This is a genomic window from Vibrio sp. S17_S38 (assembly GCF_014694375.1).
GTDB lineage: Bacteria > Pseudomonadota > Gammaproteobacteria > Enterobacterales > Vibrionaceae > Vibrio.
Window position 1 is genome coordinate 1 of the sequence record NZ_JAAUWW010000020.1, and the last position, 55,543, is coordinate 55,543.

Annotated in this window: 67 protein-coding genes and 1 riboswitch (1 of these 68 cut by a window edge); of the genes, 56 read left to right on the top strand and 11 right to left on the bottom strand. The window is 41.7% G+C overall.

Going from position 1 to position 55,543, the window contains the following annotated elements; all coding sequences use genetic code 11:
• The 29 genes from HC725_RS14070 to rplQ form a co-directional block, all read left to right on the top strand.
• Positions 1 to 407: EF-Tu C-terminal domain-related protein (locus HC725_RS14070; RefSeq protein ID WP_190332509.1), on the top strand; the 407-nt coding region annotated here is incomplete at its 5' end.
• Between the two features lie 443 nt (positions 408 to 850).
• Complete coding sequence (gene rpsJ, locus HC725_RS14075) at positions 851 to 1,162, top strand: 30S ribosomal protein S10 (RefSeq protein WP_153447923.1); 312 nt, start codon at positions 851 to 853, stop codon at positions 1,160 to 1,162.
• Positions 1,163 to 1,175: 13 nt separating this feature from the next.
• Positions 1,176 to 1,805, top strand: a complete 630-nt coding sequence (gene rplC, locus HC725_RS14080; RefSeq protein ID WP_190332511.1) for a 50S ribosomal protein L3 — start codon at positions 1,176 to 1,178, stop codon at positions 1,803 to 1,805.
• A gap of 16 nt (positions 1,806 to 1,821) precedes the next feature.
• The gene (gene rplD, locus HC725_RS14085) at positions 1,822 to 2,424 is read left to right on the top strand and encodes a 50S ribosomal protein L4 (RefSeq protein ID WP_190332513.1); all 603 of its coding nucleotides are present in this window, start codon (positions 1,822 to 1,824) and stop codon (positions 2,422 to 2,424) included.
• The gene (gene rplW, locus HC725_RS14090; protein ID WP_190332514.1) at positions 2,421 to 2,723 is read left to right on the top strand and encodes a 50S ribosomal protein L23; all 303 of its coding nucleotides are present in this window, start codon (positions 2,421 to 2,423) and stop codon (positions 2,721 to 2,723) included. The genes rplD and rplW overlap by 4 nt, the downstream gene beginning before the upstream one ends.
• 15 nt (positions 2,724 to 2,738) lie before the next feature.
• Positions 2,739 to 3,563 carry a 50S ribosomal protein L2 gene (gene rplB, locus HC725_RS14095; RefSeq protein ID WP_190332516.1) on the top strand — a complete coding sequence of 275 codons (825 nt, stop codon included), beginning with the start codon at positions 2,739 to 2,741 and terminating at the stop codon, positions 3,561 to 3,563.
• A gap of 19 nt (positions 3,564 to 3,582) precedes the next feature.
• Positions 3,583 to 3,861, top strand: coding sequence for a 30S ribosomal protein S19 (gene rpsS / locus HC725_RS14100; protein WP_004398469.1), 279 nt, complete (start codon positions 3,583 to 3,585; stop codon positions 3,859 to 3,861).
• A gap of 10 nt (positions 3,862 to 3,871) precedes the next feature.
• Positions 3,872 to 4,204, top strand: a complete 333-nt coding sequence (rplV, locus tag HC725_RS14105; RefSeq protein WP_190332517.1) for a 50S ribosomal protein L22 — start codon at positions 3,872 to 3,874, stop codon at positions 4,202 to 4,204.
• Between the two features lie 20 nt (positions 4,205 to 4,224).
• Positions 4,225 to 4,923: a 30S ribosomal protein S3 gene (gene rpsC / locus HC725_RS14110; RefSeq protein WP_190332518.1), complete on the top strand. Its 699-nt coding sequence runs from the start codon at positions 4,225 to 4,227 to the stop codon at positions 4,921 to 4,923.
• An 11-nt stretch (positions 4,924 to 4,934) separates the two neighbouring features.
• On the top strand, positions 4,935 to 5,345 hold the full coding sequence (gene rplP / locus HC725_RS14115; protein WP_153447917.1) for a 50S ribosomal protein L16: 411 nt from the start codon (positions 4,935 to 4,937) through the stop codon (positions 5,343 to 5,345).
• A complete protein-coding gene (gene rpmC / locus HC725_RS14120; RefSeq protein ID WP_017026387.1) occupies positions 5,345 to 5,536 on the top strand; it encodes a 50S ribosomal protein L29 in 192 nt (63 codons plus the stop codon). The genes rplP and rpmC overlap by 1 nt, the downstream gene beginning before the upstream one ends.
• Positions 5,536 to 5,790: a 30S ribosomal protein S17 gene (gene rpsQ, locus HC725_RS14125; protein ID WP_190332519.1), complete on the top strand. Its 255-nt coding sequence runs from the start codon at positions 5,536 to 5,538 to the stop codon at positions 5,788 to 5,790. The genes rpmC and rpsQ overlap by 1 nt, the downstream gene beginning before the upstream one ends.
• Positions 5,791 to 5,956: 166 nt before the next feature.
• A complete protein-coding gene (gene rplN / locus HC725_RS14130; protein ID WP_017026385.1) occupies positions 5,957 to 6,328 on the top strand; it encodes a 50S ribosomal protein L14 in 372 nt (123 codons plus the stop codon).
• Positions 6,329 to 6,342: 14 nt separating this feature from the next.
• Complete coding sequence (gene rplX, locus HC725_RS14135) at positions 6,343 to 6,657, top strand: 50S ribosomal protein L24 (protein WP_190332520.1); 315 nt, start codon at positions 6,343 to 6,345, stop codon at positions 6,655 to 6,657.
• A 14-nt stretch (positions 6,658 to 6,671) separates the two neighbouring features.
• A complete protein-coding gene (gene rplE / locus HC725_RS14140) occupies positions 6,672 to 7,211 on the top strand; it encodes a 50S ribosomal protein L5 (RefSeq protein ID WP_190332521.1) in 540 nt (179 codons plus the stop codon).
• 17 nt (positions 7,212 to 7,228) lie between these two features.
• Entirely contained in the window at positions 7,229 to 7,534 is a 306-nt protein-coding gene (gene rpsN, locus HC725_RS14145) for a 30S ribosomal protein S14 (protein ID WP_190332522.1), read from the top strand.
• A 29-nt stretch (positions 7,535 to 7,563) separates the two neighbouring features.
• Positions 7,564 to 7,956 carry a 30S ribosomal protein S8 gene (gene rpsH / locus HC725_RS14150; protein ID WP_190332523.1) on the top strand — a complete coding sequence of 131 codons (393 nt, stop codon included), beginning with the start codon at positions 7,564 to 7,566 and terminating at the stop codon, positions 7,954 to 7,956.
• 10 nt (positions 7,957 to 7,966) lie between these two features.
• Positions 7,967 to 8,500 carry a 50S ribosomal protein L6 gene (rplF, locus tag HC725_RS14155; RefSeq protein WP_190332524.1) on the top strand — a complete coding sequence of 178 codons (534 nt, stop codon included), beginning with the start codon at positions 7,967 to 7,969 and terminating at the stop codon, positions 8,498 to 8,500.
• A 9-nt stretch (positions 8,501 to 8,509) separates the two neighbouring features.
• Positions 8,510 to 8,863, top strand: a complete 354-nt coding sequence (gene rplR / locus HC725_RS14160) for a 50S ribosomal protein L18 (RefSeq protein ID WP_027697916.1) — start codon at positions 8,510 to 8,512, stop codon at positions 8,861 to 8,863.
• Between the two features lie 14 nt (positions 8,864 to 8,877).
• On the top strand, positions 8,878 to 9,378 hold the full coding sequence (rpsE, locus tag HC725_RS14165; protein ID WP_086962096.1) for a 30S ribosomal protein S5: 501 nt from the start codon (positions 8,878 to 8,880) through the stop codon (positions 9,376 to 9,378).
• A gap of 7 nt (positions 9,379 to 9,385) precedes the next feature.
• A complete protein-coding gene (gene rpmD / locus HC725_RS14170; RefSeq protein WP_101111175.1) occupies positions 9,386 to 9,562 on the top strand; it encodes a 50S ribosomal protein L30 in 177 nt (58 codons plus the stop codon).
• A 5-nt stretch (positions 9,563 to 9,567) separates the two neighbouring features.
• Complete coding sequence (gene rplO, locus HC725_RS14175; protein WP_017026376.1) at positions 9,568 to 10,002, top strand: 50S ribosomal protein L15; 435 nt, start codon at positions 9,568 to 9,570, stop codon at positions 10,000 to 10,002.
• Positions 10,003 to 10,022: 20 nt separating this feature from the next.
• Positions 10,023 to 11,357: a preprotein translocase subunit SecY gene (gene secY, locus HC725_RS14180; RefSeq protein ID WP_190332525.1), complete on the top strand. Its 1,335-nt coding sequence runs from the start codon at positions 10,023 to 10,025 to the stop codon at positions 11,355 to 11,357.
• A gap of 42 nt (positions 11,358 to 11,399) precedes the next feature.
• Positions 11,400 to 11,513, top strand: a complete 114-nt coding sequence (gene rpmJ / locus HC725_RS14185; RefSeq protein WP_000868186.1) for a 50S ribosomal protein L36 — start codon at positions 11,400 to 11,402, stop codon at positions 11,511 to 11,513.
• Positions 11,514 to 11,660: 147 nt separating this feature from the next.
• The gene (gene rpsM, locus HC725_RS14190) at positions 11,661 to 12,017 is read left to right on the top strand and encodes a 30S ribosomal protein S13 (protein WP_190332526.1); all 357 of its coding nucleotides are present in this window, start codon (positions 11,661 to 11,663) and stop codon (positions 12,015 to 12,017) included.
• 21 nt (positions 12,018 to 12,038) lie between these two features.
• Positions 12,039 to 12,428 (top strand): 30S ribosomal protein S11, encoded by a 390-nt coding sequence (gene rpsK, locus HC725_RS14195; protein WP_190332527.1) that lies wholly within the window; start codon positions 12,039 to 12,041, stop codon positions 12,426 to 12,428.
• Positions 12,429 to 12,457: 29 nt separating this feature from the next.
• Complete coding sequence (rpsD, locus tag HC725_RS14200) at positions 12,458 to 13,078, top strand: 30S ribosomal protein S4 (RefSeq protein ID WP_190332528.1); 621 nt, start codon at positions 12,458 to 12,460, stop codon at positions 13,076 to 13,078.
• Between the two features lie 24 nt (positions 13,079 to 13,102).
• Complete coding sequence (locus HC725_RS14205) at positions 13,103 to 14,095, top strand: DNA-directed RNA polymerase subunit alpha (protein WP_190332529.1); 993 nt, start codon at positions 13,103 to 13,105, stop codon at positions 14,093 to 14,095.
• Positions 14,096 to 14,121: 26 nt separating this feature from the next.
• Positions 14,122 to 14,505 (top strand): 50S ribosomal protein L17, encoded by a 384-nt coding sequence (gene rplQ / locus HC725_RS14210; RefSeq protein WP_190332530.1) that lies wholly within the window; start codon positions 14,122 to 14,124, stop codon positions 14,503 to 14,505.
• A gap of 106 nt (positions 14,506 to 14,611) precedes the next feature.
• Here the strand turns inward: rplQ and HC725_RS14215 are convergent, their stop codons facing one another.
• Together HC725_RS14215 and HC725_RS14220 are read right to left on the bottom strand one after the other, a co-directional pair.
• Positions 14,612 to 15,088 carry a DUF2780 domain-containing protein gene (locus HC725_RS14215; protein ID WP_190332531.1) on the bottom strand — a complete coding sequence of 159 codons (477 nt, stop codon included), beginning with the start codon at positions 15,086 to 15,088 and terminating at the stop codon, positions 14,612 to 14,614.
• 171 nt (positions 15,089 to 15,259) lie between these two features.
• A complete protein-coding gene (locus tag HC725_RS14220) occupies positions 15,260 to 15,880 on the bottom strand; it encodes an FKBP-type peptidyl-prolyl cis-trans isomerase (RefSeq protein ID WP_190332532.1) in 621 nt (206 codons plus the stop codon).
• 174 nt (positions 15,881 to 16,054) lie between these two features.
• On the opposite strand from HC725_RS14220, the gene HC725_RS14225 reads away from it, so the two are divergent.
• On the top strand, positions 16,055 to 16,699 hold the full coding sequence (locus HC725_RS14225) for a LysM-like peptidoglycan-binding domain-containing protein (protein ID WP_342365952.1): 645 nt from the start codon (positions 16,055 to 16,057) through the stop codon (positions 16,697 to 16,699).
• On the opposite strand, the gene HC725_RS14230 is transcribed toward HC725_RS14225, so the two are convergent.
• Positions 16,700 to 17,152, bottom strand: coding sequence for a GNAT family N-acetyltransferase (locus tag HC725_RS14230; RefSeq protein WP_190332572.1), 453 nt, complete (start codon positions 17,150 to 17,152; stop codon positions 16,700 to 16,702). It abuts the gene before it with no gap.
• Positions 17,153 to 17,364: 212 nt separating this feature from the next.
• On the opposite strand from HC725_RS14230, the gene cobA reads away from it, so the two are divergent.
• From cobA to cysC, 5 genes are all read left to right on the top strand, one after another.
• Complete coding sequence (gene cobA / locus HC725_RS14235) at positions 17,365 to 18,264, top strand: uroporphyrinogen-III C-methyltransferase (protein ID WP_190332533.1); 900 nt, start codon at positions 17,365 to 17,367, stop codon at positions 18,262 to 18,264.
• 72 nt (positions 18,265 to 18,336) lie between these two features.
• Entirely contained in the window at positions 18,337 to 19,245 is a 909-nt protein-coding gene (gene cysD, locus HC725_RS14240) for a sulfate adenylyltransferase subunit CysD (RefSeq protein ID WP_190332534.1), read from the top strand.
• 71 nt (positions 19,246 to 19,316) lie between these two features.
• A complete protein-coding gene (gene cysN / locus HC725_RS14245; RefSeq protein WP_190332535.1) occupies positions 19,317 to 20,765 on the top strand; it encodes a sulfate adenylyltransferase subunit CysN in 1,449 nt (482 codons plus the stop codon).
• A 17-nt stretch (positions 20,766 to 20,782) separates the two neighbouring features.
• Entirely contained in the window at positions 20,783 to 22,507 is a 1,725-nt protein-coding gene (locus HC725_RS14250; protein WP_190332536.1) for an SLC13 family permease, read from the top strand.
• Positions 22,508 to 22,522: 15 nt separating this feature from the next.
• Positions 22,523 to 23,164: an adenylyl-sulfate kinase gene (gene cysC / locus HC725_RS14255; protein ID WP_190332537.1), complete on the top strand. Its 642-nt coding sequence runs from the start codon at positions 22,523 to 22,525 to the stop codon at positions 23,162 to 23,164.
• A 124-nt stretch (positions 23,165 to 23,288) separates the two neighbouring features.
• On the opposite strand, the gene HC725_RS14260 is transcribed toward cysC, so the two are convergent.
• A complete protein-coding gene (locus tag HC725_RS14260; protein ID WP_190332538.1) occupies positions 23,289 to 23,840 on the bottom strand; it encodes a YtfJ family protein in 552 nt (183 codons plus the stop codon).
• A 215-nt stretch (positions 23,841 to 24,055) separates the two neighbouring features.
• On the opposite strand from HC725_RS14260, the gene HC725_RS14265 reads away from it, so the two are divergent.
• A complete protein-coding gene (locus HC725_RS14265) occupies positions 24,056 to 24,268 on the top strand; it encodes a DUF1107 family protein (protein ID WP_190332539.1) in 213 nt (70 codons plus the stop codon).
• Positions 24,269 to 24,350: 82 nt separating this feature from the next.
• On the opposite strand, the gene msrA is transcribed toward HC725_RS14265, so the two are convergent.
• Positions 24,351 to 24,983 (bottom strand): peptide-methionine (S)-S-oxide reductase MsrA, encoded by a 633-nt coding sequence (gene msrA, locus HC725_RS14270; RefSeq protein ID WP_190332540.1) that lies wholly within the window; start codon positions 24,981 to 24,983, stop codon positions 24,351 to 24,353.
• A 141-nt stretch (positions 24,984 to 25,124) separates the two neighbouring features.
• On the opposite strand from msrA, the gene tamA reads away from it, so the two are divergent.
• The 3 genes from tamA to HC725_RS14285 all read left to right on the top strand — a co-directional run bounded on the left by tamA (position 25,125) and on the right by HC725_RS14285 (position 31,177).
• Entirely contained in the window at positions 25,125 to 26,858 is a 1,734-nt protein-coding gene (gene tamA, locus HC725_RS14275) for an autotransporter assembly complex protein TamA (RefSeq protein ID WP_238928520.1), read from the top strand.
• Positions 26,858 to 30,661, top strand: a complete 3,804-nt coding sequence (gene tamB / locus HC725_RS14280; protein WP_190332541.1) for an autotransporter assembly complex protein TamB — start codon at positions 26,858 to 26,860, stop codon at positions 30,659 to 30,661. The genes tamA and tamB overlap by 1 nt, the downstream gene beginning before the upstream one ends.
• Before the next feature lie 153 nt (positions 30,662 to 30,814).
• Positions 30,815 to 31,177: a DUF2799 domain-containing protein gene (locus tag HC725_RS14285; protein WP_190332542.1), complete on the top strand. Its 363-nt coding sequence runs from the start codon at positions 30,815 to 30,817 to the stop codon at positions 31,175 to 31,177.
• 91 nt (positions 31,178 to 31,268) lie between these two features.
• Here HC725_RS14285 and ppa read toward each other — a convergent pair whose 3' ends face one another.
• Positions 31,269 to 31,796 carry an inorganic diphosphatase gene (ppa, locus tag HC725_RS14290; RefSeq protein WP_190332543.1) on the bottom strand — a complete coding sequence of 176 codons (528 nt, stop codon included), beginning with the start codon at positions 31,794 to 31,796 and terminating at the stop codon, positions 31,269 to 31,271.
• A gap of 250 nt (positions 31,797 to 32,046) precedes the next feature.
• Positions 32,047 to 33,057, bottom strand: coding sequence for a class 1 fructose-bisphosphatase (fbp, locus tag HC725_RS14295; protein WP_190332544.1), 1,011 nt, complete (start codon positions 33,055 to 33,057; stop codon positions 32,047 to 32,049).
• A 300-nt stretch (positions 33,058 to 33,357) separates the two neighbouring features.
• Here fbp and mpl point away from each other — a divergent pair, with 300 nt between their 5' ends.
• The 5 genes from mpl (at position 33,358) to thiQ (ending at position 39,137) form a co-directional block, all read left to right on the top strand.
• Positions 33,358 to 34,716, top strand: coding sequence for a UDP-N-acetylmuramate:L-alanyl-gamma-D-glutamyl-meso-diaminopimelate ligase (gene mpl / locus HC725_RS14300; protein WP_190332545.1), 1,359 nt, complete (start codon positions 33,358 to 33,360; stop codon positions 34,714 to 34,716).
• Between the two features lie 91 nt (positions 34,717 to 34,807).
• Positions 34,808 to 35,470, top strand: coding sequence for a flavin prenyltransferase UbiX (locus HC725_RS14305; protein ID WP_190332546.1), 663 nt, complete (start codon positions 34,808 to 34,810; stop codon positions 35,468 to 35,470).
• A gap of 54 nt (positions 35,471 to 35,524) precedes the next feature.
• Positions 35,525 to 35,637, top strand: a riboswitch (TPP riboswitch).
• A gap of 130 nt (positions 35,638 to 35,767) precedes the next feature.
• Complete coding sequence (gene thiB / locus HC725_RS14310; RefSeq protein ID WP_194687975.1) at positions 35,768 to 36,739, top strand: thiamine ABC transporter substrate binding subunit; 972 nt, start codon at positions 35,768 to 35,770, stop codon at positions 36,737 to 36,739.
• Between the two features lie 56 nt (positions 36,740 to 36,795).
• Positions 36,796 to 38,433, top strand: a complete 1,638-nt coding sequence (thiP, locus tag HC725_RS14315; protein WP_190332547.1) for a thiamine/thiamine pyrophosphate ABC transporter permease ThiP — start codon at positions 36,796 to 36,798, stop codon at positions 38,431 to 38,433.
• Entirely contained in the window at positions 38,433 to 39,137 is a 705-nt protein-coding gene (gene thiQ, locus HC725_RS14320) for a thiamine ABC transporter ATP-binding protein (RefSeq protein WP_190332548.1), read from the top strand. The genes thiP and thiQ overlap by 1 nt, the downstream gene beginning before the upstream one ends.
• Before the next feature lie 102 nt (positions 39,138 to 39,239).
• On the opposite strand, the gene HC725_RS14325 is transcribed toward thiQ, so the two are convergent.
• Both HC725_RS14325 and HC725_RS14330 read right to left on the bottom strand, forming a co-directional pair.
• Positions 39,240 to 39,887: a hypothetical protein gene (locus HC725_RS14325; protein WP_190332549.1), complete on the bottom strand. Its 648-nt coding sequence runs from the start codon at positions 39,885 to 39,887 to the stop codon at positions 39,240 to 39,242.
• A 284-nt stretch (positions 39,888 to 40,171) separates the two neighbouring features.
• On the bottom strand, positions 40,172 to 41,599 hold the full coding sequence (locus HC725_RS14330; protein WP_190332550.1) for a PhoH family protein: 1,428 nt from the start codon (positions 41,597 to 41,599) through the stop codon (positions 40,172 to 40,174).
• Between the two features lie 105 nt (positions 41,600 to 41,704).
• Here HC725_RS14330 and HC725_RS14335 point away from each other — a divergent pair, with 105 nt between their 5' ends.
• From HC725_RS14335 to rplI, 8 genes are all read left to right on the top strand, one after another.
• Positions 41,705 to 41,857 (top strand): hypothetical protein, encoded by a 153-nt coding sequence (locus HC725_RS14335; RefSeq protein ID WP_190332551.1) that lies wholly within the window; start codon positions 41,705 to 41,707, stop codon positions 41,855 to 41,857.
• A gap of 61 nt (positions 41,858 to 41,918) precedes the next feature.
• Positions 41,919 to 44,840 carry an RNA polymerase-associated protein RapA gene (gene rapA, locus HC725_RS14340; protein WP_190332552.1) on the top strand — a complete coding sequence of 974 codons (2,922 nt, stop codon included), beginning with the start codon at positions 41,919 to 41,921 and terminating at the stop codon, positions 44,838 to 44,840.
• Positions 44,841 to 44,935: 95 nt separating this feature from the next.
• Positions 44,936 to 45,673 carry a bifunctional tRNA pseudouridine(32) synthase/23S rRNA pseudouridine(746) synthase RluA gene (rluA, locus tag HC725_RS14345; protein WP_190332553.1) on the top strand — a complete coding sequence of 246 codons (738 nt, stop codon included), beginning with the start codon at positions 44,936 to 44,938 and terminating at the stop codon, positions 45,671 to 45,673.
• A 33-nt stretch (positions 45,674 to 45,706) separates the two neighbouring features.
• Positions 45,707 to 46,693 carry a D-2-hydroxyacid dehydrogenase gene (locus HC725_RS14350; RefSeq protein ID WP_446751373.1) on the top strand — a complete coding sequence of 329 codons (987 nt, stop codon included), beginning with the start codon at positions 45,707 to 45,709 and terminating at the stop codon, positions 46,691 to 46,693.
• 166 nt (positions 46,694 to 46,859) lie between these two features.
• On the top strand, positions 46,860 to 47,258 hold the full coding sequence (rpsF, locus tag HC725_RS14355; protein WP_190332554.1) for a 30S ribosomal protein S6: 399 nt from the start codon (positions 46,860 to 46,862) through the stop codon (positions 47,256 to 47,258).
• A 6-nt stretch (positions 47,259 to 47,264) separates the two neighbouring features.
• Positions 47,265 to 47,567: a primosomal replication protein N gene (priB, locus tag HC725_RS14360; RefSeq protein WP_190332555.1), complete on the top strand. Its 303-nt coding sequence runs from the start codon at positions 47,265 to 47,267 to the stop codon at positions 47,565 to 47,567.
• A gap of 16 nt (positions 47,568 to 47,583) precedes the next feature.
• Positions 47,584 to 47,811 carry a 30S ribosomal protein S18 gene (gene rpsR / locus HC725_RS14365; protein ID WP_027695404.1) on the top strand — a complete coding sequence of 76 codons (228 nt, stop codon included), beginning with the start codon at positions 47,584 to 47,586 and terminating at the stop codon, positions 47,809 to 47,811.
• Between the two features lie 36 nt (positions 47,812 to 47,847).
• Complete coding sequence (gene rplI / locus HC725_RS14370; RefSeq protein WP_190332556.1) at positions 47,848 to 48,297, top strand: 50S ribosomal protein L9; 450 nt, start codon at positions 47,848 to 47,850, stop codon at positions 48,295 to 48,297.
• A 76-nt stretch (positions 48,298 to 48,373) separates the two neighbouring features.
• Here rplI and HC725_RS14375 read toward each other — a convergent pair whose 3' ends face one another.
• Positions 48,374 to 49,492, bottom strand: a complete 1,119-nt coding sequence (locus tag HC725_RS14375) for a DUF481 domain-containing protein (RefSeq protein WP_342365953.1) — start codon at positions 49,490 to 49,492, stop codon at positions 48,374 to 48,376.
• A 159-nt stretch (positions 49,493 to 49,651) separates the two neighbouring features.
• Between HC725_RS14375 and HC725_RS14380 the strand changes: the two genes are divergently transcribed.
• From HC725_RS14380 to pgi, 4 genes are all read left to right on the top strand, one after another.
• A complete protein-coding gene (locus tag HC725_RS14380) occupies positions 49,652 to 51,046 on the top strand; it encodes a replicative DNA helicase (protein ID WP_190332557.1) in 1,395 nt (464 codons plus the stop codon).
• A gap of 42 nt (positions 51,047 to 51,088) precedes the next feature.
• Positions 51,089 to 52,168 carry an alanine racemase gene (gene alr, locus HC725_RS14385; RefSeq protein WP_190332577.1) on the top strand — a complete coding sequence of 360 codons (1,080 nt, stop codon included), beginning with the start codon at positions 51,089 to 51,091 and terminating at the stop codon, positions 52,166 to 52,168.
• 42 nt (positions 52,169 to 52,210) lie between these two features.
• Positions 52,211 to 53,428 (top strand): hypothetical protein, encoded by a 1,218-nt coding sequence (locus HC725_RS14390; protein WP_342365954.1) that lies wholly within the window; start codon positions 52,211 to 52,213, stop codon positions 53,426 to 53,428.
• A gap of 300 nt (positions 53,429 to 53,728) precedes the next feature.
• Positions 53,729 to 55,381: a glucose-6-phosphate isomerase gene (pgi, locus tag HC725_RS14395; protein ID WP_190332559.1), complete on the top strand. Its 1,653-nt coding sequence runs from the start codon at positions 53,729 to 53,731 to the stop codon at positions 55,379 to 55,381.
• A gap of 116 nt (positions 55,382 to 55,497) precedes the next feature.
• Here the strand turns inward: pgi and zur are convergent, their stop codons facing one another.
• A protein-coding gene (zur, locus tag HC725_RS14400) for a zinc uptake transcriptional repressor Zur (protein ID WP_446751374.1) crosses the window boundary here: on the bottom strand, positions 55,498 to 55,543 show its 3' end. 413 nt of this gene lie beyond the right edge of the window; only the last 46 of its 459 coding nucleotides appear in the window; the start codon falls outside the window, past its right edge — the gene reads right to left on this strand; it ends in the stop codon at positions 55,498 to 55,500.

The following is a 55,543-nucleotide window of genomic DNA, read 5'->3' on the forward strand; positions in this document are numbered from 1 at the left end:
AAATGTTCCGTAAACTGCTTGACGAAGGTCGTGCAGGTGAGAACGTTGGTGCCCTTTTACGTGGTACTAAGCGTGATGACGTTGAACGTGGTCAAGTATTGGCAGCGAAAGGTTCAATCAACCCACACACTACTTTTGAATCAGAAGTTTATGTTCTTTCAAAAGACGAAGGTGGACGTCACACTCCATTCTTCAAAGGCTACCGTCCACAGTTTTACTTCCGTACAACGGACGTAACTGGCGACATTCAATTGCCAGAAGGCGTTGAAATGGTAATGCCTGGCGATAACGTACAAATGATCGTAACTCTAATCGCACCAATCGCGATGGATGAAGGTCTACGTTTCGCAATCCGTGAAGGTGGCCGTACTGTAGGTGCTGGTGTTGTTGCAAAAGTTATCGCTTAATTGCTGATGCTTTTAGTCAACAAGACTAACAACCGTTAGTGCTAAAAAGAGGGGAGCTTAGGCTTCCCTTTTTGTATCTAAAGAATAAAATATTTCTAGCATTACATATCATCGATTAATTTTCATCCTGCCCTTGCATCCATTGTTTCGATCTGTATAATGCACCGCACTGGTTAAGCCAGTTGTGAACCAATGAGCAGCGAGGATTCGTGTTAACACTCTTAATCTTATAGAGATTATTCGGTGATTGACCATAATGTATACTCAGCTTATGTTCGCAGTTAATAAAATTAGTTATCTATTCATAGTTACTGATCAATTTTAACTGACAATGTACCCAATAAGGGCACTACGGTTTCACATAAATCAATCGACATTCCTGCGAGTTAACGCAGTTGAGTGGCGATATTGTTTGTGTAATTAATTAATTGGAGCTCTGTCTCATGCAGAACCAACGTATTCGTATCCGTCTTAAGGCTTTCGATTATCGTTTAATCGATCAGTCTACAGCGGAAATCGTTGAAACAGCAAAGCGCACCGGCGCACAGGTTCGTGGTCCTATTCCACTGCCTACTCGTAAAGAGCGTTTCACTGTTCTTACTTCTCCTCACGTCAACAAAGACGCACGTGATCAGTACGAGATTCGTACTCACAAGCGTTTGATCGACATCGTTGAGCCAACAGATAAAACTGTTGATGCATTGATGCGTTTAGATCTTGCTGCTGGCGTTGATGTTCAAATCAGCCTAGGTTAAGGGAGAAGAGATAATGATTGGTCTAGTCGGTCGTAAAGTGGGTATGACCCGCGTATTTACCGAAGAAGGCGTTTCTATCCCTGTAACAGTTGTTGAGGTTGAAGCGAACCGTGTTTCTCAAGTGCGTACACTTGAAAACGATGGTTACTCAGCTATTCAAGTAACTGCAGGTGCTAAGAAAGCTAACCGTGTATCTAAGCCTGAAGCTGGTCACTTTGCGAAAGCGGGTGTTGAAGCAGGTCGCGGTCTTTGGGAATTCCGTTTAGAAAACGGTGAAGAGTTTGAAGTTGGCGCTGAGCTAAACGTAGAACTTTTCAATGAAATCAAAAAAGTAGACGTTACTGGTACATCTAAAGGTAAGGGCTTCCAAGGCGTAGTTAAGCGTTGGAACTTCCGTACTCAAGATATGACTCACGGTAACTCTTTGTCTCACCGTGCACCGGGTTCAATTGGCCAATGTCAAACTCCAGGTCGCGTGTTTAAAGGCAAAAAAATGGCTGGTCATATGGGTGCTGAGCGTGTAACGACTCAAAACCTAGAGATCGTACGTGTTGACGCTGAACGCAATCTGCTTCTTATTAAAGGTGCAGTACCGGGTTCTATCGGCGGCAGCGTTATCGTAAAACCAGCTATTAAAGCATAACGTCTAGGAGTAAGTAATGGAATTGATGGTTAAAGGTGCTGATGCACTAACTGTTTCCGAGACTACTTTCGGACGTGAGTTTAACGAAGCTCTTGTACATCAAGTAGTTGTTGCATATGCAGCAGGTGCTCGTCAAGGTACTCGTGCTCAAAAGACTCGTTCTGAAGTATCTGGTGGCGGCGCTAAACCATGGCGTCAAAAAGGTACTGGCCGTGCACGTGCTGGTACAATCCGTAGCCCAATCTGGCGTACAGGTGGTGTTACTTTTGCTGCGAAACCACAAAATCACAGCCAAAAAGTTAACAAAAAAATGTACCGTGGTGCTATGAAAAGCATTCTTTCTGAATTAGTTCGTCAAGAGCGTTTAATCGTTGTTGATAACTTCTCAGTTGAAGCGCCAAAAACTAAAGACCTAGTTGCTAAGCTTAAAGATCTTGAGCTAAACGATGTATTAATCGTAACTAGCGAAGTAGACGAGAATCTATTCTTAGCTGCTCGTAACCTATACAAAGTTGATGCACGTGACGTTGCTGGTATTGATCCAGTAAGTCTAATCGCATTTGACAAGGTTCTAATTACTGCTGACGCAGTGAAGCAAGTTGAGGAGATGCTGGCATGATCAGTGAAGAGCGTCTACTAAAAGTTCTACGTGCTCCGCATATCTCTGAAAAAGCGACAATGACTGCTGAAAAAGCAAACACTATCGTTTTTAAAGTTGCTATTAATGCAACTAAAAAAGAGATTAAAGCAGCTGTAGAAAAGCTATTTGAAGTTGAAGTTAAGTCTGTAAATACCCTTGTTCTTAAGGGTAAGACCAAGCGTTCAGGTGCTCGTGAAGGTCGTCGTTCAGACGTCAAGAAAGCGTACGTGACGTTGAAAGAAGGTCAAGACCTTGACTTCGTTGGCGGTGCTGAGTAACAGGAGTAGTTAAAAATGGCTATTGTTAAGTGTAAGCCGACTTCCCCTGGTCGTCGCCACGTTGTTAAAGTAGTTAATGCTGACCTTCATAAAGGTAAGCCTTACGCACCACTTTTAGAGAAAAACTCTAAAAACGGTGGTCGTAATAATAACGGTCGTATTACAGTTCGTCACATTGGTGGTGGTCATAAGCACCATTACCGTCTGATTGACTTTAAACGTAACAAAGATGGGATCCCTGCAAAGGTTGAACGTCTAGAATACGATCCAAACCGTAGTGCAAACATTGCTTTAGTGTTGTATGCAGACGGTGAACGTCGTTACATCATTGCACCTAAAGGCATTCAAGCTGGTGATGCGATCCAATCTGGTGTTGATGCCGCAATCAAAGCAGGTAATACTCTGCCGATGCGTAATATCCCAGTAGGTTCGACTATTCACTGTATTGAACTTAAGCCTGGTAAAGGTGCACAGCTGGCTCGTTCAGCTGGTGCATATGCTCAACTTGTCGCTCGCGACGGTTCATATGTAACTTTACGCTTACGTTCTGGTGAGATGCGTAAAGTGTTATCTGAAGGCCGTGCAACTATCGGTGAAGTAGGTAACTCTGAACACATGCTCCGTGAACTTGGTAAAGCTGGTGCTAACCGCTGGCGCGGTGTTCGTCCTACCGTTCGCGGTGTGGTAATGAACCCAGTAGATCACCCACACGGTGGTGGTGAAGGTCGTACTTCTGGCGGTCGTCATCCAGTTTCTCCATGGGGTATGCCAACTAAAGGCTTCAAAACCCGTAAGAACAAACGCACTGACAAGTACATTGTACGTCGTCGTAACAAATAATCTATAAAGAGGAATCGCCATGCCACGTTCTCTCAAGAAAGGTCCTTTTATTGACCTACACTTGCTGAAGAAGGTAGAGAAAGCGGTGGAAAGCGGAGACAAAAAGCCTATTAAGACTTGGTCCCGTCGCTCAATGATCATACCATCAATGATTGGTTTGACCATCGCTGTCCATAATGGTCGTCAACACGTTCCAGTATTTGTAACTGATGAAATGATCGGTCACAAACTGGGCGAATTCGCACCAACTCGTACCTATCGCGGCCATGCTGCAGATAAGAAAGCTAAGAAGAAGTAAGGAGTAAATAATGGAAGCTATTGCTAAACATAACTTTGCTCGCATTTCTCCTCAGAAAGCTCGCTTAGTTGCAGACCAAATCCGTGGTAAATCAGTAGACCAAGCTCTTGAAATTTTGACATTCAGTAACAAAAAAGCTGCTGAATTAATTAAGAAAGTTCTTGATTCTGCGATTGCAAATGCGGAACACAACGAAGGTGCAGATATTGACGATCTTAATGTCGCTAAAATCTTCGTAGATGAGGGTCCTATCATGAAGCGTATTATGCCTCGTGCTAAAGGCCGTGCCGATCGTATCTTGAAGCGTTCAAGCCACATCACTATTGTTGTAGCAGATCGCTAAAAGACTAGGAGAGTAAGCAAATGGGTCAGAAAGTACATCCAAATGGTATTCGTCTTGGCATCGTTAAGCCTTGGAATGCTACATGGTTTGCTAATACCAAAGAATTCGCTGACAACCTAGACGGCGACTTCAAGGTACGTCAGTTCTTAACGAAAGAACTGTCTAAAGCGTCTTTATCTCGCATCGTTATCGAGCGTCCAGCGAAAAGCATCCGTGTGACTATTCACACTGCTCGCCCTGGTATCGTTATCGGTAAAAAAGGCGAAGACGTTGAGAAGCTACGCGCAGCTGTAGCTAAAATTGCAGGTGTACCGGCGCAAATTAATATTGCAGAAGTACGCAAACCAGAGCTAGACGGTCAATTAGTGGCTGATAGCATCTCGTCTCAACTAGAACGTCGTGTTATGTTCCGTCGTGCTATGAAGCGCGCAGTACAAAATGCAATGCGTCTAGGTGCTAAGGGTATTAAAGTAGAAGTAAGTGGCCGTCTTGGCGGTGCTGAAATCGCGCGTACTGAATGGTACCGTGAAGGCCGAGTGCCACTACATACCCTACGTGCTGACATTGATTACGCAACTTCTTCGGCTCACACCCAATACGGTGTGATCGGCGTTAAAGTTTGGATCTTCAAAGGAGAAATCCTTGGTGGAATGCCTGACGCAAACGCTGTTGAGCCAAAGGCTGACAAGCCTAAGAAGCAGCGTAAAAGCCGTAAGTAAGGAGTCGACTGATGCTACAACCTAAACGTACTAAATTCCGTAAGGTTATGACTGGTCGTAACCGTGGTCTAGCTAAAGGTACTGATGTGAGCTTCGGCGAATTCGGTCTTAAAGCTGTTGGCCGTGGTCGTATGACAGCTCGTCAAATCGAAGCGGCACGTCGTGCTATGACGCGTCACGTTAAGCGTCAAGGGCAAATCTGGATCCGAGTTTTTCCAGATAAACCTATCACAGAAAAACCTCTTGAAGTTCGTCAAGGTAAAGGTAAGGGTAACGTAGAATATTGGGTTGCCCAAATCCAGCCTGGTAAAGTGATGTACGAGATGGGTGGTGTACCTGAAGAGTTGGCACGTGAAGCGTTCCGCCTAGCGGCGCGTAAACTGCCTATAAAAACAACTTTTGTAACTAAGCAGGTGATGTGATGAAAGCACAAGACCTACGCGAAAAAAGCGTTGAAGAGCTTAACGCTGAGTTATTGAATTTGCTACGTGAACAGTTTAACTTGCGCATGCAAGCGGCAACTGGTCAACTTCAGCAAACTCATACTCTGAAAGCTGTACGCCGTGATATCGCACGTGTTAAGACTGTTTTAACTAGTAAGGCAGGCGCATAATGAGCGAAACTACTCGTACGACTCAAGGTCGTGTAATTAGTGACAAAATGGATAAGTCTATTGTTGTTGCTATCGAACGTTTTATTAAGCACCCAATTTATGGGAAGTTTATTAAACGTACGACAAAAGTACATGCACATGATGAAAACAACGAATGTAGCCAAGGCGACAAAGTTGAAATCTGTGAGTGTCGCCCATTGTCTAAGACTAAGTCTTGGACATTGGTAAAAGTTCTAGAAAAAGCGAAAATTTAATTTTCCGTTATTTTTTAGTTCTTTAAGACGGCTCCAAAGGTTTTTTTGGAGCCGTTTATTTTTTGACTACCTTTCTAAAAGAAACGGTGGTACAATTCGCAGCCCTTGTAAAAGAGGCAGCCCGACCCGTGATGGGTCTAGTTTTAATATTTAGCGGAGCACTAACATGATCCAAATGCAAAGTACACTCGACGCAGCGGATAACTCCGGCGCTCGCAGAGTAATGTGTATTAAGGTTCTGGGTGGCTCTCACCGCCGTTATGCACATATCGGAGACATCATTAAAGTTACTGTTAAGGAAGCAATTCCTCGCGGTAAAGTTAAAAAAGGTGATGTCCTGAAAGCGGTAGTGGTGCGCACCCGTAAAGGCGTTCGTCGTCCAGACGGTTCTGTCATTCGCTTCGACCGTAATGCTTGTGTCTTGTTGAATGACAATACTGAGCAACCAGTCGGTACACGTATCTTTGGTCCTGTGACTCGTGAACTTCGTAATGCGAAATTCATGAAGATTGTATCACTAGCACCTGAAGTTCTGTAAGGAGCGACAATAAAATGGCAGCTAAAATCCGTCGTAATGACGAAGTAATCGTTCTTGCTGGTAAAGATAAAGGCAAGCGCGGTAAAGTAACTAAGGTTCTCGAAACTGGTAAAGTTTTCGTTGAAGGTATCAACCTTGTTAAAAAACACCAAAAGCCTCAACCGGCTACTGGTCAGCAAGGTGGCATCGTTGAACAAGAAGCAGCTATTGATGCTTCTAACGTTGCAATCTTTAACGCATCTACTGGTAAAGCGGATCGTATCGGTTTCCGTTTGGAAGAAGGCACTAAAGTGCGTTTCTTCAAATCAAACGGTGAATTAATTAAGTAATTTGGAGTTCTACTATGGCGAAACTGCATGATTACTACAAGTCGTCTGTAGTCGCTGAACTGACCAAAGAGTTCAGCTACACAAGCGTCATGCAAGTCCCTAGGATTGATAAAATCACCCTAAATATGGGCGTTGGTGAAGCAATCAACGATAAGAAACTACTAGAGAATGCTGCTAGTGATATGGCGACCATTTCAGGTCAAAAGCCACTAATCACGAAAGCACGTAAATCTGTAGCTGGTTTCAAAATTCGTGAAGGCTACCCAATTGGTTGTAAAGTAACCTTGCGTGGCGAACGTATGTGGGATTTCTTTGAGCGTTTGATTTCTATCGCTCTTCCACGAGTACGTGATTTCCGTGGTGTTAGCGCTAAGTCTTTTGACGGACGCGGTAACTACAGCATGGGCGTTCGCGAGCAAATCATCTTTCCGGAAATCGACTATGATAAAGTCGATCGTGTCCGCGGTCTTGATATTACTATCACGACGTCTGCTGGTACCGATGAAGAAGGCCGAGCTCTGCTGGCTGCCTTTAACTTCCCATTCCGCAAATAAGGTGAAGGGTTACTGTTATGGCTAAACAATCAATGAAAGCACGTGAAACTAAACGTGCAAAGCTTGTAGCGCAATTTGCTGAAAAGCGTTTTGCTCTTAAAGCAACCATCAGCGATGTAAACGCATCTGAAGAAGATCGTTGGAATGCAGTTCTTAAATTGCAATCTCTTCCACGTGATTCAAGTGCATCACGTCAGCGCAACCGTTGCAACCAAACTGGTCGCCCACACGGTTTCCTACGTAAATTCGGTCTGAGCCGTATCAAAGTTCGTGAAGCTTGCATGAAAGGCGAGATTCCTGGACTTCGTAAGGCCAGCTGGTAATTGCCACTTAATCATTTGGAGTAAATCTTATGAGCATGCAAGATCCGATTTCGGATATGCTGACCCGTATTCGTAACGGGCAGTCAGCAAATAAAGTTGCTGTGAAAATGCCTTCTTCAAAGCTTAAAGTTGCACTTGCTACTTTACTTAAAGCTGAAGGTTATATCGCTGACTTCGCTGTAGATGGCGAAGTAAAACCGGTGCTAGAAGTTACACTTAAGTACTTCCAAGCTAATCCTGTAATTGAGCAAATCCAACGTGTATCACGTCCTGGTTTACGCGTCTATAAGAATAAAGACACGTTACCGACTGTGATGGGCGGTTTGGGTGTTGCTGTTGTGTCCACTTCCAAGGGTCTGATGTCTGACCGTGCTGCTCGTAAAGCAGGTCTTGGCGGTGAAATCATCTGTTACGTTGCGTAAGGAGTAGACTATGTCTCGTGTTGCTAAAGCACCAGTTGCTATTCCTGCCGGCGTTGAGGTGAAACTGAACGGCCAGGAAGTCACTGTCAAAGGTGCTAAAGGTGAATTGACTCGCGTAATTAATAACGCTGTAGTTCTTTCACAGGAAGATAACAACCTAACATTTACGCCTAAAGATGGTGTATTTAAAGCGAATGCTCAAGCAGGTACTGCTCGTGCGTTAGTGAATAATATGGTTGTTGGTGTTACTGAAGGCTTTACTAAGAAGCTAGTTCTTAAAGGTGTAGGTTACCGTGCTGCCATTAAAGGCAATGCAGTCGGCCTAACTTTAGGCTTCTCACACCCGGTTGAGCACGCTCTACCAGAAGGTGTTAAAGCGGAATGTCCAACTCAAACTGAGATCATTTTAACTGGTTGTGATAAGCAACAAGTTGGTCAAGTTGCAGCTGACATTCGTTCTTACCGTGAGCCTGAGCCTTATAAAGGTAAAGGTGTTCGTTACGCAGATGAAAATGTGCGTACTAAAGAAGCTAAGAAGAAGTAAGGTAACACTATGGATAAGAAAGCATCTCGCATCCGTCGTGCTACACGCGCACGTCGTAAGATTGCCGAGCTGGGCGCGAACCGCCTAGTAGTACACCGTACTCCACGTCATGTGTACGCTCAGGTTATCGCACCAAACGGCTCTGTGGTTATCGCTTCTGCTTCTACTGTAGAAAAGGCGATCCGTGAGCAAGTTAAGAATACTGGTAACGTTGACGCTGCTAAAGCTGTAGGTAAAGCTATTGCTGAGCGCGCTATCGAAAAAGGCATCTCAGATGTTGCTTTCGATCGTTCTGGTTTCCAATACCACGGTCGAGTAGCGGCACTTGCAGATTCTGCACGTGAAGCTGGTCTGAAATTCTAAGGTAGGGTTGGAAGATGGCTAAACAAGAACAACAAGCTTCAGATTTGAACGAAAAATTAATCGCTGTTAACCGTGTTTCTAAAACGGTTAAAGGTGGTCGAATCTTTAGCTTTACTGCACTAACTGTTGTTGGTGACGGTAATGGTCGCATTGGTTTCGGTTACGGTAAAGCCCGTGAAGTACCAGCTGCGATTCAAAAAGCAATGGAAAAAGCACGTCGTAACATGGTTACTATCGCGCTTAATGAAGGCACTCTTCACCACTCAGTGAAAGGTCGCCATACAGGCTCTAAAGTTTACATGCAACCAGCTTCAGAAGGTACAGGTATCATTGCCGGTGGTGCAATGCGTGCAGTACTTGAAGTTGTAGGTGTTCATAACGTTCTTGCAAAGGCGTATGGCTCTACAAACCCAATCAATGTTGTTCGTGCAACGATTGATGGTTTGAGCGGCATGAAGTCACCAGAAATGGTAGCTGCTAAACGTGGTCTAACTGTTGAATCTATTTCGGAGTAAGAACACGATGGCAACTATCAAGGTAACTCAAACTAAAAGCTCAATCGGCCGTCTACCGAAGCATAAAGCTTCTTTGCGTGGTCTAGGCCTTCGTCGAATCAACCATACAGTTGAACTTGAAGATACTCCGTGCGTGCGCGGAATGATCAATAAAGTTTACTATATGGTTAAAGTTGAGGAGTAATCAGAATGCGTTTGAATACTCTATCACCGGCTGCTGGTTCTAAACCTTCTAAGAAGCGTTTAGGTCGCGGTATCGGTTCTGGACTAGGTAAAACTGGTGGCCGCGGTCACAAAGGTCAAAAATCACGTTCTGGCGGCTCTGTTCGTCCAGGTTTTGAAGGTGGTCAAATGCCTTTGAAACAACGTCTACCAAAATTCGGTTTCACATCTCGTAAGAGTCTTGTGACTGCTGAAGTTCGTCTAGCTGAGCTAGCGAAAGTAACGGCTGACGTTATTGATCTTGACAGCTTGAAAGCTGCTAATGTAATCACTAAGAATATCGAATTCGTTAAAGTTGTTCTTTCTGGTGAAATCAGCAAGTCTGTCACTGTTAAAGGTCTACGTGTGACCAAAGGTGCTCAAGCTGCTATCGAAGCTGCTGGCGGTAAAATCGAAGCTTAATCTTCGAAGGATAGGTACAGATGGCTAAAAAACCAGGACAAGATTTCAGTGCTGCTAAACAGGGCACTGGTGAATTAAAGTCACGCTTATTATTCGTAATAGGCGCACTTTTAGTATTCCGAGCTGGCTCTTTTGTGCCGATTCCTGGTATTGATGCGACTGTACTTGCCGATTTGTTCGAACAGCAAAAAGGTACCATCATTGAAATGTTTAACATGTTCTCTGGTGGTGCTCTTTCGCGTGCATCTATATTAGCGTTGGGAATCATGCCGTATATTTCGGCATCGATTGTTGTCCAACTGTTAACAGTAGTTCATCCAGCGTTAGCTGAACTCAAGAAAGAGGGTGAAGCCGGCCGTCGTAAGATTAGCCGATATACACGCTATGGCACGCTTGTGCTGGCAACTTTCCAAGCAATTGGTATTGCAACTGGTTTGCCGAACATGGTCCAAAATCTGGTCGTTATCGATCAAACCATGTTCACAATCATTGCTACCATCAGTTTAGTAACTGGCACCATGTTTTTAATGTGGTTAGGTGAACAAATTACTGAGCGAGGAATTGGTAACGGTATTTCATTGATTATTTTCACTGGTATCGTTGCAGGGTTGCCTGCTGCAATCGGACATACAATTGAGCAAGCGCGTCAAGGTGAATTGAACGTGCTTCTTTTGTTGTTGATTGGTGTAATTGCGTTCGCTGTAATATATTTCGTAGTTTTCATGGAGCGTGGTCAACGTCGTATTGTCGTTAATTATGCAAAGCGTCAACAAGGTCGAAAAGTATTTGCAGCCCAAAGCACGCATTTACCATTGAAGATAAACATGGCTGGGGTTATTCCTGCCATCTTTGCTTCAAGTATTATTCTTTTTCCAGGGACTCTAGCTCAATGGTTAGGTCAAAATGGAGAAAGTCCAACATTTGGTTGGTTGACGGATGTGTCTTTAGCTTTAAGCCCAGGACAGCCGTTATATATAATACTGTATGCAACAGCAATTATTTTCTTCTGTTTCTTTTATACTGCGATGGTATTTAACCCTCGTGAAACAGCAGACAATTTGAAGAAGTCCGGTGCATTCGTACCCGGTATCCGCCCAGGTGAACAGACAGCAAGATATATAGATAAAGTAATGACACGTTTAACGCTTGTTGGTGCTTTATATATTACCTTTATTTGTTTAGTCCCACAGTTTATGATGACCGCTTGGAACGTTAAGTTCTACTTCGGTGGTACATCACTATTAATCGTAGTGGTTGTAATCATGGACTTTATGGCACAGGTACAGACTCATCTGATGTCTCAGCAGTATGATTCTGTGTTGAAAAAAGCAAATCTGAAAGGTTATGGTCGTTAATAGTAGCGGTTATAACTCAGATTTCATTTACGGAGTTTAGCAATGAAAGTTCGTGCTTCCGTTAAAAAAATCTGCCGTAACTGTAAAGTTATCAAGCGCAACGGTGTTGTGCGTGTAATTTGCAGTGAGCCAAAGCATAAACAACGCCAAGGCTAATTAGCAGAAATTTTTACTTGAAATATGAAGGCAGGCCGAGTATATTCCTCGGCCTACCTTTTGCGTGCAAAAGAAGTAGTATGCTGCTGCGTATCCTCGACGGGCTTTGCAGCAGATAATTCTTTATATAAGTACTAGGAGTGAATAGTGGCCCGTATAGCAGGCATTAACATTCCTGATCAAAAACATGCAGTAATCGCACTTACAGCGATTTACGGCATCGGCAAAACTCGTTCTCAAGCTATTTTAGCTGAAGTGGGTATTGCTGAAGATGTTAAGATCAGTGAACTAACAGATGAGCAGATTGATCAACTGCGTGATGGTGTAGCTAAATACACTGTAGAAGGTGATCTACGTCGTGAAGTCTCGATGAACATTAAGCGTCTTATGGACCTTGGTTGTTATCGTGGTCTTCGTCATCGTCGCAGTCTACCACTACGTGGACAGCGTACTAAAACCAACGCTCGCACCCGTAAAGGTCCGCGCAAGCCGATCAAAAAATAATCGGATAAGGTAGAGAGTACAATGGCAAAACAACCAACACGCACGCGTAAACGCGTTCGCAAGCAAGTAGCAGATGGCGTAGCGCACATCCATGCTTCTTTTAACAACACAATCGTGACCATTACTGACCGTCAAGGTAACGCACTAGCTTGGGCTACTGCAGGTGGTTCAGGTTTCCGTGGTTCTCGTAAATCTACGCCGTTTGCTGCACAGGTTGCTGCTGAACGCGCAGGTGAAATAGCCAAAGAATATGGCTTAAAGAACTTGGAAGTTATGGTTAAGGGCCCTGGTCCTGGTCGTGAGTCTACAATCCGTGCTTTAAACGCATTGGGTTACCGCATTACAAATATTGTAGATGCAACTCCGATCCCTCATAACGGTTGTCGTCCACCTAAGAAACGTCGCGTTTAATTCGTTTCTAGGAATATTGGAGAAAGATCATGGCAAGATATTTGGGCCCTAAGCTTAAGCTTAGTCGTCGTGAAGGTACTGACTTATTCCTTAAGTCAGGTGTCCGCGCGATCGATACCAAGTGTAAAATTGATAACGCACCAGGTGTACACGGCGCTCGTCGCGGTCGTCTATCTGAGTTTGGCGTTCAGCTTCGTGAGAAGCAAAAAGTTCGTCGTATGTATGGCGTACTAGAAAAACAATTCCGCAACTACTACAAAGAAGCTGCACGCCTTAAAGGCAATACAGGTGCAAACCTGCTTCAACTTCTTGAAGGTCGTTTAGATAATGTTGTTTACCGTATGGGCTTTGGTGCTACTCGCGCTGAATCACGTCAACTAGTTAGCCATAAAGCTATCTTAGTAAACGGCAAAGTAGTTAACGTTCCTTCATTCAAAGTTTCGGCGAATGACGTTGTTTCTATCCGTGAAAAGGCTAAACTGCAATCACGTATTAAGGCTGCTCTAGAAGTTGCTGAACAACGCGAAAAACCAACTTGGATTGAAGTAGATGGTGGCAAGATGGAAGGTGTGTTTAAACGCATCCCAGAACGTTCTGATCTATCTGCTGACATCAACGAACACTTGATCGTCGAACTTTACTCTAAGTAAAGTTTAAACAAAAGAGAGGACACAATGCAGGGTTCTGTAACAGAATTTCTTAAGCCACGTCTTGTTGACATCGAACAGATCAGCACGACACATGCAAAAGTAACTCTTGAGCCTTTAGAGCGTGGCTTTGGTCACACTTTAGGTAATGCACTTCGCCGAATTCTTCTATCTTCTATGCCAGGTTGTGCTGTGACAGAAGTGGAAATTGATGGCGTTCTACACGAATACAGCACCAAAGAAGGTGTTCAAGAGGATATCCTTGAGGTTCTTCTTAACCTAAAAGGTTTAGCTGTAAGTATTGCCGAAGGCAAAGATGAAGTGTTCATTACACTAAATAAGTCAGGCTCGGGCCCTGTTGTTGCAGGTGACATCATCCATAATGGTGATGTAGAGATCGCTAACCCAGAGCACGTTATTTGTCACCTAACGGATGACAATGCTGAAATCGCTATGCGTATTAAAGTAGAACGTGGTCGTGGTTATGTTCCGTCTTCAGCTCGTATCCATACAGAAGAAGATGAGCGTCCAATTGGTCGTCTACTTGTTGATGCAACTTACAGCCCGGTCGATAAAATCGCCTATGCAGTAGAAGCCGCACGTGTAGAGCAACGTACTGATTTAGACAAGCTCGTTATCGATATGGAAACGAACGGTACTTTGGAACCTGAGGAAGCAATTCGTCGTGCAGCTACAATTTTAGCTGAACAACTTGATGCGTTCGTAGATCTACGTGATGTACGTGTACCTGAAGAGAAAGAAGAGAAGCCGGAATTCGATCCTATTCTTCTGCGTCCTGTAGACGATCTTGAACTAACAGTTCGCTCTGCTAACTGCTTAAAAGCAGAAGCGATTCACTACATCGGTGATCTTGTACAGCGTACTGAGGTTGAGCTTCTTAAAACGCCAAACCTTGGTAAGAAGTCTTTAACAGAAATTAAAGATGTTCTAGCGTCGCGCGGTCTGTCTCTAGGTATGCGCCTAGAAAACTGGCCACCAGCGTCGATTGCTGAAGATTAATTGATATTAGTTAGAAGGATTAGGTCATGCGCCATCGTAAGAGTGGTCGTCAACTCAACCGCAACAGCAGCCATCGCAAAGCGATGTTTAGCAACATGGCTGGCTCTCTAGTTCGTCATGAAGTTATTAAGACGACTTTGCCTAAGGCAAAAGAGCTTCGCCGCGTAGTTGAGCCTTTGATTACATTAGCTAAGACGGATAGCGTTGCTAACCGTCGTCTAGCATTTGCTCGTACTCGTGATAACGAAGTTGTAGCAAAATTGTTTACTGAACTAGGTCCACGTTTTGCGAGCCGTCAAGGCGGTTATACTCGCATCTTAAAATGTGGCTTCCGTACTGGTGATAAAGCTCCAATGGCTTACATTGAGCTTGTAGATCGTCCAGCATCAGCTGAAGAAGCTGCTGAATAAATACGAAAGTTCATTAATAAAAAACGCTGAGTCGATGACTCAGCGTTTTTTTTGTCTGAAAAATACTATGTAATATTTTTTGTTTAAAAATGGTCGATATACTTATTTATTTCCAGAGGCTTGTCAGTGAATCCATTAGCCCGCTGCTTGCACCTTCTTTATTTAAATAATCGAGCACAATTGGTGCATATTGATCAACCATTGAGCTATCTAAGCCTAGTTTTTCGAATGCACTTTTTACGGCAGCCATGCTATCTAGTGAACCACTTGTTGATTTAGCCGTATTAAGTAATCCACCAAGTTGAGAAGATAGCCCATCTAATTCATTACTACTATCGGTTGGTAATTTATTTGATGCGAGAGCTAAAAGAGCTCCTGCACCACCAGCCGCTTGAGTTGATGATACCCCGAGTTCATTTTTTAGCGTATTAACCAATTCAGAACTATTTTTAGCCGAATTGCTAATTTGTGAACTAAGCTTATTAACAGAATCTGAATCTTTGTCGCTAAGACCAAATAATGCATAACTTGGTGCTGATATCAGTATGCTTAATGTGATTAAACCTACGGTTATTTTCTTCATGGGAGTATCCTATGCTAATGACGTTTTGATATGTTTCTTATATAACGATATTAGTTTATACGTTAGTTAAGGCAATTTGTCATTATGGTTAAAGATAATGTTTTATGTAGTTATTAGGGGATAAAAAAAGCAGCTCAAAGGCTGCTTCTATTTACATTAAAACTTGTAATATTAAAGAATTGCTAATAATTCTACTTCGAATACAAGTGCGGCGAAAGGTGGAATTGCTGCACCTGCACCACGCTCGCCATAAGCAAGATCTTGAGGAATATACAGTTTCCATTTTGAACCAACAGGCATCAATTGTAATGCTTCAACCCAACCAGCAATGACTCCAGTTACAGGGAATTCTGCAGGCTGGCCGCGTTGCACTGAGCTGTCGAAAACAGTGCCATCGGTTAGTTGGCCGTGGTAATGGACACGTACTTGCTTATCGGATGTAGGGACTTCACCTGTACCTTCAGTCATTACTTCATACTGTAGACCAGATTCAAGAGTAGTAACTTCAGAACGTAGAGCGTTATCTTTCAAAAATTCTTCACCATCTGCAGCTGCTACTTTAGCAAGTTCAGCGCGTTGTGATTCTGCACGAGTATGTAAGTCGCGTAGTGCGTTGTTAATTTCATCAACTTCGATTTCTGGCATGTCACCAGTTAATGAAGTTGCGATACCTTTTGCAATCGCTGCTACATTTAGACCTTCTAGGCCACTGCCTGCAAGTTGTTGTCCCATTTGAAGACCAATACCGTAACTTGCTTTTTGTTCAACTGTTTCTAATTTAACGTCAGACATGCGAATCTCTTGTTTGCTTAAATGAAGTGTTAAGAATACCAGTTCTGCTATAGAGATGAAACTTTGTAAGAATAAATTGGTTTTACTATCGAAGGAGTCTGAAATTTTGTACTCTACTGACAAAGTTTTAAGTTAAATAATTATGATGATGAAAAATAAATATGAGGTTTGGCTGTGAATCAACGAAATCGACAACCATCGTCCTTTAAACATAAAATAGCCAATAGTTCCTTTTTTGTTGCCTGCAATAAATACTGGAGTGGGTTACCAGTGTTGCATCAACGCGGTTTAATGGTTTTAATACCGATTGTTTTGCTATTGATTTTCTTTCCTGTTAGCCATTCCGACACTGATATTGTTAAACCAGCTAACAAAATTAGTAGCCCACAGCGCGTTTCGGTGCCAGTAATGATCAACGGTGTTGAGACTAGTGCATCAAAACCGAAACCAAAGATAGATGAAAATAAAGATGAAAAGCGAATCAGCCTAAATGGTAATACTGATGATGCAACATCTGATACTAAAACTAAGTCTATCGTAACTGATAATGCAGGACCTGAACCTTGGCATAATTATACTGTGAAAGAGGGAGATACTCTCTCTCAGGTTTTCCGAAATAATGATCTATCGTTGTCTGATTTAAACCAGTTGGTAGCTATTGAAGGCAAGGATAAAGCATTAAGTCAGATTAAACATGGTCAGTTAGTTCGCTTCAAGCTGACTAATCGTGGTGACCTTGATATTCTTCAGATTGAAAAAGAAGCTGGTACAGTATTATTTTTCCGACTTTCAAGTGGTGGTTTTGAACGAGGTCAGTAATTAAGCGATTCTAGTCATATCGATATGGGGAATATCATCTTCTAGGTATTCCTCACTGACCTTTTTAAATCCATGTTGTTGATAGTAATATTCTAAATGCGATTGTGCACCGATGCTCACATCGCACTCTCCCCAGTATTTTTGACAATGCTCTAATGCAGTTTTAATTAATTGATGCCCTAAGCCTGACCCGCGATGATTCCCTTTTGTTGCTACACGCCCAATACTTACTTCTGAAAAACTAATGCCTTGGGGGAGTAATCGAGCACAAGCAATGAGCTCATCTTCTTTATACCCCATTAAATGGTAGACCCCAGATAGGATATCTTTTCCATCGAGTTCTGGATAAGGGCAAGTTTGTTCTACAACAAAGACATCAACACGTAACTTCAATAGCTGATAAAGCTCTATTGGTGTTAACTCTTCAAACGGTACACATTTCCATTGCATGATTTTTCTCTTTAAATTCATTAGAGCATTATTTTCAATTACCCTACCATTTTACTCTTGCTCCGCCAATACGGTACTTTTGATAGACTCAATATTAATATTATTTCCCTTCCCTTAGCAGTTATTCGAATAACGAATGAATTTTTGGCATTTCAGCTAATTCATACAGATCGTCATAATGAATTCTCATTTAGGATTAATGGCGATTCAAAGGTATGGATACGATTAAGCATTTTCCAATGCGAGACAAAAATCAAGTTAAAGCTGTTCCAAATATGAATGCCTTACTGACTAAATCAACAAGCAAACTTATAAGTGGGTGTGTAGCTTTGATCGGTGCGGGCCCTGGAGATGCTGAATTATTGACTTTGAAAGCCTTATCTTATCTTCAGCAGGCCGATGTTGTGCTTTATGACTATTTAGTCTCTGATGAAATCATGGCGCTAATACCAAAAGACACCATCTTAGTATGTGTAGGCAAAAAAGCAGGTCATCACAGTGTGCCACAGGATAAAACCAATCAGCTTTTGGTCGATTTCGCGACACAAGGTTATAAGGTGGCACGAATTAAAGGTGGTGATCCTTTTATGTTTGGCCGCGGTGGTGAAGAGTTAGAAGTACTTGCGGATGCTGGAATTCGATTTGAAGTTATTCCCGGTATTACTGCAGCTGCAGGAGCAACTGCTTATGCTGGTATTCCGTTAACTCACCGTGATTATGCTCAGTCAGCAATGTTTATTACTGGTCATCTTAAATCTGACCAAGATTCGCTGGAATGGGAAACGTTAGCGCGTGGTAATCAAACGTTAGTGATTTATATGGGCTTGATGAAATCTAGTCATATTCAGCAGCAATTGATTGAAAATGGCCGAGCAATAAATACACCTATCGCAATCATTCAACGTGGTACACAGAAAAATCAAAAAGTTTTCATTGGTGAGCTTTCTGAGCTTGCCAGTTTAGCAACTCGTGCTGAATCGCCATCATTAATCGTCGTGGGCGAAGTGGTAAAACTTGCGAATAAATTAAGTTGGTTTAATCAAGATTCTCAATTGAATCATGGTGACGTAATCGCACATTTAAATTTAAATCAAACCAAGGTGATGGCTGTTTAATTACAGCCTTTAAATGAAGTAATTAGCCTTTGGATATAGATAGAAGCTCGTAGAGCGATAAGGAAATATAACATGGAACAAGAACGTTTGACCCACTTGCAGCAACTAGAAGCGGAAAGTATTCATATCATCCGTGAAGTTGCTGCTGAGTTTGATAATCCAGTCATGATGTATTCGATCGGTAAAGACTCAGCCGTTATGTTGTATTTAGCTCGTAAAGCTTTTTATCCAGGCAAGTTGCCATTTCCACTTCTGCATGTTGATACAGATTGGAAATTTAAAGAGATGATTGAATTTCGTGATCGCACCGCTAAAAAATATGGCTTTGATCTTTTGGTGCATAAAAATCCAGAAGGAATGGCGATGGGGTGTAATCCTTTTATTCATGGTTCATCTAAACATACCGACATCATGAAAACTCAAGGTTTAAAGCAAGCGTTAAATCAACATGGGTTTGATGCAGCATTCGGTGGCGCTCGTCGTGATGAAGAAAAATCGCGTGCTAAAGAACGAGTCTATTCCTTCCGTGATAAACACCATGGTTGGGATCCTAAAAACCAACGTCCAGAATTATGGAAGACCTATAACGGTCAAGTAAATAAAGGAGAAAGCATTCGTGTTTTCCCTCTATCGAATTGGACTGAACTGGATATTTGGCAATACATTTACCTAGAAAATATTGAAATTGTGCCTTTGTATTTATCGGCTGTCCGTCCTGTGGTTAATCGTAATGGCATGTTGATCATGGTGGATGATGATCGCTTCGTATTTGAAGAGGGTGAAAAAGTCGAGCATAAGAGTGTTCGTTTTAGAACTTTAGGGTGCTATCCATTAACGGGGGCAGTTGAGTCTACAGCAGCCACGTTACCCGAAATTATTCAAGAAATGTTGGTAGCAAGATCAAGTGAAAGACAGGGGCGAGCGATCGACCACGATCAGTCTGGATCAATGGAATTGAAAAAGCGTCAAGGCTATTTCTAATTCATTGTTTTTGCTTAAGTGCGCTTACTACCACGCTATTAATACATGCATTTGCATAAAAGGATTTAACTATGAATACGGTGATTGAAGCTGAATTGGCTGAATTGGGAATCGAAGGTTATTTGACTCGACATCAATACAAATCATTAATGCGCTTTCTAACCTGTGGCTCAGTTGATGATGGTAAAAGTACCTTAATTGGTCGTTTACTGCATGACTCAAAACAAATTTATGAAGACCAATTAGCCGCGGTCAATAATGATAGCCAACGTGTTGGTACTACGGGTGATCGCCCTGATTTAGCATTATTGGTTGATGGCCTACAAGCCGAGCGTGAACAAGGCATTACCATTGATGTAGCGTATCGTTATTTTTCTACTCAAAAACGTAAGTTTATCATTGCTGATACTCCTGGGCATGAACAGTATACGCGTAATATGGCGACAGGTGCTTCTACGTGTGATGTGGCGGTTATTTTAATTGATGCTCGTAAAGGTGTGCTCGATCAAACTCGTCGTCACTCTTTTATCGCTAGCTTATTAGGTATTCGTCATTTTGTCGTAGCTGTTAATAAAATGGACTTAGTGGAGTATTCACAAGCGCGTTTTGAAGAAATTCGTCAAGAGTATTTTGAGTTCGCTACAAACCTTAACCAAGATATTGATATTCAATTGATCCCCATTTCGGCGCTGGAAGGCGATAACGTGGTCGATCAAACGGAAAATTTGGCTTGGTATCAAGGTTTGCCATTGCTGCAAATTTTAGAAAATATTGATTTAAGCCAAGCTAATACTCAAGGTGAATTCCGCTTACCAATTCAATATGTTAATCGCCCTAATTTAGATTTTCGTGGATTTGCTGGGACGATTGCAAACGGAACCATTGCAGTTGGGGATAGCGTGACAGCATTACCGTCAGGTAAAAGCTCAAAAGTAGCACGAATTGTGACTTTTGATGGCGATTTAGATTCGGCGCGTGCAGGACAAGCCATAACATTAACTCTTGAAGATGAAATTGATATCAGTCGTGGTGATCTGCTCGTCCCTACAGGTGCATCGATTAAAGCGACTAATCAGTTTTTAGCGGATGTTGTGTGGATGACGGATCAACCGCTCGTAACCGGTCGTCAGTACGATATTAAAATTGCCGGAAAACAAACGGTTGGTCAATTAGAGTCCATTAGATATCAATACGATATTAATAATCTTGAGCAATTTGAAACCAAGGAATTACCACTAAACGGTATTGGTTTATGTGAAATATCACTAACTGAAACCGTCGCGCTAGATGAGTATAGTGATTGCGAAGATACGGGTGGTTTTATCTTTATTGATCGGTTAACCAATGTGACGGTAGGTGCAGGAATGATCCGTGAGCGCTTACTTTCACAAGATCTTCACCATCAAACTTCAGCCAGTTTTGAAGTTGAATTGAATGCTCTGATTCGTAAGCACTTCCCACATTGGGAAGCGAAAGATATCAGTCAAATTTTTGATGTCAAACCTGTGAATAAGCAGTAATAAGGTTGGGTGTTGGCATGTGGGAAAAATGGGTTGTCTTATTATTGTTAGTCAGCATTATTGGTAGTTTGGTCTTTACCAAGTGTAAGCCTAGCTTTATTTTTTCCACAGCCACACTTGTCGCCTTTATGATTGGCGCGGTTGATCTTAATGGATTAGCGAAAAACTTTACCAATTCCTCGTTACTTACTTTAGTGTTATTAATTTTAGCGTCTTGTGCGTTAGAGAAAACCCGCTTGATCAGTTGGATTAGTCGTTATATCTCCAAAGGCAAGCTTGGAAGTGTGGTGACTAAGCTAGGCTTATCAACTGCATTTTTATCCTCATTTACTAATAATACTGCAGTAGTCGTCGCATTAATTGGTGCGATTAAGCGCAATCAATCTCATGCTCCATCAAGGTTATTAATTCCACTTTCTTATGCCGCGATCCTTGGTGGTACGTTAACGTTAATCGGTACGTCAACCAATCTTATTATTAATAGTTTTGTTGTGGATGCAGGGTTGCCAAGTTTAGGTTTCTTTACCCCCACTTATATAGGTCTCGCAGTGTTAGCGGGTGGCGTTTTAGTGCTCATTCCATTGAGTTATCTTTTACCAAGCAGTGATTCAAACGAGCAAGATGAATTACCTTATTTTTTGGAGGCTCGGGTTGAAAAAGAGTCTCCATTGATTGGTAAGAGCATTGCCGAAAATAACTTGCGGGCATTGCGTAAACTGTTTTTGGCTGAAGTTATTCGAGATGGTGTGACATTAGCTTCGGTCACACCGGATCTTATTTTACTCGAAAAAGACAGATTATTGTTTTGTGGCGATGTGGAAAGTGTTGCGACGTTGCAAGAGATTTCTGGTATTACCCTGTTTGGGCAGCATCATTTAAATGGGCAAAGCTTTATTGAAGTAGTAGTTGGTCAATCGGCTTCGATTTGTAATAAAACCTTAAAATCGACACAATTTCGTGACCGATTTGATGCAGTTGTGGTCGCCATTCGTCGTGGGCATGAACGTCTCGAGGGTGGGTTGGGCAATGTTACTTTAGCTGCTGGCGATACTTTAATTCTGGTTCCCGGTAAAGGTTTCCATCGAGCGCGAGAAACGCACGGTAAAGAGTTTGTATTGACCAATGATTTAGACAGTAGCGCGAAACTGGATAGTAAAAAATCAACCATTGCTTTAGTGGGATTTGCGTTAGCTATCGTCGTATCTTTACTCGGGTTCGTCCCAATTATTAAAGCGCTCGCCGCATATATTGTATTGATGTTAGTGATTGGCGCTGTTGGTATTACCGAATTACGCCGCCGCTTTCCGTTAGATATTGTTGTGATTGTTGGCTCAGCGTTATCTTTAGCGCAATTAATGATGTCATCAGGTTTGTCACAACACATGGGTGATTTGTTCATTTATTTGTTTAATGGTTGGGGACCAATGGGGGCCTTAATTGCGACTTATTTGTTTACTCTTATATTAACTGAGTTGATCACCAATAATGCGGCTGCAGCACTTGCCTTTCCGATTGGTTATAGCATGGCAATGGCATATGGAATCGATCCTATGCCATTTATTATGGCGGTATTATTTGGAGCGAGCGCGAGTTTTATTTCTCCTTACGGGTATCAAACTAATTTGTTGGTATACAGCGTAGGGAATTATCGAATGAAAGATTTTATTAAAATTGGGGTGCCAATGTCTTTGGTGTATTCAACATTAGTGTTGAGCCTGATCCCTTATTTTTTCCCTTTTTAAGATGGAATGTAAATAATGAGTCTAATTGAACAAAATGCAACTGATGCGGATATTGAAAAAGACGAGAATGTGATTTGGCATCAACACCAAGTGACAAAACAAACACGTTCACAATTGAAGCAACAAAAACCCGTCGTACTTTGGTTTACTGGCTTATCGGGTGCAGGTAAATCAACAGTCGCAGGTGCTCTGGAATCGGCTTTAGTTCAACGTGGCTATCACACCTATTTGTTGGATGGTGATAATGTTAGACATGGACTTTGTCGTGATTTAGGCTTTTCAGTACAAGATCGACGTGAAAATATTCGCCGTATTGGTGAATTAGCGAAATTGATGGCTGATGCTGGGTTGATTGTTTTGTCTGCCTTTATTTCTCCCCATCGAGCCGAGAGACAAATGGTGCGTGAATTACTACCGGAAGGTGAATTTATTGAAGTGTTTGTCAATGCTTCGCTTGATGTGTGCGAACAACGTGATCCGAAAGGTTTGTATAAAAAGGCCAGAGCGGGGGAGTTAACTAACTTCACCGGCATTGACTCAGAATATGAAGCGCCATTACAAGCGGAAATTGATTTACCTGCTGGCGATAAATCCATCGATGAATTGGTTTTACAGTGTTTAGATACGTTGCAAGCGAAAGGAATTATTGGCGCATAACGCTTTTCCTTTTCATTATATTGGCATAAATACCAACGTTATGAACTCATTATTCTGTTTATAATGTTGGTATTTTTATTTGGAAGGATAATAACGTTTTCTTCTCTATTTCATTTTGATTAAGTTACAGTGACTTTTTAATTAACTGCAATACCTGCTGGATATCTTGATCGGTTAACTGCCCTTGTTTGCTATATAGAACCTGACCCATTTTATTTTGAACTATAATGGTAGAAGTGCTTTCAGCAAGTTGCCACGTTTTCGATACGACGCCGTCACTGTCTAGCACCATTGAAGACCAAGGGAAATCTTGTTTACCATCCTCAGCTGAAGATTTAACAAATGACCCTGTCCCCCAAATTGAATCATTTTGGTTCACAATCGTAGTAGTTTGATAATCATCTTCAGGGAAATGCTCGTTGGTGATAGCTTCCATTAATGGGGCATTCATTGCTTTTGCACTTGAGCGACCAGCAATAGCTTGGATGACGCGAACTTTGCCAAGCATTTGCTCAGTCGTCCATGGTAAATAAGATGTATTGCCATTTTTAATAAAGATCTCACCGCCTTTGTCGACACTGGCCGCCTCGACACTTTGGCCGACCTTGATATTATTAGCGTGAGTCATAAAAGGAGCAACGGATAGCAATAGAGTGATAGTGATTTTTTTGAGCATAATGAATTACCTAGTTAGCACTAATAATGGAAAAACCTTTACATAATAGCGTAATAATTGTGTTTTAAAGTGTGTATTTGTCGTCTAGATCGAATTTTGATCTCATTTTTTTGTCTATAACAAGTATTCACCGATTTAAAGTAGAGACGCAACCTTAGCTCTACAATTGCTTTATCGTTGAATTTGATTCACACAATAACAAATAGGTTAATACCATGAATATGAAACCAATTTTTCGCCGCTATCGCCCAACCAAAATTGCACGCTTTGTTAAAATGCTATTTAGTGGCGAATTTATTATTCAAGGGATTGGGTATTTTCGTTTTGATCAGGGTAAGGTTTTGCTACCAGCAGTTGCAGATAAGAAGCAATTAAAGGTGATGAAGGAGATCAATTTAGCGATTAAAACGTTATCGTTAGATTGTTAAATTTATACTGCTATTTGGCTGATAGGCGTTGTAGTTAATAAAATAGCCGCTACAACGCCATGATTGAATTCAGTGGTAGCGTTTACTTTTCCGGTGGGAAACAAACTCCAGTTCCACCAATGCCACAATAGCCTTGAGGGTTTTTAGCTAAATATTGCTGATGGTAGGTTTCGGCTAAATAATAGTCTTCGACCACGCTTATTTCTGTGGTGATGTTGAGTTTATTTGCTTGCTCTAGCGCTTGTTGATACGTTTCTTTACTGGCCATTGCCACCGTTTGGGCTTGTGGGTTTTCTACTAATATTATTGAACGATATTGGGTTCCGATATCATTACCTTGACGCATTCCCTGAGTCGGATCATGTCGCTCCCAAAATACGGTTAAAATTTGGTTTAAGGTGATTTTTCTTGGATCAAATACAATACGTACAACTTCTGCATGTCCGGTTTGCCCAGAACACACTTCTTGATAGGTTGGATTCGGCGTATAGCCACCGCTATACCCAACCGATGTACTTAGAACGCCTTCCAATTGCCAAAAAACACGTTCAGCTCCCCAAAAACAACCTAATCCTAAAAAAACTTGCTGACATTCATTTGGTTTTTCAGCGGTTAGATCCGTTTGGTTAATAAAATTACGCTCAGTTATCGGCATTTTTTCGCTTCGGCCCACCAAAGCTGTTTCTTGAGTAATTAATTTATCTTTATTTGACATATTTGAGCCTCTTGTAGCTTTAGAGAAAATGGAAAATCTGGTAGTTTAGCAAGCAGTTATATTACCAGACCTAGTGGTCTTATCCGTTATTTCAAATAAACGGAAGTTCCAGTCGTTTCAAGGATAGAGTCACAATCACCTATGAATAAAATTCACTTTTCTTTTGTACTCAGTATTTTGCTGCTTTTGCCTATGACGGCAAGCTATGCAGCAACAGATCTGACAATCGAAGGAGTGAGTGGTGAAGTAGAAGACAATATATCCGCGTATTTATCGTCTATTAAAGAAGATGAGTATTCTGTCTCCCTGCGTTTTCAATCTCAAGTTGAAGATAATATTCGCGATGCTTTAAAAGCATTAGGTTATTACAATCCCGAGATCCACTTTAGCGTTGAAGGGGATGAGACTGCAAGCGATAACGAATTGATCGTTCAGGTGGATAAAGGTTTACCTAGTATCATTTATGTTAGTGATATTGATATTAGCGGTGAAGCGGCGGCAGATGCCGATTTTGTTCGTTTAGTCGATCAAGCTAAGTTAAATTTAGGCCAAGTAATTAATCACGGTAATTATGAAAACTTCAAAAGCGGAGTGAGAAATTTAGCACTGCAAAAAGGTTATTTTGATGGAGAGTTTACCGATGCTAGATTGCAAATATCTCCAGACCGAAACCAAGCTTTTATTCATCTTCACTATCAAAGTGGTCCTCGTTATGTTTTTGGCGCTACGACTATATCGGGAAGTCAGATAGAAGAACCTCGAGTGCGTTCTTTACTTCCTTATAAAGAAGGCGACCCTTATCAATCCGTAACTGTTGGGGTATTGAATCAAAACTTATCCAGTACGGAATGGTTTTCTTCGGTTTCGGTTTTACCCGATCTTGAGCATTCGGGAAAAACAAAAAAATTACCGATGACGGTTAATCTTGCCCCACAAACTAAAAACCAGATCGAAACCGGCCTTGGTTACTCAACTGATGTGGGGCCAAGAGCCAAGTTATCGTGGAAAAAACCGTGGTTAAATAAATACGGCCATAGTGTTGGTGCTAGTGTTATGGTTTCTAGACCAGAAAAAACCTTTATTGCTAACTACAAGATTCCTCTAGAAGATGTTTTGCATGATTATTATTTAATGCAGTATGGTTTTAAAGATGAAAATGAAAATGATACTGACAGCCAAGAACAAAACCTCTCATTTGAAAGACATTGGCTGTATGACAATGGGTGGCATCGTAGTATTTACCTTCGTCTATTATATGAAGATTATGTGCAGGCTTCTGAATCGGGCAATTCTCTTTACGTTCTCCCTGGTATCTCATTTTCCAGGGTGAGGACTCGCGGCACAAGTGCTATGCCGATGTGGGGAGACAAACAAAGTATTAATATTGAATATGGCGATCCGGCGGCTTTTTCTGATACACGCTTACTGAGAGTTATTGGGCACACAGCTTGGGTTCGAGGGTTAGGACAAAATCATCGCTTCTTAACGAGGCTCGATGCCGGAGGAACTTTCGCTGAAAATTGGGATGAGGTTCCGCCATCATTAAGGTTTTTCGTCGGCGGGATTAATTCTTTACGCGGTTATGGTTATGAAGAAATATCACCAGAAAACGGTAAGGGTGAATTAGAGGGTGGTGCTTATATGGCGACCAGTAGTTTTGAGTATCAATATCGAATTACTGGCAATTGGTGGTGGGCAACGTTTGCCGATTTTGGTGATGCATGGACCGATACACCAGAAGTGAAAACTGGGTTAGGAATGGGGCTTCGGTGGGGATCTCCGGTTGGGCCAATTCGCCTTGATTTTGCTTATGGAAAAGATGCAGATAAAGGCGATCAATTCCGAATCCACTTTACCTTAGGGCCAGAGTTGTAATGAAGCGACTATTGAAATGGCTATTGGGTATCATTTTAGTGATACCGACGACATTGCTGGTGGTATTGCTATTAGTGGCGGTGCTACTGTTTACCAATGTTGGGTTGAATGCTTCATTGTGGGTAGCAAAGAAAGTCGTACCTGAATTGAAAGTTGGTGAGACGCAAGGCAGTTTATTACCTGCATTTACCCTGCATGATGTGCAATACAATAACAGTGATATACCCGTGAGTGCTCAGCTTAAACAATTTGATTTTGCGGTAACGCTAGATTGTTTATTGCAGCGTTCAGTATGTGTCGATACTGTCGCGATACAAGGTTTAACATTAGAACTCCCTTCCTTACCTGAATCTTCGGATACTCCAGAAAATGCTCAGGATTCTATGACGGCATTATTCTTGCCGATTCCAATGTCGTTAACCCATTTAACTCTAAATGATATTGATCTCAACATCTTGGGTAATAAGGTGAGTTGGAAATCATTTTCTAGTGGGTTATATATGCAAGGTAAGACCTTGACGATCAGACCGACTCAGTGGAAAACCATTCGTCTGTCACTAGCATCGACTAAAGAAAAATCATCAGAAGCTCAATCATCAGGAGCCAAACCCTCATCTAAAGAGAAATCTATTCCGTTATCGCAACAGCCTGATATTAAACTTCCCAATATTACATTGCCTTTGAACTTGAATATTGAATCGTTTGAAGTCAAAGATTTTAAGATGGCCAGTGAGACGCCGATAGTGGTTAACCGTTTAGCGCTGAGAGGAGATACCAGAGGTACTAAAGTTAATATAACACGCTTGCAATTAGACGTTCCACAAGCTGACGTGGATGCCAAAGCGAAGGTAACACTTTCTGGTGATTACCCACTTAGTTTGCGTATTAATAGCCAACTTAAAATGCCTGATCTTAATGGGCAAAAAATTCGTTTAGAAGCCGATGGCAGTGCCGCTAACTTATCATTACGCACACAGCTATCAAATGGAGCACAAGCGACTTTACAAGCAAAACTACAACCACTCAAAGCCACTTTGCCGTTTGATATTCAATTGAGTCAAACTAGAGTTCGCTGGCCGTTAAAAGGGCCATCAGACTATAAACTTAGCGTGCCTGATTTAAGTGCCAAAGGTTCATTGGAGCAGTATCAATTTAATCTTCAGGCCGATGCTTCGGGTAACGATATTCCATCAACAGGGCTAGAGGCCACAGGTTCCGGCGATATGTCTCAAGTGAGTATTAAAAAAATCGATATTGATACTTTAGGTGGGCATCTTTCTGGTCAAATGATGGTTAACTGGCAGCATTTACTTCATTGGAGCGCAACGCTCGGTTTGACGGATATTCAGCCTGGTTTGCAATGGCCACAAGCGGAAGGGAAGATTAGCGGCAGTATCGTTAACTCCGGTTCATTAACGGAGCAAGGTGGTTGGCAAGTTAAAGTTCCGAGCTTAGATATTAAAGGGGTTTTAAGGCAGTATCCAATAGTAATTAAAGGGCAACTGAATGCCAATGATACTAATGGTGATGGCAATATAAATGTGAAAACACGTGGGCTACGAGTTTCTCATGCTAGTAATGGCATATTGATAAAAGGGAATTTAGGTAAAGAGTGGCATATGGATATGGATATTGTCGCGCCTAAATTATCGCAATCTATTCCTCAAGTTAAAGGCAGTATCAAAGGTATGGTTCGGTTGAGAGGATTGCAAAAACAGCCGAAGATATACTCGAACTTAGAAGCGAAAGATCTCGCCTTACCTGATATGGATGCGGCGTTAAAATCGTTGAGTATCAAAGGGGAGGTAACCCCGTTACCAACACCAAGTGGCGACATTTCATTATTAGCCACTCAAGGCAAATATCAAGAGCATAGTTTAGAGACATTAAAACTTCGTTTTTCTGGGAGTGAAGTGAAGCACCAATTAGATTTTGATGCCATTAGCGATATTGTTGCCACTCGTTTTGTGCTAACAGGCGGTGTTTCGACTCAATCAAAAACACACTGGAAAGGTCAATTAGAATCTGCATTAATTGAGCTCAAACAGCCAGAGTTGCAATCGCAGCGTTGGCAACTCGACAATCCTTTACCATTGGCTTATCAAATCGATAAACAGATCGCTCAAGTCGATGCACATTGTTGGTCAAATGCTCCAGCGAAAATTTGCTTAGAGAATAATGCGACCCTTGGTGAACAAGGGGAAGCGGCCATTTCAGTTAAGCATTTTGTCTTTTCACAGCTAAAAGCCTTTATTCCTGCCGATACCGTAATAAGTGGCGAGCTTAATGCAAATGTTTGGGCTAAATGGGCACCAAATACACCGCCACAAGTTAAGTTAGATGTCATGATCCCTAAAGGGCATGTGACTCAAAAACTGGCAACACCAGTTACGCTTGGCTGGGAAGATATAAAACTAAGTGCCAATTTACGCAAGAATACGCTCGATCTTAATTGGTTACTGGATCTAACTAATAACGGCGACATTGAAGGTAATGTCTCGATTCAGGATGTACAGGGTAAACGTCCTACAATGGAAGGGAAGAATGTCATTAATCACATTAATTTGTCTTTCTTATCGCCATTGTTGAGTGAGCAAAATCGTATGCAGGCGGATATTAATTCGGTATTGAACTTTCAAGGGCCGATGCTAAAACCTAACGTGGTAGGTGATTTTCGAGTACTGGACATGAAACTGGAAGGTCAGATGTTCCCTGTTGATGTAAATAGCGGTGAAGTCAATATTAAGTTTAATGGTTATTCCGCAGTGCTAGACTCCAATCTTCATACCCCTGATGGTGAGCTTAATTTAGAAGGTGATGCCAATTGGTCAAACCTTAAAAAATGGCGAGTGAATTTACGCGCGTATGGCGATGAATTAAAAGTAGAAGCGCCTCCTATGGTTCGTTTAAAAGTAAAACCAGATCTCACCATCGCCATTACGCCAACCCTAGCTAAAATTACGGGGAATATTGATATTCCTTGGGGACGTATTTTGGTTGAAGAACTGCCTGAAAGCGCTGTTAGTGTTTCGAAAGATGAAGTTATCTTGGATCAAGATCTCAAGCCGATAGAGAAGAACACCGGTTTACCGATGGATCTGCAAACGGACATTACCATCAATATTGGCAATGATGTGAGTTTGTCTGCTTTCGGTTTGCGCGGTAATTTAGTGGGAAGTTTGAAAGTTTCACAAAAGAATAAAGGCCCTTTTATTTTAGGTGAGATACGAATTGAAAATGGTTCTTATCGATCCTTTGGTCAAGATCTGATCATTAAGGAAGGTAAGATCCTAATGAATGGTCCAGCCGATCAACCTTATGTTTCGATCAAGGCGATTCGAAATCCGGACAACACGGAAGATGATGTGATCGCAGGGATCACCGTAACCGGTCCTGCCGATGCACCAGAAGTCGTGGTATTTTCTGAGCCAGCGATGCCACAGACCAATGCGCTATCCTATTTACTACGTGGACGTGATGTGGAAGATGGAGCCGGTGGCAGTGCTATGACCACTGCGTTGATTGGGCTGAGTTTAGCAAAGAGCGGTAAAGTGGTTGGCGAAATTGGTGAAAAATTTGGTGTACAAGACTTGCAACTTGGGACTGCTGGCTCGGGGGATGATTCACAAGTAACAGTGAGTGGTTATATTGCACCTGGCCTACAAGTGAAATATGGCGTCGGAATTTTTAACGCATTGGGTGAATTTACTGTTCGTTATGAATTAATGAGTGATTTTTATGTTGAAGCCGTCACAGGGCTAGATAGTGCCGTTGATTTCATCTATCAGTTTAGTTTCAACTAAATAAGTCATTCTTAGAGCAAGAATTCTGCAACCTGTTTTTGTATATATAGCTTATTCAAAGGTTAATGTAATAATTAAATTATTTTGATTGAATAGTGAACAAAAAACTCATATGAGCCGTATTACTTAAGGTGTTTATAATGGAGAATAGCTATGAAACGTTTATTTTTATTTATTACCATCATTATTCTTGCGGGTTGTGCATCGCAAAATAAAATGCCAGACAGCAGTAATACTCAAGCTTGGCAAGCTTACGGGCAAGAACGTGCAAGCAAAGGTTTTGTTGAGCATTCTAAGGAAGATTTATCCAGTGAAAGTGGTTTGACGATGCTGAGCAATGAAGCATCTGATGCTTACCATCAAGGTTATCTTGTTGGTCAGAAAAAATATTGTAGCCAAAATGCCTCATGGCTAGGTTCAACTGGACAACCTTATCGTGGAATTTGCGATAATATGAACCCTTTCTTCCGTCAAGATTACATGTCGGGAATGCAATCTAATCATGGCGGTATGTAGTCGTTTTGATTCAATAATATTGATATAAAAAACCCTCAATGATCGCTAAATCATTGAGGGTTTTATTTAAATATGTGTTTTTAACAAAAAGTTATTTTTTAGCACGCTCAAAAGACTCTAAAATCTCTTGGCGAGCAGACGCGACATCTTCCCAACCATCGACTTTTACCCACTTGCCTTCTTCAAGATCTTTGTAACGTTCAAAGAAGTGCGTGATTTGAGCTTTCAATAGCGTAGAAACATCGTCAATATCTTGAATGTGATCGTATTCTTTCGATAGCTTACTATGTGGAACTGCAATCACTTTTGCATCTTCACCAGATTCATCCGTCATTTTCAATACGCCAACTGGACGACAGCGAATGACTGAACCCGGCATTAGTGGAAATGGCGTTGGAACCAATACGTCTACTGGGTCACCATCTAAAGATAGAGTGTGGTTTACATAGCCATAGTTACATGGGTAAAACATTGGTGCTGACATTAAGCGATCAACAAATAGCGCGCCGCTGTCTTTATCGACTTCATATTTAATTGGATCAGCATTGGCTGGGATTTCGATAACCACGTAAAGATCATCAGGTAGTGATTTACCAGCTGGGACATGATTTAAGCTCATTGGGATTCCTTCCATAAAAGTAATTAACCGCCAGATTATAACGTGACTTGTCGGTATTTTGTAGCGGGAAGGTTATCGATGTGCGATCGAAATTATTTAAAAGAATGCTTTATAACTGAGTAAGAAGAATTTTATAGCTAAGTAAGTAAAATTTTATAGTTAAGTAAGAAGTATATAGAAGGTCGCAATGAGAGTTGGAGTAACCCACATTGCGATGATTATGATTATTCAAACGATATAAAAATATCGCTTAATCTGGAAATTGTTCAAGGAATGATTCGACTTTTTCTACCATAACTGGCGATCCGACCACGAAAGGCACACGTTGGTGTAATTCTGCTGGTTTGATATCCATAATACGTTGGTAACCATCGGTCGCCTTACCACCAGCTTGTTCCATTAGGAAGGCAATTGGATTGCATTCATATAATAAACGCAGCTTGCCGTTGGGGTGGCTTTCGGTACTTGGGTATAAATACACACCACCTTTTAATAAATTTCGGTGGAAATCAGCGACTAATGAACCAATATAGCGAGATGTATAAGGACGATTGTCTTCAGGAACATTTTCTTGGCAATATTTAATGTACTTCTTAATGCCTGTTGGAAAACGAATATAGTTACCTTCGTTAATCGAGTAGATAGAACCAACCTGTGGGATCATCATTCTTTCATGAGATAAACAGAAAACGCCAAGTGATGGATCGTAAGTAAAACCATGTACGCCATTACCAGTTGTGTACACCAACATGGTTGATGATCCATAAATAATGTAACCTGCGGCCACTTGTTTATGACCTGGTTGTAAAAAATCTTCTTGAGTCGGCGTACTACCAATAGGGGAAACGCGGCGGTAAATAGAGAAAATAGTACCAACGGATACATTGACATCAATATTAGATGAACCATCAAGTGGATCCATTAATACGACATATTTTGCATTTTTATTCAGATCCTTATTAAAAGCGACAGCTTCATCTTCTTCTTCACTTGCCACGCCACACACTTGGTCACGGGCTTCAAGTGCCGCTTTAAATTTATCGTTGGCATAAAGGTCCAGTTTTTGTTGTTCTTCACCTTGAATATTCTCAGCACCGACAGAGCCGGTGATATCCACTAACCCGGCTTTATTAATTTCACGGTTGACAATTTTTGCAGCAAGTTTAATGGATCCCAATAGGGAGGAAAGATCACCACTTGCATGGGGGAAGTGGTGTTGGTTTTCAACAATAAACTCGCCTAAGGTGCGGGTTGTCGACATAACAGATCCTTTTTGTCGTTTAATATCTTCATGGTAATAAGAGAGTGAGGCTGTTGTATGTATGTTTGAACACTTGATGCGGATTGTAAATCTAGAATCTTATTTATGGTAATGAAGTAACTGGTGAAGTTTCACAAATGTGCACTTAAGCAGGGTTGTGATTAGCGAAAGAATAATTCACGCTAATGGGAGGGAAATTGTTTTAGTACACCATACATTTCGATAAGTTTGAGGTACTATTCCAACCAATTTATTGACCGATGATTATCCTCACAAATAGGTGAGCAGGGAAACCGTATTATGCATATTCATATTCTTGGTATTTGTGGCACTTTCATGGGAGGGGCTGCGGTATTAGCCCGTCAACTTGGGCATAAAGTGACTGGGAGTGATGCCAATGTTTATCCTCCAATGAGCACATTACTAGAATCACAAGGGATTGAAATTATTGAAGGATTTGATCCTTCTCAATTAAACCCGGCACCTGATTTGGTCGTGATTGGTAATGCGATGAGTCGTGGTAATCCGTGTGTGGAATATGTCTTAAATCAGAACCTTAAATACACCTCTGGTCCGCAATGGTTGCAAGAGTTTTTGTTGCATGATCGTTGGGTGCTTGCGGTGGCGGGGACTCATGGTAAAACCACTACCTCAAGTATGTTGTCTTGGATTTTAGAAGATTGTGGTTACGCGCCTGGTTTCCTTGTCGGTGGAGTGCTTGGCAACTTTGGTGTGTCGGCTCGTTTAGGCGACAGCATGTTTTTCGTGGTGGAAGCGGATGAATATGACAGCGCTTTTTTTGATAAGCGTTCTAAGTTTGTACATTACCATCCTCGAACCTTAGTGATGAATAATCTTGAATTCGACCATGCAGATATCTTTGATGATCTGGAAGCGATCAAGCGTCAATTTCATCATTTAGTTCGGACTATTCCTGGTAATGGCCGTATTCTGGCTCCAGCTAATGATGCAGGGTTAGAAGATGTGATCAAACGAGGTTGCTGGAGTGAGCTTGAGCACATTGGTGATGATGGTCATTGGAAAGCAGAAAAAATACAAAAAGATGGCAGTCATTTTAATGTTTACCTTGATGGTCAACTTGGTGGTGAAGTGAAATGGGACTTGGTTGGAGATCATAATGTCAATAATGCATTGATGGCCATTGCTGCAGCGCGTCATGTTGGAGTCACTGTTGATCTTGCTTGTGAAGCGTTAGGGAAATTTATTAATACCAAACGTCGTTTAGAGCTCAAAGGCATTGAAGCGGGCGTGACGGTTTATGATGATTTTGCTCATCATCCAACCGCGATTGATCTCACCCTTGATGGACTGCGTAATAAGGTGGGTGAGCGTAAAATTATTGCCGTGTTCGAACCTCGTTCAAGCACCATGAAGATGGGTGTGCATCAACAAACTCTCGCAGCGGCTTTTAAACATGCTGATGTGGTCGGATTATATCAACCTAACAATATTGAGTGGTCAGTTCAATCGGTAGCTGATCAATGTAGCCAGATTGCTTTTGTTGAAGGTGATATTGATGAGTTGGTGAAACGAGTAGTGGCACAAGCAAATTCGGGCGATCAGATCTTAGTGATGAGTAATGGAGGCTTTGGAGGAATCCATGCCAAATTATTACAAGCATTATCCAATAAAAAGTAAAAAGATCATCATAAACTAAAAGCTGTTTTAGCTAAAAGATCATAATAGGCAAAAAGATCATGATGATCTTTTTACTAGGATAAGGAAGAGTATGAGTAAGTCATCACAAAAGCAGATTACATTAGCATTCACCGGTGCTTCAGGTGCACCCTATGGTTTGCGTTTATTAGAATGTTTACTCGCCGCCGATTATACCGTGTATTTATTGATTTCTTCTGCTGCGCGAGTGGTGATGGCAACTGAGCATGGTTTAAAATTACCGAGTGGCCCACAAGCGGCGCAAAAAGTTTTAATTGAGCATTTAAATAGCCATTGCGACAAGATGAACGTTCATAAAAAAGTGATTGAGAGCGAGAAGCTTATCGTATGCGGTAAAGAAGATTGGTTTTCGCCAGTGGCTTCTGGTTCGGCTGCGCCAAAACAAATGGTTGTGTGCCCTTGTTCGGCAGGCAGTGTGGCGTCGATTGCACATGGCCTATCGGATAACTTAATTGAACGCGCTGCCGATGTGGTGATGAAAGAGCGTGGTCAACTGTTGCTGGTGGTACGTGAAACGCCATTCTCGACATTGCATCTTGAGAATATGCATAAACTTTCTCAAATGGGAGTGACAATTATGCCTGCCGCACCGGGTTTTTATCATCAACCGAAAACCATTAACGACTTGGTTGATTTCATGGTAGCGCGAATTTTAGATCACCTTGGTGTTGAGCAAGGATTAGTGCCGCGCTGGGGATATGATCAGCGCGATTAACGCACCGCCTGTGAATTAGTCACTAGCCTAATAATTGACAATTTAATACAATCAAAATACTTATCGGGGAGCCTTGTGCTGAGATCTTTTTTCTTCTTTCGGTTGAAAAAGAGACCCGTGAACCTGAACCAGATAATGCTGGCGTAGGAATTGAGTTTGGATCTCCCTACTTATTCTCCTGTGCCGCTCACTAAAAAGGATATTCTAGTGAACGACATCTTTTCTACTTCGAATACATGCTCATACTCTATTGATTCAATAACGCATAAAGCCAAAATAGTCTTTAGTGCGTTAGTTCTGCCTGTATTGTTATCTTTTTCTTTTAGTGCACAAGCGGCTGACAAAGAAGTCTTAACTGTTTATACCTACGACTCTTTTACTTCTGATTGGGGCCCTGGTCCTGCAGTAAAAAAAGCGTTTGAAGCCAAGTGTGGATGTGCGCTGAATTTTGTCGCATTAGATGATGGCGGTTCTGTATTGAGTCGTTTACGTTTAGAAGGTAAAAATAGTAAAGCCGATGTGCTGCTTGGTCTAAATAACAACATTATGGATCAAGCCGAGCAAACTGGGTTACTGTCACCACATCATGTCGATATGTCTAACATCACCATGCCGGGCGGTTGGAATAATTCGTTATTTGTTCCGTTTGATTATGGCTATTTTGCTTTTGTGTATAACAAGCAGAAAATGAAGAATCCGCCAAAGAGTTTAAAAGAGTTGGTGGATCGTGATGACTTCAACATTATTTATCAAGATCCTCGAACCTCGATTACAGGGCAAGGTTTATTGTTGTGGATGAAATCCGTGTATGGCAATAAAGCGCCTCAAGCATGGCAAAAGTTAGCTAAGAAAACCGTCACAGTCACAAAAGGTTGGTCTGAATCTTATTCGATGTTCTTAAAAGGGGAGTCGGATATGGTGCTCTCTTACAGCACATCTCCGGCTTATCATATTATTGCTGAAAACGATGATAATTATGCGGCGGCGAGTTTTACCGAAGGGAACTATAGCCAAATTGAATTGGCCGCGAAAGTGAAAAGTACCCAACATCCAAAACTTGCCGATGAGTTCATGCAGTTTATTTTGAGTGATGATTTCCAAAATCAAATGGCGACCGCAAACTGGATGTACCCAGTAACCGGTATCACCTTGCCAAAAGGCTATGAACAGTTAAGTGTGCCAAGTAAAATGTTAAGTTTGGATCCCAAACAAGTAGCAAAAGAGCTTAAGCCTTGGACGAGAGAGTGGCAATCGGCGCTCTCAAATTAATATGATGATGCGTGGTAAAACGACGAGAATAGTAAGCTAATGGGAATAGGTTTGTGATGAATGGGTCTATTCCCAAATTAGGAATATGGATTGCGATTGGTATTGGCTTGTTTGTACTCGCCAGTATCGGCGCGTTAATTCAATATGCGCCAACTCTAGATTTTAGCTGGATATGGGGCGATGACTATTATCGGCACATTACCTATTTCAGCTTTTACCAAGCCTTTCTCTCTACGGTATTGAGTGTAGGACTTGCAATACCTGTGGCGCACTCCTTATCTCGACGTCAATTTAAAGGTAAAGATTTATTACTGAAATTGTTTGCCTCGACATTAGTGCTGCCAGTATTAGTCGGTATATTTGGGATCTTAGCCATTTTAGGCAACAGTGGTTTACTGGCTGATTTATTTTCATTATTTGATCGTAAATTGCCTTTTTCTATTTATGGTTTAAATGGCATCTTAGTTGCTCATGTCTTTTTTAATCTTCCGTATGCCAGTCGGTTGTTGCTGCAATCATTAGAGTCGATTCCGTTTGAGCAACATAAATTGTGTGCGCATTTAGGGATGAACCCGTGGCAAAAGTTTCATCTTGTAGAATGGCCACGTATCAAGCAGCAATTGCCACATGTGGCGGGATTAGTTTTTATGCTGTGCTTCACCAGTTTCTCAACTGTGATGGCGTTGGGGGGCGGGCTGAAATCTACCACCATTGAGCTGGCTATTTATCAAGCGATAAAATTTGATTTTGACTTGCAAGCTGGCGCGATTTTAGCATTGTGGCAAATGGTATTGTGCGGATTATTAAGCCTCACGATTTTAAAATTTAGCCGTACACTGCCAGCGAGTCAGGTTCATTCTGGACTGATATTAAGCACTAAATCGAATTGGACATTAAAGCTATGGGATGGTGTTTGGATTGGATTCTCGATGCTGGTGGTATTACCGCCGTTAATCATGGTGGTGTGGCAAGGGATCAATCCTAAAGCTCTGATCATCTTGCAAAACAGCCAGTTTTGGCAGGCGTTATGGTCTTCCGTTCAAGTGGCTATTTTAGCCAGTAGCCTCGCATTATGCTTGGGTATTGGAATCTTGATGACCAGTCGAGCATGGCACTTAAAAGGTCATGTGAATCGAGCGCATGGCATTGAATTACTCGGCACGATTATTTTAGTGACGCCTGGTATTGTGATGAGCACGGGATTGTTTTTATTGCTTCGTGATCAGGTGGATGTGTTCAGTTTGGCTTTTTGGGTGGTGATTCTAGTCAATAGTTTGATGGCGCTGCCTTATGTGATTAAAACTCTGGCTCAACCTATGCTTCAAACTGCGCAGCAATATCAATATCTTTGCGCCAGCTTAGGGATGAAGGGTTGGTCGCGCTTTCGCTTGATGGAATGGCGAGCGTTGAACAAACCGATTTCTCATGCTTTTGCGATCAGTTTTATGTTTGCAATGGGGGATCTCAGCGCAATTGCCTTATTTGGTAGTCAATCTTTTACTACCTTGCCGCTGTATTTATTCCAATTATTAGGCAGTTATCAAATGCAGTCAGCAGCGGTTGTCGCGTTATGTTTATTGCTATTTAGCGTGTTGTGTTTTGCGTTGATAGAAACGGTCTTTAAACAGGCGAATAAGCCTCAAAACAATAAGTCTCAAAATAATACCGGCAGTAATCAAGAGGGGAGTCACTGATGAGTTGCGTCTTATCATTACAACAAGTGGTTTATCACTATGAACAAGAACGTTTTGAATTTGATTGCCAGCTAGAACAAGGACAAATCCTCGCTTTAATGGGGCCAAGCGGTTCAGGTAAGTCAACTTTACTGAGTTTGATTGCTGGGTTTATTGAACCCATAAGCGGTGATATTCAAGTACAAAGAAAAAGTGTTTTAGGGTTAGCTCCTCATCAGCGCGGCATTGCAATGCTGTTCCAAGAGCATAATTTATTCACCCATTTAAGCGTGCGCGATAATATTGGTTTAGGTTTGCATTCTGGGTTGAAGTTAACATCAAGCGACAAACAACAGGTTGAGCAAGCCGCTCAACAAGTGGGATTGGAAGATCTGCTAGATAGACTGCCAGAACAGTTATCTGGCGGGCAAAAGCAGCGGGTTGCATTGGCGCGTTGTTTTGTTCAGTCGCATTCAATTTGGCTATTAGATGAGCCTTTTTCAGCGCTAGACCCGGTATTACGCGAAGATATGCTGCAACTCGTTAAGCGGTTGGCGTATGAGAGGGAAGTGAGCGTGGTTATGGTTACCCATCATATTTCAGATGCTAAAAATATGGCGACACATTTTGCTTTTATGCAGCAGGGAAAAATCTGTGAAAGTGGAAGTATGGAGATGTTGTTTACTCAGAAAATAACACCTCAGCTGGCAGCTTTTATTCAGTAACCGTTTCTATGTGAATAATAATGAAAAAATGGAGGCTTCGAATGGCCTCCATTTTTCATCGGTCTTTAATCCATTTAACGTTAGTTATTTTCGTCTATCGGATTAGTTATTCGATTGTGTGGTTTTATCTAAAGTTTGGCTACGCTTAAAGTCCACGAAGTAACACAGTGAAGAATAGAACATAATGACATAACCGAGGACTTCAGTACCTTCTTCGGCCACATTTTTAACTGTTCTAATGGCCAGTTCCCCCATAAGCTCATCCCATAAACTACCCATCCCAAAGAGACGAGAGAAAATAAGTAAAATACAAAGCCCAACAGTCATCGCAATACTGTTTCGATCGAGAATATGTAGATATAAACCATCAAGTGTTTTTTGTTTATCGCTCCACGCATAGCGGATGGCGGTTGCTGCAACTATTAAGGCTGGAACAACCCAAAAACCATGAAATATGAGATCAAAAAAACCATCAAGTTCACGGATCAATAAACAAGCAAAAAAACCAGTCACTAGAACATAAGCATGACGAGTAGTTGGTTCTTTTTTTGCAATATAACCAAACAGACAAACTGAAATAAAGAGCATCGCTTCTTGCAAAAATTCAGTAAGTGAAATTTCACCTAGTCCATTATGTAGCTGGAACATATCGATACGCACACAAATTACAGGTAAAGACACTAACAAAGATAACACTAAAAATCGTAGTGCTGCACGTCGGATAATTTGTAGTTTCTGGGCGTTGTTCATATAAAAACCTAGATAAAATCTGTAAAAATGTGATGGAGATATCATTTTTTACGGGAGGGAGAGAAAGAAGCGAAACATTCTAGCTACGTTTTATCGTTTAAACCAATGTTACCTTTAGATTCATTTATTATAAGCTATGGGTTAAATTCATAACCAATTGAGCTTATCTCAAATGAAATAAACTCAAATGCTTACCTATTTTTTGTAAGGGTAGGTTTTTAAAGCTGTTTCGAATTTTTAAATGCAATTAACGTTGCAGTTTAAATTGGCTGCAACGTTAAAGATTACAAATTCTCTTCAGCAAATTCAGCCAAGCGACTTCGTACTACGCCGTTTAAATGGACGTTGACACTGCCTTCAAAGCTTTTAAATCGTTCAACAATATAGGTTAAACCGGAGGTGACTGGAGTTAAGTAGGTTGAATCTATTTGCGCCAAGTTACCAGAGCAAACAATCTTGGTTCCTTCACCACAGCGAGTGATGATGGTTTTAATTTGTGAGGCGGTGAGATTTTGACATTCATCAAGCAGCACAAAGGCATTTTGGATGGAACGACCACGCATAAAGTTAATCGATTTGAATTGAATATTGGCTTTATCACAGATGTATTTTAGTGATCCCTCCGTATTGTGATCATTTTTATGCAGCGCTTCGAGCGTGTCAGTGATGGCAGCAAGCCAAGGCAACATTTTTTCTTCTTCCGTTCCCGGTAAGAAACCAATTGCTTCGCCGATATCTGGTGTGTTTCGGGTCACGATGATCTTATCGAACATTTTCTTTTCTATAGTCATTTCCAGTGCGGCTGCCATTGCAAGTATGGTTTTTCCGCTTCCTGCTGCTCCAGTTAAAATAACTAAATCGATATCCGGATCGAGTAAGGCATTCAGTGCCATGCCTTGATAAATATTTTTAGATCGAACATCCCAAGCTTGTCTGTGTAATAAATGTTCTCGACCTAAATCACGAATTTTGGCCGTGGTTGGAGAGAGTTCTTCAACGCGGCCAGCAAAATCGCTATCCTCATCTATCAGATATTGGTTGATGTAGGTTGGCTCAAGCCCTTCACGATCGACAGTATGAAAGGTTTTACTGCCGATATTTTTACTTTCAACTTGTTTAAAGTTATCCCAAAAGTTGCCTTTATATTCAGTAAAACCTTTGGTAAGAAATTGCACATCATCAATGAGTTGATCAGTGCGGTAATCTTCAACATGCTCAACACCGGCGCCTTTAGCACGCAAGCGCATGTTTATATCTTTGGTGATTAACACGACTTCTCTCGGAGCGCTGCTATTTTGCAGTGAGAGCACACCATTTAGAATTCGATTATCACCCGCTTTATCGGCAAAGGCTTTGTCACTATCTTGGATGTCAAAATCGGCCAGAATGGATATAGTTCCGCTGACATGGTTGCTATCGGTTATCTGCTTTCCAAATGGAATGCCTTTCGATATTTCTTCCGGCGTGGCATCGTGAAAAATTGCCTCCAATGCGCGAATAGCGACTCTGGCATCTCGCGCCACGTCTCGCTTACTATCTTTTATTCGATCGAGTTCTTCTAATACTGTCATCGGAATGACGACATCGTGTTCTTGGAATGAATAAATAGCGTGGGGTTCGTGTAGTAGGATGTTGGTATCAAGGACAAAGAGTTTGCGCGATGATTTATCGTGCTGAGTATCGCAATTTTGCGTCTTTTTGGTTGTGCCCATAGCATCTCCTTTTTCCACCGAGCGGAAGGCAAGCAATGTACTTTCTTAGTATATGAAAGTTTTTCGCTTTCAACCTTACAATAGCGCTTAAATATTGACACTTTTATGTCAGTCCACAAAATTAATGCGATTCAAGGTGATAAAAAAGGCGCTGTGCAGTACTATGTGCGGCTTTTTATCGATGAGCGTTATGCTCGTTTTTATTTTTCTTGGATCTTTGCTTTTACGAGAAAAACTGCCTATTTCACACTAAAATAATGGTACGTGTTTAGGCGTGTTAATAAGAATTTTTTGATTTGGTTTAGAGGTAGTCGATTACATGATATTTGCGTTAGGTCAGCGTTGGATTAGTGATACAGAAAGTGATTTAGGTTTGGGTACTATTGTCGCATTAGATGCGCGTACCGTGACTGTGATGTATGCCGCTTCTGAAGAAAATAGGCTCTACGCTCGTAGCGATGCGCCGATCACTCGTGTGATTTTTAATGTTGGCGATGTGATCGAAAGCCAAGAAGGCTGGAGCTTAAAAGTTGAGACTTTAAAGGTTGATGCTGATGTGTTGACTTATATTGGTACTCGCCAAGATACGCAAGAAACCGACGTTGTATTACGTGAAATATTTCTCAATAACCAAATTCGTTTTAATAAACCGCAAGACAAATTATTTGCCGGTCAGATTGATCGTATGGACAATTTTGTGCTGCGCTATCACGCACTCTCGAATCAATATCAACAACATAAAAGCCCAATGCGTGGTCTTTGTGGTATGCGTGCTGGCCTTATTCCGCATCAACTTTATATTGCCCATGAAGTGGGGCGACGTCATGCGCCTCGTGTTTTACTCGCCGATGAAGTGGGGTTAGGTAAAACCATTGAAGCGGGGATGATCATTCACCAACAAGTGCTGACTGGTCGATCTGAACGCATTCTTATTGTGGTGCCTGAAACATTGCAGCATCAGTGGTTGGTGGAAATGTTGCGTCGTTTTAACCTGCATTTTTCAGTGTTTGATGAAGAGCGTTGCATTGAATCTGAATCAGAAGGTAATCCATTTGATACTCAACAGTATGTATTGTGCTCATTAGATTTCTTGTGCAAACATTCGAAGCGTTATGAGCAAGCTCTAGCGGCTAAATGGGATCTGTTGGTGGTTGATGAAGCGCACCATTTAGAGTGGAGCCGTGAAGCGCCAAGTCGTAAGTATGAAATGGTTGAAGCGTTAGCCGCAAATATTGCCGGGGTGTTATTGCTTACCGCAACCCCAGAGCAGCTTGGGCATGAAAGCCACTTTGCACGTTTGCGTTTGCTTGATCCAGATCGCTTCTTTGATTATCCAACGTTTGTAAAAGAAGAGCAGCAATACGCGCCAGTGGCAGAAGCGGTCACCAGTTTAGAATCTGGGAAATCACTCACCAATGATGAAAAAAATAGCATTACTGAATTATTGTCAGAGCAAGATGCGGAGCCACTCTTTCGTATTTTAGATGGTTGTAGTTCACAAGCAGAATTTGATATTGAGCAAAAAGTGTTAGCGCGCCAAGAGTTAATTGATAACTTAATGGATCGCCATGGAACTGGGCGTATTTTGTTCCGTAATACCCGCGCAGCGATTCAAGGTTTTCCAACTCGTAATGTGCATCTACTCGAAATGCCAATGCCAGAGCAATATACGCGAGCGATGCGTGTGGCAAAAATGATGGATGGCGATTTACCTGAAACCACTCAAGCTATCAAAAACCTATATCCAGAAGAAATTCTTCAAGACTTAGAAGGCGATAAATCTTCTTGGTGGAACTTCGATCCTCGCGTCAGTTGGTTGTTGGATAAAGTGCTAGCGAAACGTTCAGAAAAGATATTAGTGATCGCTTCACGTGCCACAACCGCATTGCAGCTTGAGCAGGCATTACGTGAACGTGAAGGTATTCGCGCCACGGTATTCCATGAAGGCATGTCGATTTTAGAACGAGATAAAGCGGCGGCTTATTTTGCACAAGAAGAAGGTGGGGCGCAGGTTCTAATCTGTTCAGAGATTGGCTCGGAGGGGCGTAACTTCCAGTTTGCCAATCAACTTGTGATGTTTGATTTGCCGTTTAATCCCGATTTGCTCGAACAGCGTATTGGTCGTTTAGATCGTATTGGGCAAATGCGCGATATTGATGTATTCGTACCGTATCTTACTGATTCTGCACAATCAATTTTGGCGCATTGGTATCATCATGGGCTTAATGCTTTTGCGGAAACGTGTCCGACAGGTCGTTCGGTTTATGACAAATATTCTGATCAGCTAGTGGCAATGTTAGCCGCGATTAATATCGATGATTTAAATGAGTTGGTAGAAGATTCAGCTAAGCTAAATAAAACGCTGAAATCCCAGTTAGAGCAAGGTCGAGATCGCTTACTTGAAATTCACTCCAATGGTGGTGAAAAAGCGCAAAAAATCACTCAAACCATTGCCGCGGGTGATAATGATACCAACTTGGTCACGTTCTCTTTAAGCCTATTTGATACAATTGGCTTAAATCAAGATGACAAAGGTGAGAATGCGTTAGTGGTGACACCATCTGAACATATGATGGTGCCAAGCTATCCGGGTCTACCTTATGAAGGGGCAACGATTACCTTTGATCGTGATACGGCATTGTCGCGTGAAGATATGCACTTCATCAGCTGGGAACACCCAATGATCCAAGGCGGTATTGATTTGCTGCTGAGTGAAGGCGTTGGTACTAATGCGGTGTCTTTACTTAAAAATAAAGCATTGCCTGTTGGTACTTTATTTTTAGAGCTCGTGTATGTTGTGGATGCTCAAGCGCCAAAACGCAGTGGAATCAATCAATTCTTACCTAAAACGCCAATCCGTTTATTAATGGATGCGAAAGGCAACGAATTATCAGAGCAAGTGCCGTTTGATACCTTTAATCGTCAGCTCAGCCCAATTAATCGTCATATGGCGAGTAAAGTGGCGAGTTCAGTGCAAGATCAAATTCATGCCTTGATTGAACAAGCTGAGCAAGCGGTATTGCCTCGTTTAGATGAGGTTCGTCATAGCGCTAATATAGAAATGCAGCAAAAACTCAATGGCGAATTAGAACGTTTGCTGGCATTAAAAGCGGTGAATCCAAATATACGAGATGAAGAAATTGACATTCTTGAGCAACAAATGCAGCAGTTGTCGGGCTATATTGAAAGTGCTCAACTGCAACTGGATTCATTGCGTTTGATTGTGGTTGCCCATCAATAGGCAATTTTAATAGATAGAGACCTTAGTTCTGCCGCCTTGATCTTCATTACTATTGGATTTTAGGCGTCAGCGCTCATACCTAGAGACGTTTGGTTATGGCTTTACTCGAATACTTTCCTCCTACCGATCCTTGGACTGAAATTGTCTACCAAGATAATCATATTTTAGTGGCCAATAAGCCGGCTGGTTTACTGTCTATTCCTGGGCGTTTACCAGAGCACCACGACAGCCTGTGGAGTCGCTTGCGTGAAGATTATCCTGATATTCAAGTGGTACATCGTTTGGATATGGCGACTTCTGGTTTAATGCTATTTGCGTTGACCAAATCAGCAGAGCGACATATTAAGAAGCAGTTTCAATATCGTTTAACGCATAAAATGTATTACGCCCGTGTGTGGGGATGTGTTGAGCAAGATGAAGGTGAGATTGATTTGCCTTTAATTTGTGATTGGCCAAATAGACCACGACAAAAAGTGTGTGCTCAAGATGGCAAACCATCGCTTACTCGTTATCAAGTTGTTGCGAGAGAAGACAAAACCACCATTGTACGCTTACTGCCTATTACTGGTCGGTCTCATCAGCTTAGGGTGCATATGATGTCGATTGGCCACCCTATTGTTGGTGATGAATTTTATGCGACTCCTGAGGCATTTGCTTTTTCTGAACGTTTACAACTGCATTCAGCTGAGTTAGGTTTTTACCATCCGCGAAATTTGAGGTTGTCGACGATTTTTGTTAAGTGTGATTTTTATCCTGATGTTGAAGCTCAGCTTTTAGAACACTATAACCCGCCCTCTAAATTGCCCGATTATAAAACCTTGCCTTGCCCTTAATTGGCAAGGTCAAATATTAGAAAAGGATTTCTTATGACGATAATGCCACGCAGCTTGCCAAGTAAACCTACCGTGGTTTTTCTTGATGCCGCCACCATTCCAAACCAGATTAGCATTCCTAATTTAACCTTTGAACATCAGTACCAGCAATTTGATTTGACCTCGCCCGATCAAGTGATTGAACGCATTCAAGCGGCCGATATTGTGATCACCAATAAAGTAACACTGACGGCTGATATTTTAGCTCATGCGCCTAATCTACGTTTAATTGCTGTGGCAGCAACCGGAACCAATAATATTGACTTGGCTTATTGTTGTGATAAGCAAATCGCGGTTGCTAATGTACAAGGTTATGGGACTCGTTCTGTGCCTGAGCATGTGATTGCCATGATGTTTGCGCTAAAGCGTAACTTGGTTGGGTACCATCAAGATATTGCGGCGGGTGTGTGGCAACAACAAAAGCAGTTTTGTTTCTTCTCTCACCCGATCGGTGATGTTGCGGATTCTACATTAGGTATTATCGGCAGTGGCAGCTTGGGTAAAGCGGTGGCAAAACTGGCCAAAGCCATTGGTATGCGAGTGATATTTTCTGAGCGTAAAGGTGAAATTACATGCCGCACGGGTTACGTGCCGTTTGAACAACTATTGGCACAAGCAGATGTAATAACGTTGCATTGTCCATTAAGTGACAGCACCTATAATTTGATTGCAGAATCTGAGTTAAAATCCATGAAACCAAGTGCGATCCTTATTAATGCGGGCCGTGGTGGTTTAGTGAATGAAGCCGATTTAATTGCAGCACTAAAAAGTAAATACATTGCTGGCGCAGGTTGCGATGTCTTTACCCAAGAGCCTGCCGATGATACTAATCCATTAATTGCTAATATGGATTTACCTAATTTGATCTTAACCCCACATGTGGCTTGGGGCAGTGATTCTTCGATTCAAACCCTGTGTAATATATTGATGGATAATGTTGTGAAATTTCAACAAGGGATTGAGCAAAACAGAGTGGTGTAGCCTCTCGTTTTTTAAAGCATAAGTCGTTCAATATTTCCCTTGCCTAAAGTGATTGCCTCTTATACAATTCGCCGTCCTGAAATCTCGGTCTTTTATATTTTTCGTTCCTTGTTTCCTCCGGACGGCCGAGCCCATGTGGAAACTAATAATCCGTAAGGAGCAACCTATGCGTCATTACGAAATCGTATTCATGGTGCACCCTGATCAAAGCGAGCAAGTTGCTGGCATGATCGAGCGTTACACTGGTTCTATCACTGAAGCGGGCGGTACTATTCACCGTCTAGAAGATTGGGGTCGTCGTCAAATGGCTTACCCAATCAACAAACTTCACAAAGCTCACTATGTTCTTATGAACGTAGAAGCTGGCCAAGAAGTGATTGACGAGCTAGAAACTGCTTTCCGTTTTAACGATGCAGTTTTACGTAACATGATCATGCGCACTAAAGGCGCTGTGACTGAGCAATCAATTATGCTTAAAGTACGTGAAGAGCGTGCTGAACGTGCTCCACGTCGTGAAGATCGTGAAGATCGTTCTGAAGCTAAGCCAGAAGCAGACGCTGAGTAATATTTGATGACCAATCGATTGGAGTTAAGCGGCCATGTCGTTAAAGCTCCAGTTAGAAGCCTAAGTCCTGCCGGCATCGCCCATTGCTTTTTTAGCCTTGAGCATCGTTCGTCAGTGATGGAAGCCGATTTACCAAGGCAAGTTTATTGTCGTATACAGGTAGTCGTTAGTGGGCAAAGGTCACAAGCATTAACTCAACATTTAGTTCTAGGCAGTAACATTAAGGTAGGCGGTTTTGTCGCTTATCAGACTGGCCGAAATGGTTTAGGAAAATTAGTGCTACATGCTGACAACATTACTCAAATTTAAGATCAGGAGATAGCCCATGGCTCGTTTCTTCCGTCGTCGTAAATTCTGCCGTTTTACTGCAGAAGGCGTACAAGAGATTGATTACAAAGACGTATCAACTCTTAAAAACTACATCACTGAAGCTGGTAAAATCGTACCTAGCCGCATCACTGGTACTAGCGCTAAATATCAGCGTCAGCTAGCTCGTGCTATCAAACGTTCTCGTTATTTAGCACTTCTTCCATATACAGATAAGCATCTGTAATTGGTCGCAGTTAAATAATTTAAGAGGACTAAGATAATGCAAGTTATTCTACTTGATAAAATTGGTAACCTAGGCAACCTTGGCGACCAAGCAAACGTTAAATCTGGCTACGCTCGTAACTTCCTTATCCCACAAGGTAAAGCGGTTATGGCAACTAAAGCTAACGTTGAAGTTTTTGAAACTCGTCGTGCTGAACTAGAAGCTAAAGTTGCTGAGCAACTAGCTGCTTGTCATGCTCGTGCTGAGCAAATCAATGCACTAGAAGCTGTTGTACTTGCTTCTAAAGCAGGTGATGAAGGTAAATTGTTCGGTTCTATCGGTACACGCGATATTGCTGATGCAATTACTGCAGCTGGCGTTAAAGTTGCTAAGAGTGAAGTTCGTCTTCCTGAAGGCGCACTACGTAACATCGGTGAATTCGACATTAGCATTCAACTTCATTCTGAAGTTTTTGCAAATGTTAAATTACAAGTTGTTGCTGAGTAACTCTCAATGCAATACAAAAAAACCGACTTTTTAAGTCGGTTTTTTTTCGTCTATCGATTGGGGTATTTAGTTGGTATTATTTAAAAGAAAATAAGAGATTGACCGTGATCGTACTATCCGTTTTTTCTAAATGATTTGGAACGCGGCTTAAATGCTGACGAGATTGTGCAATTTTCAAGGCGATAGTTTCGGTAATATTATTAATTACGCTGATCTCAGTATCAAAACGAGTATTACTGGAACCTGTTACCACCGTTCCGTCAAAGTTAAATCCAATACGATCAAACGGTTTCCAAAGCGCCGTTAAATTAGCACGGATAATAGGTTCTTGGACATTCTCTGGAAAAATCGGGTCGTCATCATCAATCTCATCGGTATTTGGTTCTTGATAACGGTAACCAGGACCGAGCTCAGCTTCTACTTTTAAAGCATCAGTATTGGTAATTTGGTAACCAAAGCCGGTTGAAACCGTATAATCTTGATAATAAGATTTGTACTTAGAGTTCATCCCTTTAAAGTTGCCGTAAAGGTAGGTTTTCGGGCTTAACTTATAATCACTTTGCAATTGATAGCTTTGATCTCGTTCGTCTTCTTCGCCATCCTCATTTTTCATATAAACTTTTATTTCACCAGTATTACGAAGTCGACCTTTGATATACGAAATTGAAACGCGAGCATTTAATGATTTTTTATCTTCATTGCCTTGCTCTGAGCGATAACCAAATTCCACTTCAGATGTCCAAGGCGACGGTTCTTCTTCCTGAACGCTACCATCGCTACTTTCATTTAATAGTTCAGAAATTGCCGCATCATCTACGTCAGAATTTGTGTCTTCGTTTTTTTCGATCTCTTCTTCAGCTTTTTGTTCCTCAGCCGTTTTAGGATCGTTGGTATCGGCTTTATTTGGTTGTGTTTTATCTTGCTCTGTTGTTTCTGGGACTCCGGCGGGTTCCGGATTTTCAAAGGTAACTTCTTGAGGCTGATCTGGATCACTTGGCGTATCTTGTTTTGTTGTTTCTACAGTATCATCTTCAAGATTAGGCTTTTCTGAGGCAGCAGTATCCGCACTTTGAGGATCACCAGAAAGCGGAATAGTTTGGGGTTGACTATCATCCGTTGATATTGTCGCTGATTCAGCACTGTAGCTATTGGCGCTACAGAGTAAAAATAACAGCGGTAATACACGTTTTTGCACGAATTGGCTTACCTAAATGAGTAAAAGTTCACAATTATAACGGAGTATAATAATAGTGCAGTCATTAGCGAGTTAATTTTCTATTTTATTCAATAGTGTGCTTACAAATCCATACACTCCGTTATAATGGACGGCTATAGTTTTCAATGAAGTGATCCCATGGCAGACAATCAAACTCGAAAAATCGTAGACGCTCAAGTCGACGCACTTAAAGTGCCACCGCACTCTTTAGAGGCAGAACAGTCAGTTTTAGGTGGATTATTACTTGATAATGAACGCTGGGATTCGATTTCAGGCAAGGTTGTGGGTAAGGACTTTTATAGTCGACCACATCGTTCTATTTTCGCTGCGATTAAAGCGATTTTAGATGATAACCAACCTCTGGATCTTATTACTCTCTCAGAACATCTTGAACAGCGTGAAGAATTAGAGTCGGTAGGAGGCTTTGCTTATCTTGCCGATTTAGCCAAAAACACCCCAAGTGCTGCCAATATTAATGCTTATGCCGATATTGTGTGTGAACGTGCCTTAGTCCGAAATTTGATTGGTGTGGCTAATGAAATTGCTGATGCAGGGTATGATCCACAAGGGCGCAGTTCTGCTGATTTACTCGATATGGCAGAAAGTAAAGTTTTTGCCATTGCAGAAGAGCGCACAACGGAAAGTGAAGGCCCTCAAGGGGTTGATAATATTCTAGAAAAAACTCTTGAGCGTATTGAGGAGTTGTATAAATCACCACAAGATGGTGTGACCGGTGTGAACACGGGCTTTGCTGATTTAAATAAGAAAACGGCAGGTTTGCAAGGTTCTGATTTGATCATTGTGGCAGCGCGTCCATCAATGGGTAAAACTACATTTGCCATGAACTTATGCGAAAATGCGGCGATGGATCAAGACAAGCCAGTTTTGATTTTCTCACTAGAGATGCCCGCAGAGCAATTAATGATGCGTATGCTGGCTTCACTCTCTCGCGTTGATCAAACTAAAATTCGTACTGGTCAACTTGATGATGAGGATTGGGCGCGTATTTCATCAACGATGGGTATTCTGATGCAGAAAAAGAATATGTACATCGATGATAGTTCAGGGCTAACGCCTACCGATTTACGTTCTCGCGCTCGTCGAATTGCACGTGAAACGGGTGGTCTTTCCATGATCATGGTCGATTACCTCCAATTAATGCGAGTGCCGGGTATGAAAGATAATCGTACCTTGGAAATATCCGAAATATCACGCTCGTTAAAAGCGCTAGCGAAAGAGTTGAATGTTCCTGTAGTGGCGCTTTCTCAGCTCAACCGTTCCTTGGAGCAACGAGCAGATAAGCGTCCAATTAACTCAGATTTACGTGAATCAGGTGCGATTGAGCAAGATGCGGATTTAATCATGTTCATTTATCGTGATGAAGTTTATAACCCCGATAGCGCCTTGAAAGGGATTGCAGAAATTATTATTGGTAAGCAGCGTAATGGTCCGATTGGTTCGGTGCGCCTGACTTTCCAAGGGCAGTTTTCTCGCTTTGATAATTATGCGGGACCAGCATTTGATGATGAGTAATCCTGCCCAATGAATGAGAAACAACCAACTGAAATAAAATTGATGCAAGCAGCAACTGCGTATATTAATTTAAATACACTGCAATCTAATTTGCGGAAGGTTAAGAGCAAAACACCCTTTAGCCAATCGCTAGCGATAGTTAAAGCCAATGCTTATGGTCATGGTGTTGTTCCTGTTGCATTAAGCCTCACGGATGCTGATGCATTTGGGGTTGCCAGATTAGCAGAAGCGCTTGAATTACGAGCGGCAGGTGTCGAAAAACCGATTTTGTTGTTAGAAGGCTTTTATTCTGCGCATGACGTAAATATCCTTTCATCTCATGATTTACAAACCGCCATTCATTGTGAGGAGCAGTTAGTTGCTTTGGAACAAGCCAGTTTAAGGCAACCTATTACTGTTTGGCTTAAAATTGACACTGGTATGCACCGTTTAGGCGTTCGCCCTGATCATGTTCAGCATTTTATTGAACGCTTAACTGCATGTGAGAATGTTCAAAAACCATTATGCTTTATCAGTCACTTTGGTTGTGCTGATGAGCTTGATAATCCTATTTCAGCCGAGCAAATTGAAGTTTTTAAGTCGTTTACCGATGGCAAAGGCTCTCGTTCTTTAGCTGCATCTTCTGGGATTTTAGCTTGGCCAGATAGCCATTTTGATTGGGTTCGCCCTGGGATCATTATGTATGGTATTTCTCCTTTTTCTGATTCCAACGCGCAACAATTAGGCTTCCAACCTGTCATGACGCTAACCTCCCATTTGATAGCGGTACGCGATATAAAAGCCGGTGAAAGTGTTGGTTATGGCGCAACGTGGACTTCCGCGCGAGATAGCAAAATTGGGGTTATTGCGATGGGGTATGGTGATGGTTACCCTAGAACTGCGCCAAATGGAACTCCTGTATTAGTTAATGGTAGAAAAGTGACCCTAGCTGGGCGAGTATCGATGGATATGATCACGGTTGATCTTGGTCCAGATAGTCAAGACAAAGTGGGTGATGAGGCCATTTTTTGGGGCGAGTCATTACCAGTCGAAGAGGTGGCACAACATATCGGCACTATTGCTTATGAGTTGGTTACTCAGCTGACAGGGCGAGTGATATTAAAATATTGTCACGATGATTAACCGCGCATGATATTTAACTGGATTAAATTTCATTGGAAAATAGTGCTATCGTTTTTGATCGCTAGCTTTCCGTTTTCCTTCTCTATTTATGCGGATGACTTAGCTACTGATGCCAAGGATAAAAAGTCATCCTGGTATTCTGATTTCAAAGTGGTTCCTTTTGGTTTTGTTTCAGACAGTATTGGTAATTCAATAGGGGCCGCTGGGTTATTAAAAGGAGCGGGTCAGCCACAAGCTGCTTTACTTGGTGCGGCATTCGTATCAGATAAAGGGAGCTACATGACTTACCTTGGTGGCTATAATTACCAAGTTTCTGATAATTGGTTATTTAACTTTGATGGTTACAGTGCTCAATTTAAAGATTACGATTATTATTTAGGTGTGAACTCGAGTAATGATTCACACTTTAAAGATTCGGTCGTAACAGATGGCCAAGAATCACGCTTACAGGCGTCTTTTCGTTATGTTTTACCTATCGGTTTGGGTGAAAAGTTAGGCGGAGCGGCGGGCTATGCAACGACTCGAGATATTACGTCAGCCAACCCTCTCGAAAGTGGGGTTTCAACATTATGGATAAAGCCTTTTTATAAGAGTCGTCACCTGGATGATTATGATGGTTTTGAGCCAGAATCGACTTGGGGAATTGAGCTGAGAGCGGATTGGGATAACCGAGATAGCATTCGAAATACGACAACAGGCTCGCGCACTCAATTAGCATTGACCTACGCTCCAGATATTGGCAACGACAATCCGTGGTCTACTTGGGAGTTTCAAAATAGTCAGTTTTGGGACTTAGGATCACTTGGAACCCTTTTTAATAAGCAAGTATTGGCCTTTGATTTTTATACCGCAGGCACACCCAGTTGGGATAACGGTACTTCTGGCAATGAGAATCGACCTCCTGAATATGCAGGGGTTCGTTTAGGTGGCTTGTATCGCCAGCGGGCTTTTTCAGGAGGACGATTTACCGGACAAGCTGCAATTAATTACAGCCTTGAATATCGAGTGATGCCGGATTGGCAACCACTGCAAAATTGGCCAATATTTGATTTATATAATGTCCCTTGGTGGCAGTGGGTGGTTTTTACTGATATTGGCCGTGTCGCTGATGAGTATGATTTAGCGACACTTAATCAAGATATGAGAGCCAGTTTTGGTGGCGCAATTCGTTTTCAAGTCGAAGGCATAGTGGTTCGAACTGAGATGGCTTGGAGCAATGAAGAAAGTGTCTTTAGAGTGATGGTAAACCAACCCTTTTAAAAGGATTGATTTATGTTCTATCGTTATTCTTCCAGTTTCATCAATAACACTTTAGCACTCAGTAAAAGGGCGATAACTGATATAGCGCAATACTCATAACAAAAATCGTTGCGATAATTTAGCTATAGAATAAACACTCTCAGGCAATCGCTTTGGGCGGGAGTAAAAAAGTATATTTAATGCTTTAAACTTATTATTAGATCCGAAATATTAGATCAGAAAGTTTTTAATCGGGGGGACATCTTATCGATATTTTGTCGATAGATGTTAATCAATCCAACACACATCGGGATCATCATTATGTTGAAAAATATTAACCCAACTACGACACCAGCATGGAAAGCATTAACCGCACACTTCGAAAGTGCACAAGATATCGAATTGGCTGACTTGTTTGCGCAAGATAATGCACGCTTTACTGAATTCTCGGCTAAATTTGGTTCAGATATTCTGGTTGATTACTCAAAAAACCTGATCGACAAAGAAACATTGACTCACTTATTTTCTTTGGCTGAACAAACAGAATTAAAATCAGCAATAGATGCGATGTTTGGTGGCGAGACTATCAATAAGACAGAAGGCCGCGCAGTGCTGCATACGGCATTACGTAATCGTAGTAACACTCCGGTTGTTGTCGGCGGTCAAGATGTGATGCCAGCGGTCAATGCGGTATTGAAAAAAATGGAAACGTTCACTAATCGTATCGTATCGGGTGAGTGGAAAGGTTACACAGGTAAAGAAATTACCGATGTGGTTAACATTGGTATTGGTGGTTCAGACCTTGGTCCATATATGGTATCTGAAGCATTGACGGTCAACAAAACGCGTTTAAATATGCATTTCGTCTCTAATGTTGATGGTACTCATATTGTAGAAACCTTGAAAGGATTAAGCCCTGAAACAACCTTATTCTTGGTGGCATCAAAAACGTTCACAACTCAAGAAACTATGACGAATGCGCATACGGCTCGTGATTGGTTCTTAGCAGAAGCGGGTGATAATGCGCATGTCGCGAAACACTTTGCGGCACTTTCAACCAATGCTAAATCAGTATCTGAGTTTGGTATTGATATCGACAATATGTTTGAATTTTGGGATTGGGTTGGCGGTCGTTATTCTCTTTGGTCTGCGATTGGTTTATCTATTTCGCTTGCAGTTGGCTTTGATAATTTTGTTGAGCTACTAGAAGGTGCTCATGAAATGGATAAGCACTTTTCAACTACGGAATTTGAAAGCAACATTCCTGTGATCTTGGCGTTAATTGGTATTTGGTACAATAACTTCCACGGTGCTGAGTCTGAAGCTATTCTTCCTTACGATCAATATATGCACCGCTTTGCTGCTTACTTCCAACAAGGGAATATGGAATCAAATGGTAAATGTGTTGATCGCAATGGTGATGATGTCGATTATCAAACTGGTCCTATTATTTGGGGTGAGCCAGGAACCAATGGTCAGCATGCTTTCTACCAATTGATCCACCAAGGAACAAAATTAATTCCTTGTGACTTTATTGCACCAGCGATTAGCCATAATAAAGTGGGTGATCATCATCAGAAATTGATGTCTAACTTCTTTGCTCAAACAGAAGCACTTGCTTTTGGTAAGAGTAAAGCAACCGTAGAAGCTGAATTTGCCGCTGCGGGTAAAACAGCGGAAGAAGTGAAAGACTTAGTCGCGTTTAAAGTGTTTGGCGGTAATCGTCCAACAAACTCAATTTTAGTGAAGCAAATTACACCTCGTACATTAGGCAACTTGATTGCTATGTACGAACATAAGATTTTTGTACAAGGTGTGATTTTAAACATCTTCAGCTTTGATCAATGGGGTGTCGAGCTTGGTAAGCAACTAGCGAATCAAATCTTGCCTGAATTAGCTGACAATAAAGCGGTTGATTCACATGATAGCTCAACTAATGGTTTGATTAATGCTTTTAAAGCGTTCAAGGCTTAGTCGTTCAGGGGCGTTTTTTAAGATAGAATTTATCGATTAAATACGGATCCTAATAAAAAGGTTGGCAAATATGCCAACCTTTTTTGTACCTCAAATTCACGATTTAATAAGCAAAACTAGACGCAGTTTTTACAGGTTCCATGGGTTTCAATGACATGATTG

Bases quoted from the DNA above. Each gene is read 5' to 3' on its own strand.
- alr (WP_190332577.1), top strand. From the start codon at position 51,089: ATGCAAGCAGCAACTGCGTATATTAATTTAAATACACTGCAATCTAAT.
- rplV (WP_190332517.1), top strand. From the start codon at position 3,872: ATGGAAGCTATTGCTAAACATAACTTTGCTCGCATTTCTCCTCAGAAA.
- rpsD (WP_190332528.1), top strand. From the start codon at position 12,458: ATGGCAAGATATTTGGGCCCTAAGCTTAAGCTTAGTCGTCGTGAAGGT.
- cobA (WP_190332533.1), top strand. From the start codon at position 17,365: ATGGATACGATTAAGCATTTTCCAATGCGAGACAAAAATCAAGTTAAA.
- rplC (WP_190332511.1), top strand. From the start codon at position 1,176: ATGATTGGTCTAGTCGGTCGTAAAGTGGGTATGACCCGCGTATTTACC.
- HC725_RS14265 (WP_190332539.1), top strand. From the start codon at position 24,056: ATGAATATGAAACCAATTTTTCGCCGCTATCGCCCAACCAAAATTGCA.
- HC725_RS14330 (WP_190332550.1), bottom strand. From the start codon at position 41,599: ATGGGCACAACCAAAAAGACGCAAAATTGCGATACTCAGCACGATAAA.
- HC725_RS14305 (WP_190332546.1), top strand. From the start codon at position 34,808: ATGAGTAAGTCATCACAAAAGCAGATTACATTAGCATTCACCGGTGCT.
- rplB (WP_190332516.1), top strand. From the start codon at position 2,739: ATGGCTATTGTTAAGTGTAAGCCGACTTCCCCTGGTCGTCGCCACGTT.
- rpsQ (WP_190332519.1), top strand. From the start codon at position 5,536: ATGAGCGAAACTACTCGTACGACTCAAGGTCGTGTAATTAGTGACAAA.
- rpsN (WP_190332522.1), top strand. From the start codon at position 7,229: ATGGCTAAACAATCAATGAAAGCACGTGAAACTAAACGTGCAAAGCTT.
- secY (WP_190332525.1), top strand. From the start codon at position 10,023: ATGGCTAAAAAACCAGGACAAGATTTCAGTGCTGCTAAACAGGGCACT.
- HC725_RS14335 (WP_190332551.1), top strand. From the start codon at position 41,705: ATGTCAGTCCACAAAATTAATGCGATTCAAGGTGATAAAAAAGGCGCT.
- rplO (WP_017026376.1), top strand. From the start codon at position 9,568: ATGCGTTTGAATACTCTATCACCGGCTGCTGGTTCTAAACCTTCTAAG.
- HC725_RS14215 (WP_190332531.1), bottom strand. From the start codon at position 15,088: ATGAAGAAAATAACCGTAGGTTTAATCACATTAAGCATACTGATATCA.
- rpmJ (WP_000868186.1), top strand. From the start codon at position 11,400: ATGAAAGTTCGTGCTTCCGTTAAAAAAATCTGCCGTAACTGTAAAGTT.
- tamA (WP_238928520.1), top strand. From the start codon at position 25,125: ATGAATAAAATTCACTTTTCTTTTGTACTCAGTATTTTGCTGCTTTTG.
- ppa (WP_190332543.1), bottom strand. From the start codon at position 31,796: ATGAGCTTAAATCATGTCCCAGCTGGTAAATCACTACCTGATGATCTT.
- cysN (WP_190332535.1), top strand. From the start codon at position 19,317: ATGAATACGGTGATTGAAGCTGAATTGGCTGAATTGGGAATCGAAGGT.
- rplE (WP_190332521.1), top strand. From the start codon at position 6,672: ATGGCGAAACTGCATGATTACTACAAGTCGTCTGTAGTCGCTGAACTG.
- thiQ (WP_190332548.1), top strand. From the start codon at position 38,433: ATGAGTTGCGTCTTATCATTACAACAAGTGGTTTATCACTATGAACAA.
- rplQ (WP_190332530.1), top strand. From the start codon at position 14,122: ATGCGCCATCGTAAGAGTGGTCGTCAACTCAACCGCAACAGCAGCCAT.
- HC725_RS14285 (WP_190332542.1), top strand. From the start codon at position 30,815: ATGAAACGTTTATTTTTATTTATTACCATCATTATTCTTGCGGGTTGT.
- rplN (WP_017026385.1), top strand. From the start codon at position 5,957: ATGATCCAAATGCAAAGTACACTCGACGCAGCGGATAACTCCGGCGCT.
- rapA (WP_190332552.1), top strand. From the start codon at position 41,919: ATGATATTTGCGTTAGGTCAGCGTTGGATTAGTGATACAGAAAGTGAT.
- HC725_RS14220 (WP_190332532.1), bottom strand. From the start codon at position 15,880: ATGTCTGACGTTAAATTAGAAACAGTTGAACAAAAAGCAAGTTACGGT.
- mpl (WP_190332545.1), top strand. From the start codon at position 33,358: ATGCATATTCATATTCTTGGTATTTGTGGCACTTTCATGGGAGGGGCT.
- cysC (WP_190332537.1), top strand. From the start codon at position 22,523: ATGAGTCTAATTGAACAAAATGCAACTGATGCGGATATTGAAAAAGAC.
- rplX (WP_190332520.1), top strand. From the start codon at position 6,343: ATGGCAGCTAAAATCCGTCGTAATGACGAAGTAATCGTTCTTGCTGGT.
- tamB (WP_190332541.1), top strand. From the start codon at position 26,858: ATGAAGCGACTATTGAAATGGCTATTGGGTATCATTTTAGTGATACCG.
- rpsS (WP_004398469.1), top strand. From the start codon at position 3,583: ATGCCACGTTCTCTCAAGAAAGGTCCTTTTATTGACCTACACTTGCTG.
- pgi (WP_190332559.1), top strand. From the start codon at position 53,729: ATGTTGAAAAATATTAACCCAACTACGACACCAGCATGGAAAGCATTA.
- HC725_RS14205 (WP_190332529.1), top strand. From the start codon at position 13,103: ATGCAGGGTTCTGTAACAGAATTTCTTAAGCCACGTCTTGTTGACATC.
- HC725_RS14380 (WP_190332557.1), top strand. From the start codon at position 49,652: ATGGCAGACAATCAAACTCGAAAAATCGTAGACGCTCAAGTCGACGCA.
- priB (WP_190332555.1), top strand. From the start codon at position 47,265: ATGACCAATCGATTGGAGTTAAGCGGCCATGTCGTTAAAGCTCCAGTT.
- rplR (WP_027697916.1), top strand. From the start codon at position 8,510: ATGGATAAGAAAGCATCTCGCATCCGTCGTGCTACACGCGCACGTCGT.
- cysD (WP_190332534.1), top strand. From the start codon at position 18,337: ATGGAACAAGAACGTTTGACCCACTTGCAGCAACTAGAAGCGGAAAGT.
- rplD (WP_190332513.1), top strand. From the start codon at position 1,822: ATGGAATTGATGGTTAAAGGTGCTGATGCACTAACTGTTTCCGAGACT.
- msrA (WP_190332540.1), bottom strand. From the start codon at position 24,983: ATGTCAAATAAAGATAAATTAATTACTCAAGAAACAGCTTTGGTGGGC.
- rplF (WP_190332524.1), top strand. From the start codon at position 7,967: ATGTCTCGTGTTGCTAAAGCACCAGTTGCTATTCCTGCCGGCGTTGAG.
- rpsE (WP_086962096.1), top strand. From the start codon at position 8,878: ATGGCTAAACAAGAACAACAAGCTTCAGATTTGAACGAAAAATTAATC.
- fbp (WP_190332544.1), bottom strand. From the start codon at position 33,057: ATGTCGACAACCCGCACCTTAGGCGAGTTTATTGTTGAAAACCAACAC.
- rpsH (WP_190332523.1), top strand. From the start codon at position 7,564: ATGAGCATGCAAGATCCGATTTCGGATATGCTGACCCGTATTCGTAAC.
- rpsJ (WP_153447923.1), top strand. From the start codon at position 851: ATGCAGAACCAACGTATTCGTATCCGTCTTAAGGCTTTCGATTATCGT.
- rpmD (WP_101111175.1), top strand. From the start codon at position 9,386: ATGGCAACTATCAAGGTAACTCAAACTAAAAGCTCAATCGGCCGTCTA.
- rpsR (WP_027695404.1), top strand. From the start codon at position 47,584: ATGGCTCGTTTCTTCCGTCGTCGTAAATTCTGCCGTTTTACTGCAGAA.
- HC725_RS14260 (WP_190332538.1), bottom strand. From the start codon at position 23,840: ATGCTCAAAAAAATCACTATCACTCTATTGCTATCCGTTGCTCCTTTT.
- rpsC (WP_190332518.1), top strand. From the start codon at position 4,225: ATGGGTCAGAAAGTACATCCAAATGGTATTCGTCTTGGCATCGTTAAG.
- rplI (WP_190332556.1), top strand. From the start codon at position 47,848: ATGCAAGTTATTCTACTTGATAAAATTGGTAACCTAGGCAACCTTGGC.
- HC725_RS14250 (WP_190332536.1), top strand. From the start codon at position 20,783: ATGTGGGAAAAATGGGTTGTCTTATTATTGTTAGTCAGCATTATTGGT.
- rpsF (WP_190332554.1), top strand. From the start codon at position 46,860: ATGCGTCATTACGAAATCGTATTCATGGTGCACCCTGATCAAAGCGAG.
- thiP (WP_190332547.1), top strand. From the start codon at position 36,796: ATGAATGGGTCTATTCCCAAATTAGGAATATGGATTGCGATTGGTATT.
- rplW (WP_190332514.1), top strand. From the start codon at position 2,421: ATGATCAGTGAAGAGCGTCTACTAAAAGTTCTACGTGCTCCGCATATC.
- HC725_RS14350 (WP_446751373.1), top strand. From the start codon at position 45,707: ATGACGATAATGCCACGCAGCTTGCCAAGTAAACCTACCGTGGTTTTT.
- rpmC (WP_017026387.1), top strand. From the start codon at position 5,345: ATGAAAGCACAAGACCTACGCGAAAAAAGCGTTGAAGAGCTTAACGCT.
- HC725_RS14325 (WP_190332549.1), bottom strand. From the start codon at position 39,887: ATGAACAACGCCCAGAAACTACAAATTATCCGACGTGCAGCACTACGA.
- rluA (WP_190332553.1), top strand. From the start codon at position 44,936: ATGGCTTTACTCGAATACTTTCCTCCTACCGATCCTTGGACTGAAATT.
- rplP (WP_153447917.1), top strand. From the start codon at position 4,935: ATGCTACAACCTAAACGTACTAAATTCCGTAAGGTTATGACTGGTCGT.
- rpsK (WP_190332527.1), top strand. From the start codon at position 12,039: ATGGCAAAACAACCAACACGCACGCGTAAACGCGTTCGCAAGCAAGTA.